Origin of the sequence: Streptococcus sp. SS4 (assembly GCF_030440125.1) — a bacterium.
Classification (GTDB): domain Bacteria; phylum Bacillota; class Bacilli; order Lactobacillales; family Streptococcaceae; genus Streptococcus.
On record NZ_JAQFJM010000009.1, the window covers coordinates 115,343 to 162,868 of the forward strand.

At 40.3% G+C, this 47,526-nt stretch carries 25 protein-coding genes (1 of these 25 running past the window's edge); 8 read left to right on the forward strand and 17 right to left on the reverse strand.

The genetic code is table 11. The features are described 5' to 3' along the window. From PCY16_RS09055 to dhaK, 5 genes are all read right to left on the reverse strand, one after another. Positions 1-440 carry the start of a glycerol dehydrogenase gene (locus PCY16_RS09055; RefSeq protein WP_073687106.1) on the reverse strand. 652 nt of this gene lie to the left of the window's left edge, so the window shows 440 of its 1,092 coding nt (coding positions 1-440); its start codon is at positions 438-440; its stop codon lies beyond the left edge, outside the window. A 147-nt stretch (positions 441-587) separates the two neighbouring features. Beyond that, complete coding sequence (locus PCY16_RS09060) at positions 588-1,571, reverse strand: Gfo/Idh/MocA family protein (RefSeq protein ID WP_183135765.1); 984 nt, start codon at positions 1,569-1,571, stop codon at positions 588-590. A gap of 14 nt (positions 1,572-1,585) precedes the next feature. Then, positions 1,586-1,960, reverse strand: coding sequence for a dihydroxyacetone kinase phosphoryl donor subunit DhaM (dhaM, locus tag PCY16_RS09065; protein ID WP_002891297.1), 375 nt, complete (start codon positions 1,958-1,960; stop codon positions 1,586-1,588). Positions 1,961-1,963: 3 nt separating this feature from the next. Next, positions 1,964-2,539 (reverse strand): dihydroxyacetone kinase subunit DhaL, encoded by a 576-nt coding sequence (gene dhaL / locus PCY16_RS09070; RefSeq protein ID WP_002891298.1) that lies wholly within the window; start codon positions 2,537-2,539, stop codon positions 1,964-1,966. Between the two features lie 31 nt (positions 2,540-2,570). After that, entirely contained in the window at positions 2,571-3,560 is a 990-nt protein-coding gene (gene dhaK, locus PCY16_RS09075; protein WP_002891299.1) for a dihydroxyacetone kinase subunit DhaK, read from the reverse strand. A 327-nt stretch (positions 3,561-3,887) separates the two neighbouring features. Between dhaK and PCY16_RS09080 the strand changes: the two genes are divergently transcribed. After that, positions 3,888-5,153 (forward strand): threonine/serine exporter ThrE family protein, encoded by a 1,266-nt coding sequence (locus PCY16_RS09080; protein WP_002891300.1) that lies wholly within the window; start codon positions 3,888-3,890, stop codon positions 5,151-5,153. A 366-nt stretch (positions 5,154-5,519) separates the two neighbouring features. Next, positions 5,520-9,020: a KxYKxGKxW signal peptide domain-containing protein gene (locus PCY16_RS09085; protein WP_183135766.1), complete on the forward strand. Its 3,501-nt coding sequence runs from the start codon at positions 5,520-5,522 to the stop codon at positions 9,018-9,020. Between the two features lie 234 nt (positions 9,021-9,254). Here PCY16_RS09085 and PCY16_RS09090 read toward each other — a convergent pair whose 3' ends face one another. From PCY16_RS09090 to PCY16_RS09130, 9 genes are all read right to left on the reverse strand, one after another. Then, positions 9,255-9,575: a hypothetical protein gene (locus tag PCY16_RS09090; RefSeq protein ID WP_080551209.1), complete on the reverse strand. Its 321-nt coding sequence runs from the start codon at positions 9,573-9,575 to the stop codon at positions 9,255-9,257. A gap of 130 nt (positions 9,576-9,705) precedes the next feature. After that, positions 9,706-11,721, reverse strand: a complete 2,016-nt coding sequence (locus PCY16_RS09095; RefSeq protein ID WP_183135767.1) for a M13 family metallopeptidase — start codon at positions 11,719-11,721, stop codon at positions 9,706-9,708. Positions 11,722-11,968: 247 nt separating this feature from the next. Then, the gene (locus PCY16_RS09100) at positions 11,969-12,298 is read right to left on the reverse strand and encodes a bacteriocin immunity protein (protein WP_183135768.1); all 330 of its coding nucleotides are present in this window, start codon (positions 12,296-12,298) and stop codon (positions 11,969-11,971) included. A 213-nt stretch (positions 12,299-12,511) separates the two neighbouring features. Continuing rightward, on the reverse strand, positions 12,512-13,099 hold the full coding sequence (locus tag PCY16_RS09105; RefSeq protein WP_183135769.1) for a DUF1648 domain-containing protein: 588 nt from the start codon (positions 13,097-13,099) through the stop codon (positions 12,512-12,514). After that, complete coding sequence (locus PCY16_RS09110) at positions 13,089-13,364, reverse strand: autorepressor SdpR family transcription factor (RefSeq protein ID WP_183135770.1); 276 nt, start codon at positions 13,362-13,364, stop codon at positions 13,089-13,091. The genes PCY16_RS09105 and PCY16_RS09110 overlap by 11 nt, the downstream gene beginning before the upstream one ends. Beyond that, positions 13,351-14,088, reverse strand: coding sequence for a YhfC family glutamic-type intramembrane protease (locus tag PCY16_RS09115; RefSeq protein WP_195413952.1), 738 nt, complete (start codon positions 14,086-14,088; stop codon positions 13,351-13,353). Before PCY16_RS09115 ends, PCY16_RS09110 begins: the two co-directional genes overlap by 14 nt. Before the next feature lie 230 nt (positions 14,089-14,318). Further along, positions 14,319-19,085, reverse strand: coding sequence for a glycoside hydrolase family 70 protein (locus PCY16_RS09120; protein ID WP_195413953.1), 4,767 nt, complete (start codon positions 19,083-19,085; stop codon positions 14,319-14,321). A gap of 776 nt (positions 19,086-19,861) precedes the next feature. Then, the gene (locus PCY16_RS09125) at positions 19,862-21,847 is read right to left on the reverse strand and encodes a KxYKxGKxW signal peptide domain-containing protein (RefSeq protein ID WP_037601148.1); all 1,986 of its coding nucleotides are present in this window, start codon (positions 21,845-21,847) and stop codon (positions 19,862-19,864) included. Positions 21,848-22,326: 479 nt separating this feature from the next. Next, on the reverse strand, positions 22,327-27,228 hold the full coding sequence (locus tag PCY16_RS09130; protein WP_195413954.1) for a glycoside hydrolase family 70 protein: 4,902 nt from the start codon (positions 27,226-27,228) through the stop codon (positions 22,327-22,329). 1,013 nt (positions 27,229-28,241) lie between these two features. Between PCY16_RS09130 and PCY16_RS09135 the strand changes: the two genes are divergently transcribed. Next, positions 28,242-30,713 (forward strand): KxYKxGKxW signal peptide domain-containing protein, encoded by a 2,472-nt coding sequence (locus PCY16_RS09135; protein ID WP_195413955.1) that lies wholly within the window; start codon positions 28,242-28,244, stop codon positions 30,711-30,713. A 253-nt stretch (positions 30,714-30,966) separates the two neighbouring features. On the opposite strand, the gene pdxT is transcribed toward PCY16_RS09135, so the two are convergent. Both pdxT and pdxS read right to left on the reverse strand, forming a co-directional pair. After that, positions 30,967-31,560: a pyridoxal 5'-phosphate synthase glutaminase subunit PdxT gene (pdxT, locus tag PCY16_RS09140; RefSeq protein WP_195413956.1), complete on the reverse strand. Its 594-nt coding sequence runs from the start codon at positions 31,558-31,560 to the stop codon at positions 30,967-30,969. Next, entirely contained in the window at positions 31,561-32,433 is an 873-nt protein-coding gene (pdxS, locus tag PCY16_RS09145) for a pyridoxal 5'-phosphate synthase lyase subunit PdxS (RefSeq protein WP_064525332.1), read from the reverse strand. A 330-nt stretch (positions 32,434-32,763) separates the two neighbouring features. Between pdxS and PCY16_RS09150 the strand changes: the two genes are divergently transcribed. From PCY16_RS09150 to PCY16_RS09170, 5 genes are all read left to right on the forward strand, one after another. Beyond that, a complete protein-coding gene (locus PCY16_RS09150) occupies positions 32,764-34,722 on the forward strand; it encodes a KxYKxGKxW signal peptide domain-containing protein (protein ID WP_195413957.1) in 1,959 nt (652 codons plus the stop codon). Between the two features lie 279 nt (positions 34,723-35,001). Next, positions 35,002-38,094: a hypothetical protein gene (locus PCY16_RS09155; protein ID WP_195413958.1), complete on the forward strand. Its 3,093-nt coding sequence runs from the start codon at positions 35,002-35,004 to the stop codon at positions 38,092-38,094. A 298-nt stretch (positions 38,095-38,392) separates the two neighbouring features. Then, positions 38,393-40,633: a glucosyl transferase gene (locus tag PCY16_RS09160; RefSeq protein WP_301354536.1), complete on the forward strand. Its 2,241-nt coding sequence runs from the start codon at positions 38,393-38,395 to the stop codon at positions 40,631-40,633. 266 nt (positions 40,634-40,899) lie between these two features. Beyond that, on the forward strand, positions 40,900-43,761 hold the full coding sequence (locus PCY16_RS09165; RefSeq protein WP_064524598.1) for a glucosyl transferase: 2,862 nt from the start codon (positions 40,900-40,902) through the stop codon (positions 43,759-43,761). A gap of 385 nt (positions 43,762-44,146) precedes the next feature. Beyond that, positions 44,147-46,672 carry a glucosyl transferase gene (locus PCY16_RS09170; RefSeq protein ID WP_195414215.1) on the forward strand — a complete coding sequence of 842 codons (2,526 nt, stop codon included), beginning with the start codon at positions 44,147-44,149 and terminating at the stop codon, positions 46,670-46,672. A 263-nt stretch (positions 46,673-46,935) separates the two neighbouring features. Here the strand turns inward: PCY16_RS09170 and PCY16_RS09175 are convergent. Continuing rightward, on the reverse strand, positions 46,936-47,526 hold a 591-nt coding region (locus tag PCY16_RS09175; protein WP_301354537.1), incomplete at its 5' end, for an LPXTG cell wall anchor domain-containing protein.

The following is a 47,526-nucleotide window of genomic DNA, read 5'->3' on the forward strand; positions in this document are numbered from 1 at the left end:
TCTGGGTTCTTAGAATAGAAGATGTAGCGTTCAAAGGCACCTTCGTCCGTATAGATAACAGACAAGGCTGAAACCGGAGCATCTGTAGATGCAATGGTAGGAGCAATCACTACTGGTGATTTAAGAAGATCTGCGATGGCTTTAGCACTATCAATAGTCTTACCACCACCTAGTCCAATGACTAAATTACAGCCCTTTTCTTTGGCCAGGCTTACCACACGATTAATTTCATTATCTGAAGCTTCACCATTAAAGAAGACTGGAACAACTGTAAGTCCATTTTGAACGAGGTATTCTTCGAAATGTTGACCCACAATGTCATAAACTACTGAATCACACAATAGTACAGGATGACTTCCTAGTTCCAAAATGGTTTTTGCATTTTCAAATAAGGCATTTTCACCTTGAATGTAACGCGACGGACTTGCAAAATTTCTCATAGTCTTTCTCCTTTGACATAAATGTATTTATATAGAATCAATTAAACAACCTTAGTTCTATGGAATATAGAGCTAAAAACTCACTTTAATTGACAGCATATCTATTTGGAGCCAGTACATAACTCTCTTAGTCTAATGCTATAACTCCTACTCTTCTTCTGGGTAGGTCAAACCCCAGTCTTTACGGAGTTGTGTCATAAGTTCCATGACATCTCGGCTGTAATTGAGGTAGGTATAATCATTCTCTCCTGCAACGGCTGCTTCCATATCCAGAACCTCATACTGGAGGGCTTTAGCGGTTTCTCCTGCTTCGATGATTTCTTGTGAGCCATCTTCCGTATAGGTGATGACCGCTTTTTGCCCACGTGGGTATTCATAAAGTTCGATATAGCCCTTGTCATAAGCGATGGTGCCACGTTTTGGTTGTTTAGCATGAAGACTAAGCGTTACAGTGGCCATTTCCCCTTCTACATTGGTAAGGAGAATACCTGCTTGTTCATCAACACCAGTTGGAGCTAATTTAACCTGTGAAACCATCTCTGTCGGTTGCGACGTCATGAACCAACGTACAAAGGAGAGGGCATAGACACCGATATCAAGTAAAGCTCCACCAGCCAAGTTACGATTGAAAAAGCAGTTGGTCATGTCATATTCTTTATAAGAACCGAAGTTCATCTGGATAACCTTGAGAGGTCCCAGCTTACCACTTTCCACAATTTCAGAGAGTTTTCGATAAATAGGCATATGGAAAATGGTCATGGCTTCTGCCAGTTTGACATGATTTTCTTCGGCGAGTTGAATAGCTTCTGCCAATTCCTCACTGTTTAGAGTGATAGATTTTTCACAGAGGACGTGCTTGCCAGCTGCGAGGGCCTTGCGAAGGTAATTAATATGCGTATTATGAGGCGTTGAGATATAGATAATATCCACTTCAGGGTCTTCAAAGACTTGGTCAATCTCTTCATAAACCTTTTCAATGCCATATTTTTCAGCGAAGGCTACTCCCTTGTCGTAGGTACGATTGGCTACGGAATAGAGTTTCCCGCCAAGAGCTTCCAAGGCTTGTGCCAATTCGTTGGCAATAACGCCAGTTCCAAGACTAGCCCAGTTGTACTTAATTTGATTTGTCATAGTTTTCCTTTATTCTATTTTTGAATAGTCAATTCATTAATCTGAGATAAGATCTCAATCTCACTCGCTCCTGCCTGAAGCAAGGCTGCAGCCGCATAGGCCCCCTCAATGAGAGGCACCTGTTGAATGAGGATTTCCTTGTCTGAAAATTCCTCAAGCATTTCCAAGTTCATACGAGCACTGCCTAGGTCGTAAAAGGCCAAAAGTCGACGAGCTGGCTGACTGTCCACAGCCACTTGCACATGATCAAAACTAGATCCCAGGCCACCATCTTCCAGACCACCTGTAGCCGTTAAAGGAATATCTGGTGCAACTTCACGAATCAAACTCACCAAACCTTTAGCAATATCCGCAGAGTGGGACACAATCACAATTCCAAGTTCTGGCATGTTCTAGCCCTCCGCTTCTAGCAAGGCTTTGAAGAGTAGACCAGACGAATAAGAGCCTGGATCAATGTGACCAATAGAACGCTCACCTACATAAGAGGCACGTCCCTTGGTAGCTGCAACTTCCTTGGTTGAAAGAACGGCTTGATCAATGACATCATTGGTTAGTTGACCTTGTTTGACAGCTTCAACAACTGGATGCCAAACATCCACCATGGTCTTTTCACCAACTTGTGCATGGCCTCGTTTTTTAATCATCTCTAGACCTGCCTCAAGCACTCCTGCCAGATCTTGACCAGCTTGTTCAGCCTTCATCATGCCCATAAAGGCAGACCCATAAAGCGGACCTGACGCACCACCAACTTTACTAATCAAGGCCATAGAAACCGCCTTGAACACTTCTGCTGCACTTTGTGGTTCAGTGCTGTTAATAGCCTCAATGGCTGCCGCCATACCACGCGCCAAGTTAGCACCATGATCACCATCTCCAATAGGACCGTCTAATTCAGACAAGTGGTCTTTTTCTGCTTCAACTTTTTGGTTAAAGCCTTGCATCCATTTTACTGCAACTGTTTTATCCATAATATACCTAATTTCTAGTTCTCACGTCAGACTACCAAGCAATAGTCTTAACTGGACTCTCCAAAGCCTCAAGCCAAGCCTCATCTTCAATCTTCATCAGAGTCAATGAGAGGCCTGCCATATCAATAGATGTCATGTAATTACCTAATTTTTTATATGCCACATCTAGTCCGGCATCTCCAAGAATGCTTGCTACATCATTAGCAAAGACATACTGCTCCATGAGAGGTGTCGCACCCATACCATTGATGAGAAGGGCATAGCGTTCGCCTGACTTAGCCTCAAAGGCTTCAAGGAGCTTCCCTGTCAATTCTTCAGCTAACTGTCGAGAAGGTTGCATAGACTCCTTGCGATAGCCTGGTTCACCATGGATACCAATACCGTACTCTATTTCATCCTCTGCTAGGACAAAACCAGGCTTGCCGACCTCAGGAACTGTCGCACCGCTAAGGGCCAAACCAATAGTGTGGATATTAGGAACAATCTTGTCAGCCAAGTCTTTGATTTCAGCCAGAGACTTACCTTCGCGAGCCGCATGACCTAGGATCTTATGCACGAAAATGGTACCTGCAACCCCACGACGACCTTGAGTATAGAGGCTATTTTCCACAGCAATATCGTCGTCCACAACGACACTGGCAACCTCGATACCTTCCATTTCAGCCAATTCTTGAGCCATCTCAAAATTCATGATGTCCCCAGAATAATTTTTAACAACCATGAAGACACCAGCCCCTTGATCTGCTTCCTTGATAGCTTCCAAAATTTGATCAGGCGTTGGTGACGTAAATACTGCACCTGCGATGGCTGCTGAAAGCATACCATCACCTACAAAACCAGCGTGAGCTGGCTCATGACCACTTCCGCCACCAGAAATGAGACCAACTTGACCAGCAGCCTGCTCATTTCTTACAATGATGTCAAAGCCGTCAACACGATGCACCAAATCACTGTGAACATAAGCCAAACCATCTAGCATCTCTGTCACAACATTTTCAGGTTTATTGATAATTTTTTTCATGGAATTGCCTCCTTTTCAAAGGTATCATCTATTTGCACTTACATTTGTTCCCTTCTTTAATTGCTAAGACCCCTATAAATAAAGGACTTAAACGCTTTTTGAGAAAGGTAGCGTAAAAATATGTAAACGCATACATTTTATAATTTAATTGTAGCATTTGCCTCTACCAATAGCAAGGCAAAAGGCAAGCCCCCCCATTTTCCTGCCCCCTATCATTAAGTAGAAGAAAAATCTCATAGAAAGTCCTATTTTAGTCGTCAAAGCTATTGAAAAACCACCATTCAAGCCTTATAATGGAATGACGAATTAAGCGCTAAGGAGGTTCAAATGACCATCGATTTTCCAAGAGAGACAGAAATAGAAACCAAAAATGAAATGGATGCCGTCCTTCAGGCAGGCCGTGTCCTTATGGAGAGCGGTGCTGAGATTTACCGTATCGAGGACACCATGGGACACATGGCCAAGTCTCTTGGTATCAGAGACTTCTCCACTTATGTGGTCAATCGAGGAGTCATGATTTCTGGACTCAACCGCTCAGGTCTTAAAGAGTCTCGTGTCCTAGCTACCTCAGTCCCGTCTATCCATCTAGGTAAACTAGAGGAAGTAAACCGCCTGTCTCGAGAACTGGCAGAACAGCCAAATCAGCCTGTATCTAGCATTTTCCAAAAGCTGAAAACCATTGAGCAGAAGACTTTCTATCGTCCTTTAGAGGATATTATAGCCTGTGTCATTGGTGCAGGGAGCTTCTCACTAGCCCTTGGAAGTAGCTGGATTGATGGAACTGCTGCGGCTATATCGGGAGTTTTTGTAGGGATTGGCATGCAACTCTTTTCCCGTTTTATTCATACCAGTTTCTTGCAGATTATCCTTTCTAGTGCCATTGCCGCTTTATCAGCTAACATTCTCTATTATTTGGGTATCGGGCAACATCGTAGCGTGATTATTCTGGGCACCTTGATGATTTTGATTCCTGGGGCTTACTTTGTAAATGCCATTCGAGAATTCACCCAGAACAACTACTATAGCGGTCTGGCCCTGATGTTGTCAGGGGTCTCCACTTGTCTATCTATCTCTGTCGGTGTTCTTGCCATGATTTCCATCCTCCCCTTTGCGGAACAGTTATCAGGCATATTCTCAACACCGTCAACCTCATGGCTGGGGGTCTTGATTCAGACCTTCATGGCAGGACTTGGGACAGCAGCCTTCTCCGTGCTTTACCGAGTGCCTAAGAAATACTTCTTAGACCTTGGGACCCTAGGTGCCGGCTCATGGCTCCTCTACCTCTTGATTTGGAACAATACCCATCACGAGGTCCTCGCCATCCTCTTCCCAGCCCTATTAGTCACTATCACCTCACGCTTTTTGGCCCACTACCGTAGATGTCCAGCTACAGTCTTCCTAGCCTCAAGCATGTTCCCACTCATCCCAGGGATGAGCTTCTACCGTGCGGTCTACTTCCTCTTAATCGGAAATGCAGACCTAGGCCTCAGCTTCCTACGAGCTTGTTTCCTGGCCTCCTTTACCATCGCCATCGCCGTCAGTTTGACACAACAAATCCCTAGCCGCTATTTTGTACTAGGGAAGAAGAAATAAATTGTTGAAAGCCATTGGTTTTGTATACCAGTGGCTTTTTTGGTGGCGTTCTAAAATCAGTGGATAGCATATTATGAATATCAAAAATACCCTACTCAAGGATCTATCCGCTGCTAACTTAAAGCAAATACATCATTAACTCTCTTTAATGAAAGTTTATCATTCATATACTATCAGTTTTGTTTAGAGTAGAGTTGGAAAGAGTTTATACAAAAAATAAAAACGCTTACACAATTCTTTGATTTTATTAAAATGTGATGATAAACTTGATATGTAAGCAATAGAACTATAATATTACCTTAATTTTACTCATGAGTTAACCATATCCTTGCTAACATTGTTCAGTTTAATGAAAGGAGCATTATCATGGAAAAGAAAGTATACTTTAAACTTCACAAAGTAAAAAAGCAATGGGTAACCATTGCAGTAACCGGTCTAGCTCTAGGGCTTAGTTTTGCAAGCTTGGGCTATGTAAACGCAGCTGAACAGACTCCCCCCATCTCAGAACTAACTGTTGAAAGCAACATCCAAGAAAGCGCAATTGATGTCATAAGCTCGTCAACTAATGAAGTCATTACTAAACCAGAAGAAAACAAATCTTTCGACGCCCCCAATACAAGAGAAAACATCACTGAAACTACTTCTACTGAATCTGATCTAAGTACCACTGAAGCAACTGTTACAGAAACAAGTACTTCTGAAATTAACTCTCAACAAGCTCTTCGTTCGGAAGTCTCTACTGTTACTGGCAGTGAAGTAGTAAGCTCTGGAACACCAGATTCTGAAACAAATACTGCTCATAAAGTAGAAGAAAGTCCCGTGATATCTGGAGGTCATTACACTAGTGATAGTCAGGGCAATTGGTACTACATTAAGGACGAGAAAGCACTTACTGGTATGCAAAATATTGATAATGTTACGGTCTACTTTGATGCCGATGGTAAGCAAGTCAAAGGAGACACCCGTCAAGTTAACGGAGCAACATATCACTTTGAGAAAGATAGCGGACAACTTACTCGCAATGCTTTTGCATCTGATAAGAATGGAAATTGGTACTACTTAGGCCAAGATGGGAAAGCACTTATAGGTAAACAAGTTATTGACAATATACCACTCTACTTTTACCCTAATGGTGTCCAAGCTAAAGATGCCTTTGTCGTCCTAGATGGAAATTCCTATTATTTTCAAAAAGATAGTGGCCAAATGGTTCGTGACCGTTTTTGGTCAGATGACGATGGAAACTGGTACTATAGCGATAAAGAAGGAAAACTTGTCACAGGCGAACAGTCTATAGATGGCTTCGATATGTATTTCTACCCAGACGGTGTTCAGGCTAAGGGTGAAATCGTTACAATAGGTATCGAACCCTATTACTTCGATAAGGATAGTGGTCATAAGGTCATAAATACCGACATTACTATCAATGGAAAAACTTACCACGCAGAAGCTAATGGACTTTTGATTGAAACTGAACAGAAACTTCCTCAACGTCCACTTGTTTCTGGTGGCCATTTCCAAGAAGATTCCTCAGGCAACTGGTACTATTACACCGCAACAGGAGAGAAACTAAAAGGATGGCAAAATGTAGATGGAGTAACTCTTTACTTTGACAAAGAAGGTCGTCAAGCGAAAAATGGGGAAAGAATCATTGACGGCTCCCATTACTATTTTAGTCACTATTCAGGTGCTGTAAAAACCAACTATTGGCATACTTGGTCTATTGAAATCAGAAGACAGGAACCATTTGCTAAAACGTATAACGAATATTATGGTTCTGATGGTCGACGTTACTATGGATGGCATCGAGTTGGCGATCAACTTTATTATTTTGATTATAATGGTCGAGTTGAAAATGATCTTACTATCTTCAAAGGACAAAACTACCTCTTTGATAATCATGGAAAATTGGTAAAAGATGCCTTTTATATTCAGTCATTACGTGTCTTTGCTGGAACTTTAAATACTAGTTATCGCTCCAATAAATTTGGTCAAGTACTAACCGGAGAACATCATATTAATGGTGATGACTACTATTTTTCAAATTCTGGTTCAGCAGTCACTGCTATTGTCACAAAAGGTGGCAAGGATTATTATTATTTTGAAGGTAAACTTCTGAAAAACTATCTCGGACCTTTACTCGTACGTCAGTATATGGATGATTATACTTACTACCATGGCATCGTAGGTACAGATAAGGATGGGAGGGTACTTACTGGTGTTAGCACTGCAAATAATGGTAAACTCTATTATTTTGAAAATAAAGGAGATATTTACCATGAAAGATATATCCCCCAAATGGTTACAGTTACAACACCTACATGGAAAACGATTGATGGTAAGCTATACCACTTAGAACCTAGCATAAACAGAACTTACAAATCTGGAAGAAGCCGAACCTATACCGTCAGAGAAGAAGTAGACATTATTAACCACGGAGTACGAACAAAGACCGATAAGATTAAACGTATTATTGATGATGATTTTGGTAATCTATACTATCTTGATGAAAACAATGATTTTTACATCGGACATCTACTTCCAGAAAACACAGATTTAACCAAGATTGAAGAAACTGTAATTCAAAGTGACAATAAATTCTATGCTTTCAATAGAACAAGTTCGCTTTCCGAAACTTCCCCCCTTACAGTTTCCAAGACCTTAGTTTACAATAAAAAAGCCTACCTCATTGATGATAAAGGAGTAGCGACCGAAACTAAACTAACAAATCGTTTCGAACACGATGATGCATGGAATTGGTACTACTTTGATAACGAGGGAAAAGCTGTCACCGGACTCCATTCAATAGATAATGTCACTCTATACTTTGATAAAGAGGGCAAACAAGCTAAGGGACGACTTGTCGAAATTGACGGTCAAACACATTATTTCGATAGAGACAGCGGAGCTATGTGGACTAACCGAACACTTGAACTTAATGGTATTCGTTATGTCATTGACCAAAATGGTTATGTAACGATGAACAAACCTGGACAATTTATTCAAGATAAAGATGGTGATTGGGCTTATATTAAAGAAAATGGACAGTTAGCCACTGGACTTCAAATTATTAATCATCAAAAATACTACTTTGATCCAACTGGAAAACAAGCCAAAGGAAAACGACTTCTGCTTGATGGAAAGTACTATTTCTTCGATAACGATACTGGTGCTATGTTCGTAAATAAATTCCATGAAACAGGCGATTACTTTTCTAAAAAATATACTTATTTTGGCGAGGATGGAAGCCAGATATTTGGTTGGGCAACTATTGAAGGTAAACGTGTTTATTTTAAAGAAGATGGCTACCAAGTTCGAAATGATAGACACAAGATAGGTGATTTCGATTATTTCTTCAAAAAAGACGGTAGTATGCTTTCTGATGATATTGACGGCGACTACAAATACTATTATGCTGATAAGGACGGTCATCTACAGTTCGGATGGGTTACTCATAATAATGAAACCTACTATATCAGCCCACCATGGGGAGCTGAAAACCGAACATATCTACAAAATATCAATGAAAAGACCTATCTTTTGGGCCCTAAAGGACGACTTCTACGGAATACAGCTACAGACATCTCTTGGGATAATTTCTGTGTTTCTGATGAAAATGGAGTTGTAAAAACAGGTGTCATTCGGTTAGAAGATAATAGGCTTTATTATTTCAACCCTGAAATTTATATGACTACTCCTTTTAGTGGCGAATGGGCAGAGTTTGATGGTAAACTTTATCATTTTGAAATGCCGATATCAGTTAGTCCATACTCAAAAGGTTCTCCAATTACCACTAACACTACGCTTGAAAAAGATGGAAAAACCTATATTATTGACGAAAATGGCGTAGCTACAGAGAAAAAGGATTAATATCAAACTAACAACTGTAAGCATTTAAAAATACCTCATTTTTGCCAAAATGTATTCAAAAACACCAGAAATCATTTTTTCTGGTGTTTTCTTTTTGTCTAAAACCTAGTAAGGCTACCGGCAAAATCTCTATCATCAATCTACTTCAAGTCAAAATATTTCTTGACATCTTTAGCATAGCCATACTGTTGATTTAAACGCTCGATTAAGTCTTTGTTATGCCCTGGATAATTGTCATTCCTCACCATCACCCTCATACAAACATGCCACCAAGCGTTCAAAGGGCTCTATATACTCCCAATACTCAAAAGGGAGATTGGAAATCTTACTCAAATCATTATCATCAAAATGATACACGAGATGGCGTAGTATTTGATTTTCAATATAATGGATATCTCTCAACTGCTCGAGACTGATTGTATCCAATTCTATGATGTAGTGACACAAATCATCAAGTGCCTTTACATCAAATTTTTTCTCCTCGTGTAGGAAGTAGAGAAAACTCTGATTCTCACCTCTTTTATTATCTTCTATCAGATTCCTTTTATGCATCATTCTTGAATCCCTTCCTTAATAGTAACATTATAACATTAGAAAATGATTCTCCAAAGTGACAACATAAAAAGAGAATCTGGGATGTTTCCATTCCAAATTCTCTTCTTGATTTACAAAATAGCAACACATCTTACCACAAACTAATACGTTTGCTTGGTGCTAAATACATGGCATCACCTTCTTTGATTTGAGGGTAGGCCTCATAAAACTCAGGAAGGTTTTTAAGTTGTTGGTTAACACGCAACTCATTTGGTGCGTGGACGTCTTGTACCATGGTATATTTATTGTACTGTAGGCTAGCCTTTTGTTTCCAAATATTTGCGTAGTTCTCAAAGTAATCCTTGAGGTTAGGTTTTGTCATATCTGTTTTGAGCACTTGGAGTGTGGATGAAAGACCGCCAGCATCTGCGACATTCTCAGTGACTGTGAGTTTTCCATTTACCTTAGTCCCGTAAATTTCCAAACCATTCCACTGGTCTTCAAAGGCTTTGATCCTCTTGTCGAAAGCTTTACTATCTGCGTTTGTCCACCAGTTATGCATGTCGCCGTTCTCATCATAGTCGGCACCATTGGAGTCAAAGGCATGGGTAATTTCATGTCCAATCACGACACCGATACCACCATAGTTCTTTTCAGTACTTTGGTTCTTGTCATAAAATGGAGCTTGCAAAATGCCAGCTGGGAAGTTGATGCTATTGCTTTCTGGGTTGTAATAGGCATTGATATCAAAAGCAGAACCAGACCATTTATTCTTATCAATAGGCTCATCAAAATGGTCAATGGTATAACGTTTTCCGAACTGGGCAATGTCTTCTGACAACTCAAAGAAGGACTTGTTAGGGTCAAGATGTAATTCTTTGGTTCCAGGATCCACATCTTCCTGATAACCTACAAAAACCTTCATTTTATCCAACTTTTCGATGGCCTTGTTACGTGTTTCTTCCGTCAACCAATCATTCTGTTGGAGACGGCCACGATAGACATTTTTGATTTTATCAATCATGCCTGTCACATCAGTCTTGGCTTCCTCACCAAAGTATTTACGTCCATAATAGACACTCATGACATCGCTAAACAGATTGACACTCATCTCGTAAACCGTATCTTCCTTAGAAATTGGCTTCTGTGTGCCCATAATAGCCATGCTAATCGATTGAAAATTTAAGCGGTAATCTTCTGTTAGAGAATTTGACGCTGCCATAGCTTCTTGTACCAACATCCATGATTTTATTTTAGAAAAATTGTCCTGATTAACGACCTTACTATAATTCTCAAAATACTTGGTATTAGGAACATTGATGGTTTCTAAATCACGTCCCATAATGCCTTTGATGACATCATATAATTTGAAGGAACCAGAATAGGCATTAATCTCTTCTGCTGTTTTAGGATGAACCAAATTCTTACTCTCAGACATCTCTTCATTACTGAGACTATACTTAGCAATGATTTCGTCGAACTCCAGTGCTTCTTTGACAATCCGTTTACTATTTTTTTCGCTATATCCAAGCATTTCCAAGGCTTTTTGCGTGGCTGTTTCAATTGGAGTCAAATATTGTTTCTTGCTGGCCTCGTCTTTATAAATAGACACATCTGGCAATAAGATACTTGGGGGACTCAATTGGATTTGTTTTTGGCTGGTATTCTCTGCGTTAGTTCCTACGTCATAACCAAATGGAAGAGGAATCCCTTTATCAGTCAAGCTAGCAGATTTACTGGCCAAATCATTCAGATCCTTGATATCCTCAATTTCTTTTAGATAAGGTTTGAGAGGTTCAAGGCCATCTTTCTCACGTTGTTTGTAATCACTAGCAGCCTTGTAGAAGGTGATAAACTCAGACATTCCTGTAATATCCGACGTTTCCTTGCCCTCCCCTAAATTTTTGATATCCTTCTTTAGCTTTCCTTTGATATCTTCATCTAAAGTATAAAAATTATCAATGCTTGGAGAATCAGCAGGAATTTTGGTTTTTAGAAGCCAGTCCTTGTTAACAGCTTGGTAAAAATTTGAGGCTACCGTAGCATTCTTGTCAATCGGCGTTTCTTGTGGAACAAAGGTTTTATAAGCCCAAAAACCACCTCCTGCAAGAGCCAAGGCCAAAGCTCCCGTTATGGAACCAAGAATAATTTTCTTACGCTTTTTCATAAATACTCCTTAGAAAATTAGATTAATATACTTGTATTATATCATTAGAACACTGATTTTAGCAAGATGTTTTTGGGAGACAAAAAGAAGTAATCAGACGATTACTTCTCTTTATTTTCTTAAATAGCGAAAATTGGGTATTATGACACTTAAGATAAGCACAATAAAAGATCAACTAAATCCAACTTAGCAGGTTGAATTCAGTTGATCTTTTTGGTCATTTTACTAATCATCACAAGCAGATAAATCATTTAAAAGACAAACTGCCGAGTGATGTTAATCCTATTGCTAGATTAATGTTACGCTCTGATTTTTCTTGGAATTCTGTAAGAGTCTTACTCAAGTCACTCACTCCAGAACTCAGTGATTTGCCTTTAGAAAGATTGCTAACTGCTAGAACTTGAATAGCTCTGCATAATTCTGCAAGAAGTTCATCATTATCCTTCTTTCCAACTTCTATTTCATTTTTAAACGTTACGAGCAATTCTCTCTCATTTTCAGTTGTTTCTGGATTTACAATCAGATTATAGATATTGTTTAAGATATCCGTAATTTGCGTGTTATTGCTTTTTGTCATCTAGATTACCTCCTATAACCTGTAGCAAGATTAGGTCGAGCAAGTGAATTAAATTGGTTAATTGTTTGTGTTGTCATGAGCAACGACCTCTTTTAATAGTTCGCTGTGACATCATTATACACATCTAGCATATCAAATTCAAGAACAAAAATATCCTTCTGCCACAAATAATCCAAATTTAGCACCAACAGACAAAAAGAAGTAAGCAAACGATTACTTTCTTAAACTGCGAAAATTGGGTAACAAGACACTCCAGATGAGAACAACAAAAACACCTAAAATAATAATTGTAATATAGGAGTTAAAGTATAGGCTGATTAGTAGGACAAGACTCATCGCAACCATTAGGTAACCTAACTTTCTCTCTACTGACTTACTGCTCTCACTATGATTTTTTGTAGCCAGTCCAATACTTTTAGGAAGATAATTTCCGATTACTAGAAAAATGAGTGCTACTAACCAAATGACAGTCAATCGAACTTGAACATGACCTCCTAAGGCAACAGTCAATATAAGACCTTGGATAAGCACAGCAGAAATTGGGACCAACCATAGCATAAACTCTTTTAAGAATGGAATGGTTATTTGTTTAAAATATGAAAATAAGAGATTATAAATGACAAGAGCTAGAAAAGGAAGTGCAACAATTGCTAAATTGCGATCCATAAAACCATTGGCTTGCTCTTCCACATTAAAGTGGATTGCAATCTGATTTGGTAGTTGTTTGTAAAAGGCTAAGCCGACAATTACTGGTGTGAGTATCACAATATTACCAATGACTCTTTGCATATTATTTTTCATCTTCTTTTCCTCCAAGTGATTGAATCCAGGTTAAAATTTCTTCAAAAACGGTCAAGTTCAAACTATAGTAGATAAAATTCTTCTGCTTTTCTTCTTCAATAAGTCCCGCTTTTTTCAAGGTAGACAAATGATGAGAAACTGTTGCGGGAGCCAAGTCAAACTGTTGGCTGACCTCTCCAGCTGACTTCGGTCCCGACTTTAGATAGTCTAAAATTTCTCTCCTCACAGGGGCAGAGATGGCTTTTAAGGTTTCAGATAAGCCCATAAGTTTCCTCCTTTTTCCAAATTTGGCGTGTCACAAGTCCAACACCTAACACATAAATAGCTAAAATAAGTTCGATTAGTAAGATATTGCTGACTAGCCCTAGTTGATAAGCACCTGCCAAAAAATCGATGGTAGCATGAAGTAATATCGCCCCAAAATAGAATGAAAGCTTATGCTTAGTGACTGCTAGAAAATCCCAAGCTGTAAGCAAGACTTGTAGTACCAAAGCAACTAGTCTTTCAAAGAGAGACATAACAACTGCAAATCCAGTTAGTTGGTTGACCTGACTCACAAGAAGTGGCGGCAATTGACTGGTCTGACCTGAATGGATGGCCTGTAAAACAATGATGTAAGTGAGTAACCCCATCACTCCAAGCAAAATAAATTCACTAAGTCCATGTCCAAAACCGTAAGCAACAATATCAGATGTCATCAAACTTCTTTTCTTAGCAAGGACCTTAAACACCACATAACGTGTTGTTTCTTCGACAAGGCCAGCCATAAGTCCTCCATAAATAATGGTGAACCATTTAGAAGAGTGGACAAAGCCAGAAAAAACCACAGCATTGATAGGTCCTTCAATCATCATGACAGGTAAGGCAAAACCAATCAGACCTACTAAAAAGAGCTTGATTGAAAATTGCCATTTTTTCTTCAGAATGATAAAACTTATGATGGCGATAACTAACATGGCAAGAATTGTCATAAAAAGGAATGTTTCCATTTGATTTATCCTTTCCTTGATACGGAGCATCAGTACGACTTAAGTCAGAATACCTATTTCTATACTTTTCGAAATAGATTCTACGCTTTTCCTAAAGCACTGTCAAGGCTATTTCGAAGAAAATCGAAATAGGAGTACAAAAAAAGACCGTTTTCACGATCTTTCTTCTTGAGAATTTTCCCTCATTCTCGGCTGTGTGTTCTCTAGTCAATTACATGGGCTACTACTGCTTATCTTCCTGGGACATATTCGCCAGTGTTGGCATCGTAGTAACGACGTTGGCCATTGACTGTGACGTAGGCACCTTTAACTTGGCGACCTGATTGGTCAAAGTAAAGGTGTTGGCCATTGATGACTTGTTCCCCTGTCACGGCATAGCCATCTGCTCCGAAATAAGCCCAGACGTTAGGCTCGATTTGAGCGAAGCGGTTGGTTACAGGTTGACCATCGTTTTCGTCATAGTACTTGTAACGACTACCGACCTTAACTGCTTTGCCCTTGTATTGGATACCATTTTGGTCAAAGTAGTATTCCTTGCCATTGATAGTCCACTTGCCTTTAAGGGCTTGGCCATCAGTATTGAAGTAAGACCATTGGTTTGGTGCAATCTCAGCAAAGCTGCTTGTTACAAGAGCTCCACTGTGGGCATCATAGTAATAAGTCTTACCATCTTCAACAATGGTTTTACCCTTGACTTGGATACCATTTTTGTCAAAGTATTTGAGGTAGCCACCGTCTGCACGAACTTGACCGATAGCCAATGAACCGTCATGTTTGAAGTACATCCACTGGTCATCACCTACTTGGAGGTAGCGTCCGCTAGCGAGAATACCTGAGCCTGGCTCATAGTAATACTTAATGCCGTTTTCCTCGATAATTTCACCCTTAGCTTGGCTCCCATCTTCCTTGAAGTAATAGAGGTGACCATCAATGTATTGACGTCCTGTGACACGGTTACCTTCTTTATCAAAGTAGTTCCATGCCTTAGTTGCTGGGTTGTAGACAAAGATGCTGCGTCCAATTTCGCCTGCTGGTGTGATATAACGCGCCTTACCATTTTCAAAGATAATAGAATCAGCTCGGTTGCTGTAGGCCGTACCGACACTACCATCTTGGTTAAAGTAATAAGTCTTACCGTCAATGACGCGTGAGCCTGTCACAGTGTTACCATCAGCGTCAAAGTAATAACGTTTACCTGTGCTGCTATCAGTCGCAAAGACATTGCGTCCCATATCACCGGTTCCAGCAACATAGTAATGCAATTTACCATCATCGGTACGGACAATGCGATCCTTAGCCTGAAGACCAGTTTCACGGTCAAAGTAGAAATGGTGACCACTCCAATGAAGGTTACCCACTACCATTGTTCCTTGAGTCGTAAAGGCACGAACCTGCTTATGTTTGTCATCAAAATCAACGAAGGCATTCTTAACCATTGCGCCGTCTAGACCGTAATAGTAGGTATAGCCGTTGCTAGCACGACGAAGGGCGTTACGCAATTGGATACCATTGTCAAAGAAATAGTAATCCTTGTTATTGATGTTTTGGGCACCCTTGGTCATCTTACCGTCACCACCGAAGTAATACCAGTTACCGTTTCCGTCTTGAACAAATTCATTCTTAACAGCTCGGTTATCACGTAGGAAATAAACATCTTGTCCACGACGTTGGAAGACTTGAGTGCTTGTGATGGCACCTGTATCGCGAAGTGGTGTTGGCAAGAGTTGGCTGTTGGCTGAAGTATTAAAGTACTGGTTAGTCTTGTCATCACGAAGGACATAGTTGATACCTCGTCCAAGGATATTAGTTCCGTTGAAGTACTTAGCAGACCATTTAGTAATCTTTTCATTCGTAGGCAACTGTTTTCCATTTGAGATTTGCACACGGTTGAAAATAGATGGGTACTTAGCTTTAAGCTCATCAAGGAAGGCACCACCGTATTTACCTTGATAGTCTGTACCATCTGTACGAGTATTAGCCACATAGGCTTGGTCCACAATTTGATAACCTTGTTGGTGATAACCGTAGCCGTTAACACGTGTGGCATTAACTACTTCTTTTCCTGGAAGGTTATAAATTTGGTCTGGCACCCAGTCAGCAATGGCTTGAATACCATCTTTGTGGAGGGCACGAAGAACATTAAGGAGGTCCTCAAGTGAGCCATACTTGTTATTTTGACTCAAGGCCATGTCATAACGGTCATCAAAGGCATAACCATTGTCAATTGTTGAATCAAGGAAGCTACCATCCTTACTTGAAACGTACTGTGGTGGAAGTCCAACAGACGTAACACCCCAAGCTTTGAGCAAGTCAGTGTGCTTAGCCAAGACACGGTTCATGTAGAGTTCTGGCTGATCGTCCGCAAAAGCTTGGAAGTTTGAGAAGGCTTCATACATGACTTGCGAATCAAGGGCTGCTGAAGACTTGTAAACTTGGCCATCACTATTCGCACGGTTACTTGGCTGTGTACGTGCGTCTTGGTTTTCCTTAGCTCCGACTGGTACCCAGACACCGAGGTAACCTGAGACTTGGACATTTTCTACACCAAAAACATCGTTGGCATTGAAGGTCAAGTTCCCATTCCAGTCAGTGCGTTTAAGAAGGTTTTTAGGCACATCAGAATCGTTGAGGTAGGTTGCTATACCATCTTTTGTTGTCAAAAGCAATGGGCGATAAAGCTGATTACGGTGTGCTCTACCCATGTTCATCGTTACAGTTTCATTGCTACCCAAGCGGAAATCATAGTTGTTGGTCATGATGACACCCATACCTTGCGTACGAGTTTCTGAAGTTCCCAAATCTGTTCTGTTATTGGCACCTTTACCATAACGAACTGATGTCAAGAGGCCGTCATTTCCGACTTTCTTCACTTCCATGTCTTGACCACCAGCTACATACTTGATACGGGCACGCAAGAGGGTGTCGATAGCATCAAAGTAAGGCGTCTTTTTCGCCATGTAGTGACCATCCTCACGGTAGAGGTCACCGTAATAAACACGTGTTACAGAGTCCTTGTTGGTCAACATGAGGGTATAGACAGATGGCAAGTTGTATGACGCATAAGTCTTGTGAGCCTTATCAATATCCGCATTGTAAATCTCGAAGGCCTTCTTTATTTCATCACGGGTGAAATTGTAACCAAACAGATTTGGGTTGATACGATCACGGATGATACGTTGGATAATGGTTTGCGCTTCCGTATCGTGGGCACGGGTGAAAATATAGTTGGCCATACGTTCACCGTTCTTATCGTTAGCACCTCGTGGATTCAAACTACTATTCATAAAAGCAGTCATGTCCCCAAGCTGCATACGTGTATTTTTATCACGCATCAAAAGGTTGGTAAGAGCATTACGAAGGGCATTATCAATCGGCAGTTGTGCCCCCTTATTGTCCTTGTTGTAATATGGGTCGTTGGCAGACCACGCTTCCAAGTATGACAAGTGTTTGATCGCATTAGCTTCGGACTTGTCAACACCATAGGCTGCTTTGAAGTAATCTGAAGCGATTTGGAGAAGGTCAGCATCCACATTGTCCAAGGCATCGACACGCAAACCGTCAAAGTTAGCAGTTGGGTCATTGGCCATGATACTTCCGATATTCATCATAAAGTGGAGCCAGTTAAGTTGCTCCGCCTGAACAGCTGGGTTTGAGTTATCAATATCGTTGGCAAGCAAGAACTCAAGACCACCGATAGAATTGTCCTTGAAGTACTTACGTGTACCCGTCTGATTAGTCGGTGTGCGGTTAAGCAAACGATAGTCAGAGTTGGCGTAGCTAGTACGGTTACCAGTATCACCCTTACTGTTGTTAAAGAGCAACTGTCCACCTTGCAAGTGGTCGTATGAACTATTTTCAGTGCTACTATTCCAACCAGGCTGAGTCTTGATAAACTGATCAATACTTGTACGCAACCAGTTGGTATTGCCTTCACGCGCAATACGTTCTTCAATCTTAGTCTGAACCGTTTTAGCAGCTAGATTTAGACTTTCCTGGCTAGAGTTGGTTGAAAATGATCCTGCACCAAGACCTTGATTTTGCATGTAGTTTAGGTAGTTAACCTGAGTCGATTTGTCAGGCCACCAAACCATCAAGAGTGGACGTTTGTCCGCTTCAGTTGAAGCTGTCCAAGTCTTACCATCCTTGAGAATACTCTTTGGACGGTACCAAGCATCTGCTGTGATGAAGGTGTCCAGTTGGTCCAAAGATTTGTTATCGTTTTTGTAGAGCTGATTTCCAGATGAAAAATCTACGGTCGCCTTGATAGGTTTAGTTGAAAATTCATCCTGTGACTTGGTCGCAAGAGCCCCTGTTTCAGCATCAAAATAATATGACTTACCATCTTGCTCAAAGACGAAGTTCTTACGCACACTACCGTCACTATTGACATAGTATTGTTTGCCGTTAATCCATTGGATACCAGTCGCTGTGTTTGTGTTGGCTTCACGAGTTTCTGCCAAGGCACGACGGCTACGTGTACGAGCTTCTGTATTTGCCGTATCAGTTGTTGCTGCACGGTCTGTAGTAGCTGTTGCACGATCCGTTCCAGTTACTGCAGCGTTAGTATTTGTATTTGTATCAGTTGTTGTGGCACTCGTATCAGCTGCAGCTGCTTGCACATTTGTACTTGGTGATGCTTGACCTGAGTTAGTTTCCACTGTCGCTGCGTTTGCAGCAGGTGCCGCTGCCCTATCTGTAACATCGGTTGTCGTGCTAGTCGCATCTGCGACAGGAATAGCCACGCTCGCAGTATTAGCATCTGCTGAGATAGTTGGTGCTACTGTAGTTGCTGCATCATTAGTTGTAGCTGGCGTTTCTTGAAGCAGATTCTGACTGCTATCACCCGACTGATTCGCAGGATTTTGCTCATCGGCCTGAACCTGTTGATCCGCCAACAAAGTTCCACCAGCAACAGTAACCATTGAGAGTGCTGTCACCCCAATAGTCACCCAATTCTTCTTCACTTTATGCATTTTAAAGCGTACTTTTTGTTCCATAATATTTACCTTTTTCCCTTATATTACTTCTATCATAAGCTATTTGACAAGGGAATACAATTACACAACTATAATGTCAGCTTAATGTATCTACCTTCGTTTTCTCAGAAAACGTCCTTTAATAATCTGCCTAATAAATGCCCCTTGTGAACAAATGCACTAAGGATAACATAAAACCAACTAAAATCGTTAGGATTTAGACTTTTTTAGACGATAGAATCATCCTACAATATTAATTTATTTTTAAATAAAAAAACCTTCATTTCTAAGATGAAATAAAGGCTTGGGTTAGAGATATTACCTAGTGAACAAATCAGCTATGGTTTCAATAATGGCATAGAGTAATGGGTATTTTCGTTTTCTGAAGTCTGTTTTATAAAAGTAATAATTCGAAATTAAAAGAAATAATATGACAATGATAATCCAAGCCAAGATAACCATAATTTCTCTCCTTTAAGAAGTCAGTTACACCTAGAGCTTAACGAAGATGGTTCCCCATAACTACCTCTAACTCTTTTTTCCTACATGCAAATATAATACCCATTATAACACGGCTATAGCTCCTCCTTGCGAATATGAGAGGGACAAAATTATTAGGATTTAAGTGTGAAAAAGCATCTGGGTGTACACTGACAGTTTCTCTAAAACAACTCAAAAAAAACCAGCAAACGCTGGTTTTTTCATCTATTTAATCACCTAGAGTTATGATAGGAAAATAATAATAATTTAGATAGGAAAAGGAAAAATTAGCTCTAGATTTTTAAAGTACATAGTAATTAGCGACGCTGTCTCAATTCACCAGTTTTAGCATCGCAGAAGAGGCGTTTGCCACCAACATAAACATAACGTCCTTTCACTTGACGACCTGAACCGTCAAAGTAAAGCTGTTTGCCATTGATGACTTGTTGTCCAGTCACTGCTTGACCTGCTGCGTTGAAGTAATACCAGCAGCCACGTCCAGCTTCGACAAAGCGGTTTACCACTTGCTCACCAGTGTGGGCATCAAAGTAACATTTCTTACCTTGGACAGTAAGCAATTTACCTTTGACTTGAGCACCATTGCTACCAAAGTAGTAAACTTTATTGTTAATATTTTGAAGACCTGTCACTTTGTGACCATCTTGGTTAAGGTAAGCCCATTGGTTAGCCGCCATTTGAATGAATTGGTTGATGACTGCTTGACCAGTGACGGCATCATAGTAACGTCCTTCAGCCCAGCCACCTTTTAGCTGGCTATGGTCTTTGTTGAAGTAATAGAGTTTACCATCAATCACTTTGGCACCTTGAACGAGGCAACCAAAAGCATCCGCATAATACCAGTTGTTGTTTTCAAAGATAAAGCGTGACACAGCCATTTCACCTGTTTGGGCAGAAATGTAGTATTGCTTGTTGCCTTGTTGCATCATCTGACCTTTGATTTGACGGCCTTCTGAGTCAAAGCAGTATTCTTTACCATTGATGATACGTTTTCCTGTCACAGCGTAACCATGTTCATCAAGGTAGTACCAAGCTTGGTTTTCTTTATTTTGAACAAAGGTATTTACAGCCATATTACCAGTATCAGGGATGAAGTAACGGATACGGCCATCTGAGAAGCGAATAAATTTGTCTTTAGCTTGGATACCTGTTTGTGTATCAAAGTAGAAGGTTGTGCTACCCATTTCAAGGAGACCAGTAGCCATGTGACCATAACAATCGAAATAGCGAACATCTTTACGGTAACCAGCAAAATCGTAGAAGCCGTTGATAGCTTTCACACCATTTTTATCATAGTAATAGGTGTAACCATCGCTACCTTTAACAAGTGAGTCACGAGCTTGAAGACCATTTTCAAGGAAGTAATAAGCCTTACCATCGATAACCTTTTCACCTTTGACCTTTTGACCATATTGATCGTAATAATACCATTGATTTTCGCCTACACGGATAAATGAAGACTTGGCATTGTTCGAATCAACACTTGGTTTAGTCTCACCTGAGATGATTTGGTAACCTGAGTTATTTTGCTGGTTACCTTGTGAAATGATAGTGACATTAGCATTTGAACCATTCGAATGCCCTACTGATATGTTTGGAAACAGTTTATTAGAATTCGAAACGATAGTAACATTCGGCGTAGTTCCTGAAGCCGTGATGGTAATCGTCGTATTTCGACCACCATTCCAATGAATGCCGTTTGAGTCAGACGAACTCGTCGTAATTGTCGCAAAACCGCTAGCTGACGATGATGATGACCATGATGATGACGACGAGTAAGAATACCAAGCTGAACTTGATGAGCTTGAAGAACTTGACGCACTAGCACTTACTGATGCCGAGCTGCTACTTGATTGGTAAGCAGAACCCGTTTGTGATGAATTAGAGTTTTGTGTTCCTACGACTTGTGAAGTTTGTGATGAACTCACTTGACCAGATCCACCACCAACTACAGTCTGAGATGAGCCTCCTGTTGAAACAGATGATGAAGACTCGTAGCCTGTACTCGTTTGACTTGCATAGTTAGATGGCACTGCTGACACATAAGTAGCACCTTCTGTTAAGGTTGGTGAATAGCTTTCATTAATCAATGATGCACTTGACTCAATGCCTGCATCTGTTTGTTCAAAACCATCACCATTAGGAAGTGACACTTCATCTGCTTGTGCCGATTGGTCTGCCAAAAGGGCTCCACCCGCAAGTGCAACCATCGACAGCGTACTAACTCCAATAGTCACCCAGTTTTTCTTGACCTTGTGCAACTTAAACCCAACTTTCTTTTCCATAACATACACCTTTCAATATAACTTTATTTCTCTATTCTATGTTAAGGGATTTTGGAAACGAATACAATTACAGATGCATAACTCTAGTCTCATAAGACTAACCTTATGCCCATAATAGATTTCAAAAAACAAGTCTAAGATACATGGTTAAGCCTTTTATATGTTAGAAATCGTTTCCAAAAAACGTTCAGATTTTTTAAAAAGTACACAGAAATTCCGATGTTTAGCCGTTTTAGCTCTTCCTTCATTAAAGGACTGAGCATAATTTAAAGCTAAAGTAAGCAGTTTATTGAGGAATCTATTAATCAAACTCATTGTTTGCTTACAATCTGCTTGGCATATCAAGAGATAGTAATAAAGAAAAGCACTTGAAACAAAATGTTTCAAGTGCTTAAAAGTGGTGAGACTGGGAAGGTACCTACTGAATTTTAATCCAAAAGCATCTAGGATAGTCCCAAAATCACATTTTCTTCTGCCCCTTATCGTTTTCTGACCCAAGCTCCAGTATTGGCGTCATAGTAACGACGTTGGCCTTTAACCCAAACGTAACGGCCTTTGACCTGACGGCCAGAAGCGTCAAAGTAGAGGTGTTGACCGTTGATGACTTGTTCTCCGGTTACAGCTTGGCCTGAGGCGTTAAAGCAATACCAAACACCGCGAGAAACTTGGATAAAGCGATTGGTTACGGCTTCACCACTATTGGCATCAAAGTAGTATTTCTTGCCTCTGTATGTCAGAAGTTTCCCTTTAGCTTGGACACCGTTACCTTCAAAGTAGTAAAGTTTACCATTAATATGTTGAAGACCAACTACCTTTTGACCATTTTGGTTGAGGTAAGCCCATTTGTTGGCACCAACTTGGACAAAGCGGTTGGTTACGGCCTGACCTGAGTCACCATCATAGTAACGGCCGTTGGCCCAGGCACCCTTGACTTGACTATAATCATTGTTGAAATAATAGTGATTACCGTTGATGACCTGAGCACCTTTAACCAGTTTACCATTGCCATCGACATAGTACCACTTGTTGTTTTCCGTCACAAAGCGTGAGCGAGCAATTTCACCGCTATCACCATCAAGGAAGTAACGTTGGTTATTGATTGTGACAAAGTGTCCCTTAACCTGACGGCCTTCATTGTCAAAGTAATACTGCTTACCGTTAATGGTTTGGAGTCCTGTCACGGCATAACCGTTGCTATCGAGGTAATACCAAGCCTTGTTCTCAGGATTTTGCGCAAATCGGTTGACCGCGAGATTTCCTGTATCTGGGATGAAGTAACGCGTGCGACCGTCTGCAAAGCGGATGAACTTGTCTTTGGCTTGAATACCAGTCTTTTCATCAAAATAGAAGGTTGTGCCATACATGTCGTGGAGGCCACGATACATTTGACCGTTGCCATCGAAATAGCGAACGTCTTGGCGAGGACCCGCAAAGTCATAGAATCCATTAAAGGCTTGAACCCCTTTAGGATCGTAGTAATAGACGTGGCCATCACTGCCTTGGCGAAGGACATGACGTAGCTGGAGACCATTGTCTAGGAAGAAATATTTCTTACCATCAATGACCTGATCACCTTTGACCATGTTGCCGTTCTTATCAAAGTAATACCACTGGTTGGCACCGACTTGAATAAAGGTATTCTTAGCAAGGTAGCCACCAATTGAGAGGTATTGGACATCATCTCCAACCCTACGGAAACCACTTCCAGTAATTTCAGTCATTTGTTTAGGAAGGAAGGTTTGACCTGCTTTGACGCTGAAGTATTGGTTGGTAGCGTTATCTTGTAGGACATAGCGAGCTCCAGTACCTTGGATATTGCTTCCATTGAAATACTTGGCTGACCATTGCGTGATTTTCTCATTGGTAGTCAATTTACGGCCGTTTGAAATCTGCACGCGCTCAAAGATTGCTGGGTATTTTGCCTTCAATTCATCAAGGAAGGCACCACCGTACTTGCCTTGGAAGTCATTTCCAAAGGTACGTGTTTTAGCTGCGTAGAGGCTATTGTAGATTTCAGCATTTGGACGTGGCGTTCCGTAGCTATTGGTACGAGAAGCTGTTACCACTTCTTTTCCAGGAAGATTGTAAATTTGGTCTGGAACCCAGTCAGCAATGGCTGAGATACCTTCTGCGTGAAGGGCACGAAGGGCATCCATGAGGTCTTTGAGCGAACCGTATTTGTTGTTCTTACTCATGGCAATATCGTAACGGTCTTCGAAGGCATAGCCATTTTCAATGATAGAATCCAAGAAAGTGCCGTCTTGGCTAGACACGTATTGTGGCGCAAATTCAAAGGAAGTAATTCCCCACTCTTTGAAGAGTTTGGCGTTTTGTGCAATAACATGGTTGGTGTATTGACTTGGTGTCTTAACGAAGTCTTGGAAGTTTGAGAAGCCTTCATAGATAACCTGTGAGTCGAGAGCTGCTGAGGATTCAAAGACCTGCTCACCCTTCTTAGTCGTCGAAGCCTTGGTGCGGGCATCTTGGTTTTCTGAAGCACCTACTGGCACCCAAACCGCTAAATAGCCTGAAACTTCAACGGTTGAATGACCAGTAATATCGTCTGCCGTGAAGGTCAAGTTCCCTTGATTGTCCGTATAGCGAACCAATCCAGCTGGCACATCAGCATCCTTAAGGTAGGTCGCAAGGCCCGTAGATTTGCTGAGGAGCAATGGACGATAGGCTTGATTTTTGTGGGCAGCTCCCATATTAACCACCAGACGGTCATTGGCTCCCAACTTCATATCTGGACGGTTGGCTGTGAGGACTAGCATTCCTTGGTTACGTGTTTCAGCAGTACCAAGTTGATTAGCTTCTTCTGCACCCTTACCATAACGTACAGATGACATGATTTCATAGCCATTGAGCTTAGTAACCTTCATGTCTTGACCACCTGCTACATATTTAATACGAGCACGGAGCAGGGCATCGATGGCATTATAGTATGGTGATTTTTGAGCCATGTATTGGCCATCGTCGGTAAAGAGATCACCGTAGTAAACACGAGTGATACTGTCTTTATTGGTCAACATTGTGGCATAGGCAGCTGGGATATTGTACTGAGTGTACTGTTTATCAGCCTTGCGCATGTCCGCATTGTAGATTTCGAAGGCCTGTTTGAGCTCGTCCATGGTGAAGGTGAAACCATCTGTTTTTGGATTAATCTGCTTACTGATGATATTAGCCAAAACAGCTTGCACTTCACTATCATGAGCACGCACGAAAATGTAGTTGGCATCACGAGGCGTGTGTTTCTGCTCACTTGAACGGTTGTTAAGAGAGTTAGTAATGACACGTTCCAAGCTACCACGGTAATTGCTCTTACGCAAGAAAGTCGTCAAAAGCGTTTCACGTAGCGGATTGTCAATGGACAACTGAGCACCCTTGGTATCCTTGTTGTATTGATGGTCGTTGTAAGACCAGGCTTCAAGGATTGACAAGTGGGCAATAGCGTTGGCTTCATTATCAGCCACACGGTATTTTTCCTTGAAGTAATCAGAAGCAATCTGCAAGAGGTCCGCATCCACATTGTCCACCGCATCGATACGGACACCATCAAAGTTGGCGCTTGGATCATTGCCAAGGATAGAACCAATATTCATGATGTAGTGGAGCCAGTTTAGTTGCTCGGCCTGAACAGCTGGGTTAGAGTTGTCGATATCGTTAGCCAAGAGCAACTCGTAACCACCATTTGAACGGTCGATATGGTATTTGCGTGTCCCTGTTTGGTTAGTCGGTGTGCGGTTCATGAGACGGAAATCTGAATTGGCATGACTTGTCGTACTATTATTGAGGAAGGTCAGAGCGCCTCCTTGCAAGTGGTCCTTACCAACTAAGAGATTGTCCTCACTCTCAGAGTTCCAGCCAGGCTGTGTTTTGATGAAGTCTGACATCAATTGACGAAGCCAAGTGGTATTGCCCTCACGACCGATACGTTCCTCGATTTTAACTTGAATCAAGTCAGCAGCAGATGCTAAGTCGTAACTCATCATATCTGTCGTATAGGTCTTATCACTAAAGCCTTGTTGACTCATATAGTTGAGGTAGTTGACCTGTGTCACCTTGTCTGGCCACCAAGTCATCAAAAGTGGACGATAATCTTTCTCAGTTGAAGGTGTCCAATTTTTTCCATCCTTCAAGATCTGTTTTGGACGGTACCAACTATCAGCCGTCAAGAAATTATCCAAGTGTTCGAAACTCTTGCTTGATGTGTCGTAGGCTTGGTTGTAAACCGCATTGATAGAGTTATTGGGAATGGCATCGGCACGATACAAAGGTTTACTTTGATCCACCATAGCTCCAGTCTCATCGAAATAATAAAGTCGACCATCAAGCTCAATGGCTGTGTTCTTTTTCACGACGCCATTTTCAACATAGTACTGCTTGCCATCGATAGTCTTCAAGTTAGAGGCTACTGGTTTATAGTCAAGACTTGGCTGATTTGGTTGGACCGGCTTGTTAGGTTGAGACGGTTGACTTGGTTGAACAGGTTTGTTCGGTTGATTTGGCTGCGTGACAATGGTCACATTTGGTCTTGTGCCATTTGGACTTGTCACCGTCACGTTTGGTTTAGGCGTGTTTGGCCCTGTGATAATGGTTACATTTGGTGTCGTACCGCTGGCCGTAATTGTGATGTTAGTGTTACGGTTAGCATTGATACGAATAGTGCTATCAGCAGCGCGTGTGGCGATTGATGGAGCTGCATTGGTCAATACTCTAGGAGTGGACTGAGCACTTGTTTGCACACTTTCAGTCTCAATTCTTTGGCTGGTTTGAGCCTCAGTCTTTTTCTGATTTTGACTGTTTGCTTTAGCTGTTGCATGCGATGTTGCTACACGACGCCCACCACTGCGAGTTGCTTTGTGGCTAGGAGTAACTGAAGATTCCGATTGTCCTACCTGATTACTCGGCGTTTCTGACTGTGACCTTTCTTGAACAGTTGCCTGTGTTGTTGCCTGACCTTGTGAGGCCTGTTCCGTAGTCTGTGTCTCTTGGGCACTGGCTTGAGTTTGCGAAGAAACTGTCACTCCCTGACTGGCAACTTGACTAGTTTGTGCTTGAGCAGTTGTCTCTTGGCTAACCTCACTTGCCACCACCTGAGAGCTTATTTCGTGACTTACGCTGGCTGTTGCTACTGCTGACACACTTGCTTGAACACTAGCTTGCTCAGTAACAGTTGTGGTCGTCACTAGACTGGCAGTGCCATCCTCACTCAGTTGCTGCAGGCCATCACCATTTGGCGTACTTGTCTCATCGGCCTCTACTTTTCCTTGAGCTAGGAGACTTCCACCTGCCAAGGCAACCATTGAGAGGGTGGTCACCCCGATAGTTACCCAGTTTTTCTTAACCTTGTGTAGTTTAAAACGTACCTTATTTTCCATCTATATCAATCATCCTTTTTCTGTTGTTTTCTCTACTCTATGATATATTCAGACAAATTACAAATAGGAAAAAATCATCTTCTTTTCATAAATCTCTGCCATGCGCTCAGTTATATTAACTTTGATTAGCAAAAATAAGACCTTACACAACATGTAAGGTCTTAAATAGAAACCTTTCGATTCTCAAACACCTTCAAACACTTATTCTTAAAGGCTTTTGAACATTAAAGTAAGCTTCAATTAACCTTAAGAGATAGCAAAACTATGAGAGAAGTAGCCCTTAAAAAGACAATTCTGAAAAGAAAATTTTAGATAGAAAGACTCTATTTTTTCATCTGACTAAGACCATAGTCTGTCTATGAGTAGCAAAAATTAAAAATATAAATGATTTACACAGGTGAATTCTTATTTGACTAACGAAACTAAATATAGAATCTTTTATGTCACTTCTTTAACATTTTTGATAATTCTATTAGTTTCTATTGTTTATTCTTAAAAAAGGATTATAATGAAACTAGGTGGACGTGTAAGCGTTTTAATTTTGCTTCAAAGGACACTTGGGGATTATCTAAAAGATTGGCATTAGTTGCCTAATGCCTAAATAAGAATCATAGTAGGATGACCATTCCTGAGTCACTTTGAACCATCAAACTAGGGCTCATTTCTAAAAATACAGCATCATTTCAAACTAGAGCTCTAGAGGAGACACCTCATACTAGTAAGCTCTCGTTTTTTGTGTCTTAGAAACCCAAAATAATCGAGATTTTCCCTGCCTAGAAAGGAGGAAAATTCCGAACAGCTCTCGTTTTTCCAGAATCATTTCGTTAGGACTCATGTTTGCCTTGAATAGTCTCACAATACCGAAATTGAGGAGACTTGGAGAAATAAGGATTGTCATTAAGAAAATTGCCCCACATCGTTAGGGACTCTACCCAATGCTCACTTTTCATAAACTCTTATGACAGCCCTTATTTTTTGATATGTAAAAAGTTAAAAATGAAAGGAGAATTATCATGGAAAAGAAAGTACATTTTAAACTTCACAAAGTTAAAAAACATTGGGTAACTATTGCAGTGACAGGACTCACTTTAGGATTGAGTTTTGCAGGCCTTAACTACGCTTCAGCTGAAGAACAGCCTACCCCTGTTAATGAAGCGACTGTTGAAGCCATCATCAAAGAAGGTGCCATTGACGTCGAGGCTCCAGCAACTAGTGAAACCACAGCTAAACCTGCAGAAAACACACCTGCTAGTGCTTCGAGTGAAGCTGCCACAGTAACAGAAACACCAACAGCTAGCTCTGAAGTTGCTTCTGCAGAAACGGTTTCAGAGAAACCAAGCTCCGAAGTCACAAACACCTCTAGTTCAGAAGCAGCTAGTTCTGAAACTACACATTCTGAGGTAAGTGCAACGACTAGTGAGAGTGTTACACATGAAAATACGTCAACAACCACAATTGACAATAATACACCTAGTTCTCAATCATCCTCTGCTGCAAAGAATATCACAGGTGGTCAATGGTATAGCGATGATCAAGGCAATTGGCATTACAAAAAAGATGACAAGGATTTGACTGGTCCAAACCTAATTGATGGACAGCATGTCTATTTTGACAAGGATGGTAAACAAGTCAAAGGAAACTTTGCCCAAGATGGACATTATTATGATGGTGAACTTGGACACCTAAAAACTGAATCTTTTGTTACTACTGGCGATAACCACTGGTATTATGTAGATAAGACAGGTGAAAAAGTGACTGGTCTTCAAGAAATTGGAGACAAAACTTACCACTTCAATGACAAGGGGCTTCAAACAAAAGGACAAAGAGTGATTATTGATGGAAAAGGATATTATTTCCATCCTGAAAATGGCGAACTTTGGAATAATAAGATTGCGCTTTATCATAGTACTCGCTATGTTAACGGAACCAGCGACGATATTTATTTCTACTATGACGATGACGGTAATATCTACACTGGCCCTAAAACCATCGACGGTAAAGAGTACTACTTCCAACCAGCCATGGTCTATTATTCTAAATTCAAGAATCCCGATGGCACTGAAAGTTATTACAATGAACAGGGTCAAAAAGTCTATAATGGCTGGGGTAAAATCAGATACATGTATCTGAGAGGATACCTCTGGACACCTTCCGTTTATGCTGATGAAAATGGACATGTTGTTCATGGATTCAAGCGAATTAATGGACAACTCTACTATTTTGATGAATCTGGTTCGCTAAGAGATGATGTCCCTGGCAGCCCAAACCCACTGTTCCAAGTTGATGGAAACTGGTACTATGCTCAGTTTTCTAGTTACATTAACGGGGTAAGAGGTGCTATCCTCACTAACGCTTTAACTTTAATTTCTGTAGATGGTAAATACCCAGCATCAATCGCAGATGAAAATGGTAAATTGACTCCAGTTACAGCACAAAATAGTTATGTTACTGCTGGAGGTAATTGGTACTATGTTGATAAATCTAGTTATCCTTTAAAGGGGGAACAAGTTATAGATTATGTCAATGTCTATTTCCGTGATGACTATTCCCAAGTTAAAGGAGACTTTGCACCAAATGGCCATTATTATGATAAAGATACTGGTGCACTCGTTACCAACCGCTATGTCGAAAAGGATGGCAAGTGGTACTATGTCAATGATAAGGGAGATAAATTAGTTGGTCAGCAAACCGTAGACGGTGTAGAAGTCTATTTCAATGCAGACGGAGTTCAAGCCAAAGGTATTTTTGCCAATGCTGATCATTTCTATGACAAAGACACAGGTGCTGCTGTCCGTGACCAAATCGTCGAAGTCGATGGCAAACGCTATTATGTTGGTCCAGATGGTAGAAAAGTTTACTCAGGAACACATATTGTTCATGGTGAAGAAGTGAATCTTATCGTTGGAGATGGTCATCAGGCCTTCGGAGAATTCACAGGTCACGGAGATAGTGGAGACTATATCGGATTTGATGGTAAAAAGGTCACAAAAGCTGGTTTCGTCAGAACCAAAGATAATCACTGGTACTATCTAGACGGTAAGGGAGGCAAATTAGTCTCAGTTCAAATTATCGATGGCGAACTCTACTATTTTGGACTCCCTACTCGTAAATACTACTACGGAATGCAAAGTAGAGGTGAGCTCATCTATGCGCATTACAGTGATATTACCCCTTACAGAACCCACATTTACTATCTAAACGAATCAACCGGCGCTGCTCTTAAAAATCAGTACCATGAATGGGAAGGTAGTTGGTATTACTTTGGTCCAAACTGGTACGCCTTGACCGGTGAACAAACCATTGACAACGTCCCAGTCTACTTCCACAGTAATGGTAAACAAGCTAAAGGGGAACTAGTAACCGTCGATGGTAAAATCCACTACTACGATGCCAACTCAGGTGCCCGTTTGTCAAACATTACCATCACTATTAAGGGACAAACCTATCATTTTGATGCTGATGGAAATGGAACACTTATTAGTTAGTGTGGTTATAGAGACATCTTCTCAATAATGACGGTTTAAAATGCTTGCAACCACTCAACACAAAAGGAAGTCGTTTTTAGATGACTTCCTTTTTTATCTCACAAATAAATATTCACCCACTTTAAGAAAACTTTAGGCTTTGCTTTATATACTATAACCATCCTAAAACTTTTCTTTTTCATAATCTCCTAAATCCAGGGCTTAGGTCCTGGATTTTTTTGTGTGGAAGATTAATCATGTGAAGAGTTTAGCATTATAGTTTGTCTTGTTTGGCCTGGGTTACCATCTCTAGAAAATAGGCATGAACTCTTGTGTCACCCGTTAATTCTGGATGAAAAGATGTCACTATCATCTGCTTTTCTCTAGCTGCCACGATAGCCCCATTGACTTGTGCTAGAATCTCCACTTCTGGTCCAACAGCTTCAATAATCGGCCCACGAATAAAGACCATTGGGATTTCCCCTATTCCTTTAAATTCAGCATCTGTGACAAAACTGCCCAATTGGCGACCATAGGCATTTCTGGCTACATTGATGTCCATACTTGCCAAATGTTTTGTTTGGTCCCCTACTATAGTTTTGGCCAACAAAATCAGACCTGCACAAGTCCCAAATACAGGTAGTCCTGCATCAATTTTCGCCTTTATCAAGTCAAACAAGTCTAAATCATGCAAGAGTTTCCCCATGACTGTCGACTCTCCCCCTGGTAGAATGAGCCCGTCTAAATCAGCGTGAGCTTCCCAATCCTGTCGATTTCTGATTTGAACCGTTTCAACCCCAAGTACTTTCAAGACCTGCTCATGTTCTGCAAAAGCACCTTGCAAAGCCAGTATTCCGATTTTTGTCATCTATTTTCCTCGCTCTGCCATTAAGATTTCAATTTCATCCTTGTTAATACCAACCATGGCTTCCCCTAAATCTTCTGACACTTGCGCCAAAATATCTGGACGATTATAGTTAGTCACTGCTTTGACGATAGCTTCCGCACGTTTTTTCGGATCACCTGACTTGAAAATCCCTGAACCAACAAAGACACCTTCAGCACCCAACTGCATCATAAGGGCAGCATCTGCTGGCGTCGCTACACCACCTGCCGCAAAATTGACAACCGGCAACTTGCCATGTTCATGGACATAGCGGACCAAATCAATTGGCACCTGCAGGTCTTTAGCAGTAATATAGAGTTCATCTTCTCTAAGATTTTGAATACGGCGAATTTCTTGATTCATGAGTCGCAAGTGGTGAACAGCCTGGACAATATCACCAGTACCAGGTTCACCCTTGGTACGAATCATAGATGCCCCTTCTGAAATACGGCGAAGAGCCTCACCAAGGTCCTTAGCTCCACAGACGAAAGGCACATCAAATTTGGTTTTGTCCACATGAATAAGATCATCAGCCGGTGTCAAAACCTCACTCTCGTCGATATAATCAATCTCAATCGCCTGCAAAATCTGTGCTTCCACGAAATGACCAATACGCACCTTGGCCATCACTGGAATACTAACAGCGTCCTGAATTTCCTTAATCATCTTAGGATCACTCATACGTGACACACCACCCACCGCACGGATATCGGCCGGAATGCGTTCCAAGGCCATGACCGCTGCCGCTCCTGCCGCCTCAGCGATACGTGCCTGCTCAGGATTTTGAACGTCCATGATGACGCCTCCCTTAAGCATCTGTGCCAAATTTTTATTTAAGTCGTAACGATTTGTCATTGCAATCACCTCTCATGTTTTTATGCCCTTTATTTTACACAGGATGATTTTTGAAAAAAAGACTCTTTTTCTCAAACTGTATGGGGACAATTGCTCTTTCAATCATATCTATAGACGAAAAAATAAATAAATTAGGAAAACTCTTTTATAGGCTATAACTATCACGAATATAAGAATCTTTTTATAAAATCATGGCGTTTTTGTATCCGTTTTCTATTGAAGTTATTAGAAAATAGGATTAAAATATAATCGTAAATTAATTTTTGGTGTTCATGATGTTTTAAATGTCACAGCATGAATTTACCAAGTCACCATACAAGGGGGAAAATTATGGAAAACAAAGTTCGTTTCAAACTTCATAAAGTTAAGAAACATTGGATCACAATCGCTGCCTCAAGTTTGGCTATCGGGGCTTCACTAATTGGACTAGGACAGGTCGGAGCCGATGAAGTCAAACCAGAAACGACTGCTGTTAACAGTCCTGAAAATGTCGTCTCTGACAGCAATCTTGAGACAAGTGCTAGCCTTATAACAAGAACCGAAGTAGCTCCAACGAGTACAGTTGTCGAGAATACTTCTAGTGCAGCAGTATCTACTGACACTACACCTACTAATGTCGCTACTCAGCCAATAGAAACAACTGCTACACAGCCTAGTAACGAGGCCGATAAAAAGGTTGAAACCGCTCAATCTAGTGAAACAACTATTGCTGATAGGGGTGCTGAAGTCTCATCTGAAACAAGCGACAACGTAACTACTTCACAGGAAACACCCTCACAAGGTGGCAAGTTCACATCCGATGATCAGGGTAACTGGTATTACCTAGACAGTGAAGGCCACAAACTAACTGGCCCACAAACCATCGACAGCTTCAACCTCTACTTCCATGACAATGGCATCCAGGCAAAAGGTGAAAAAGTCACTATTGATGGCAAGGACTACTACTACGATAAAGATAATGGGCGTAAGGTAACTGATACAAGTATTGAAGTAGATGGTAAAACTTATCTAGCAGATGCTGATGGTATCCTAACCGAAAAAACACAACTACCTACTCAGGTCGTGACCGGTGGTCATTTCCAATCTGACAACCAAAAAGATTGGTATTACTACACTGCCAACGGTGAAAAATTGACTGGTTGGCAAAATGTTGATGGTGTCATCCTTTATTTTGATAAAGATGGGAAACAAGTCAAAGGACAAGAACGAGAGATTGGTGGAAAATACTATCGATTCGATGAGAATGATGGTTCTCTATTAACGAATCAGTGGCATCACACTTCAATTTTCAATGGCTATAGGACAGAACCTCAATATACAACTTATACTAATTACTTAGGCGAAGATGGTGCTGCATTTATTGGATGGCATACCATTGACAGTAAACGTTATTATTTCAAACCTGACGGACTTTTGGCTAAAAATGATACTGTCACAATTGATGGGAAGATTTATCTTTTTGATTACCAAGGACAATTGGTCAAGAACAAATATGGCATTGTTGAAACTCCTTCAATGTTCCATGCAAACACTTCTACCTACCGTACCAATGCTAACGGCGAAGTCTTAACTGGTAAACAAATTATCGATGGAAAAGAATATATCTTTGCTTTAAAGGGTCAAGTTCTTGATGGTATCATAGGTTATGACAGCAAACTTTATCTAGTCACAGATAGTAAAATAGAAAAAAACTATTTTGGAGCCCTTTTTTCAAAAAAAACATTTTGGGGCGGGCCTAGTTTCTCTGGAATCTATGGAACTGATAAAAACGGTGTCCTCCTCGAGGGCATCCAACGAGGCTCTGATGGTCACCTTCACTACTTCCAACCTGAGGTAAAAAGTGTTGATAAGCCTACATGGAAAGAAATCGATGGCAAGCGCTATCGTCTAACAAAATCATATCGAACAGAAAGATATGCTGGTATGTACACCACTATTATCCTTACTAACGACACTTTGAAAGTCGATGATAAGACCTACACAATTGATAATGAGGGAGTAGTGACTGAATTTACGGCTAAAAACCAATTTGTTCGCGATGATTTCTGGAACTGGTACTACTACGACAAAGAGGGCAAACTCCTAACAGGCCGTCAAACCATTGATGGTGTTCAACTCTACTTTGATAAAAATGGTAAGCAAGTCAAAGGTAGCCTAGTAGACATTGATGGTAAAACTTACTACTTTGACAAAGACAGTGGGGCTATGTGGACGAATACCACTCTCGAAAAAGACGGCAAAACTTATATCATCGATGAAAACGGTGTGGCTACTGAGAAAGTGAATTAAAAAGGAAAGACATAATATTTCTACCACTTTAAGAAAACTTTAGGCTTTGCTTTATATACTAAAACCATCCTAAAACTTTTCTTTTTCATAATCTCCTAAATCCAGGGCATAGGTCCTGGATTTTTTTGTTTTTAGAAAAGTCTGTAGCAACTAAAATCATTCCCTCTCTCACTCGCATCACAATGTAATCGTTTTCTTATTTTTGTCTAAATTTCTTATTTTTTCTTGAAAGTCTCTAAAATAGCGCTATAATAGGACTTAGGAAATGGAGGAAAAAGTATGAAAGTACATTCTAATTTTACTGGACCTAAGTCCAAAAAACGTCTGATTGCATTCTCATGTGCAACTGCTCTTGCAAGTTTTGCCTTTATCGCAAAACCTGCCTTCGCTGAGGAAGCTAAGGCTGACAATGCATCTAACCTTGATACGACTGCTGCTACCACTGCCAATGTAGAAACTACCGCAGACCTCGTCGAAACAAAGGTTGTCGAAGCACCTGTTACTACTGAAAATGTGGCTAGCACAGAAAACACCACAAATGTCTCAGAACAAGCCTCAACTTCTACAGCAAGTTCTGAAACTGCCAGTGAAACAGCTTCAACAACTACAAGCGAAAGTCAAGCACCTGCAGAATCGGTCTCAGGCCAAACACGCGAAGCTGTAACTACAGACCGGGCTGCCAGTGAGGCTGCATCAGCAACCGCAGATACCAATAGTGAAACCAATGTTACCGGTGGTCAATATTATAGTGATAGCCTTGGTAACTGGTATTATAAGGATGCTAGTGGTAAGAACCTAACTGGTGCACAAAAAATCGATGGGGTCAACGTTTATTTCGATGAAAATGGCATACAAGTCAAGGGAAACTTTTCAAAAAATAAACAATACTATGATGCAGATTCTGGTGCTCTTGTAACGGATCGTTATATTAATCATCTTGGTGGTGTTTACTATGTTGATAAAAATGGTGAAACATTAAAAGGTGCACAAACCATTCAAGGAAAACAAGTTTATTTCAATGATTACAACGGCCTTCAAGTTCGAGACGGATTTGCTAGCAATGAACACTTCTACGATAAAGATGGTAACCTTGTAACAGATAGCTATGTTTTTAGCACTAAATACAACTATAACAACACTATCTATCCTTTCTATGTTGATAAAAATGGCGACAAATTAAAAGGTGAACAAATCATCAATGGAAAATCTGTCTATTTCGATAAGTATGATGGAGCACAGGTGCGTAATAGCGTTGCTGACAATGGGCGTTTCTATGATCAAGATGGTAATTTAGTTGATCTAGGGAAAAAACACTACGTGTTCATCGATAACCATTGGTTCTATGTTGATGAAGATGGAAAGATACTTAAAGGTGAACAAGTCATTGATGGTGTGAAAGTTTACTTTACCCCTTATTACGGATATCAAATTAAAGGGGATTTTAATTCTGACGGCCAATTCTATGACAAGGATACTGGCGAGCTCGTGACAAACCGTTATATTCAATTAACACGCTACGAATCGAACGGCTCTATGGCTCCAACTCTAGAGACCCATTGGTATTATCTTGGGTCAGACGGAAAAGTGGTAACAGGTCCACAAGTTATTGACGGCGTTCGTGTCTACTTTAACTATAGAGGACACCAAGCCAAAGGAGACTTCGGCTACGATGGTTATTATTATGATAAAGACACTGGAGCACTCGTCAAAAATAGCTTTGTCTCCTTAGAGCAACCATCAGGAACCCTTATTTATTACCTCGATGACCAAGGCAATACAATTAAGGGAGAACAAATTATTAATGGTAAGCATCTCAACTTCGGTGAATACGGTATTCAAGTTAAGGGAAATTTCGCACCTAATGGACTTTTTTATGATGCAATTACAGGGGAACCTGTTACTAATCGTTATGTTCAAATCAATGACCTGAGTAACTCATATAATACCCATGAAAATAAAGATAAATGGTTCTATATCGGTTCAGACTCTAAAGCTCTTAAAGGAGAGCAAGTCATTAATGGCGTAACCGTATTCTTTGACAAAGATGGGGTTCAAGCTAAAGGGATTTTCGCAGATGACGGTTTCTATTATGATAAAGATTCTGGTGCACGCGTTAATCTTGGAAACAATCAGTTTGTTCAAGTGAACGGCAACTGGTACTATCTTAATAACGAAGGTAAAATTGTAAAAGGTGAACAAGTCATTGATGGCAACAATTTTTACTTTGATAAAGATGGCAAGCAAGTTAAAGGGAACTTTGCTGAAAATGGAGCGTACTATGATGAAAATTCAGGAGTACAAGTAACCAATCGTTATATTAACTTCAATAACAATTGGTATAGAATCGGTGCTAAAGGTACTCCTCTTAAAGGTGCCCATGTCGTTGATGGTCATAATGTTTTCTTTGACCAAGACGGTAAACAGATTAAGGGCGACTTCGCTTCGGATGGCTACTATTACAGTAAAAATTCAGGAGACCGAGTAGACTTAGGACAAAATCATTATCAAAACATAAACAATAATTGGTATTATATTGGTAATGACGGCAAACGCCTTACTGGTGAACAAGTCATTGATGGTGTCGAGGTCTACTTCGATAGTACTGGTAAGCAGGTTAAAGGAAACTTTGCTGAAAACGATTCATTTTACGATAAAGATAGTGGTGCCCGCCTTAAGGAACAATTTGTCGATTTGAATGGAAAGACTTATTATGTTGATGCTAAAGGCAAAAGACTTAGAGAAGGGGGAGTTCGAACTATCAATGGTAAAGAGTATACCTTTACGGGCGGTGCAGATCCCCACCTTGCTAGAGAAGAATTTCTATATCCTTACGGCTACTCTTCATTCTACGATTTGAATAACAAAGAAGTCAAAGGGCCTCAATTCGTTAAGGCCAAAAACGGTAATAGATATTACATTACCGCTTCTGGTCACGTCCCATTAGGGCTTCACATTATCAACGGAGAACTTTATATGTTTGATGCTCCGACAAATAAATATGCTGATGGTAGGGTTAGTGCGAATGGCTTGACTAAAGACTATTTCCCATCACTTATTCCTAATGGTAGCCATATCTATTACTTTGATAAGGAAACAGCTACTGCTATAAAAAATCAATATAAAGAGGTTAATGGTAACTGGTATTACTTTGGACCTAATTGGTATGCACTAACCGGTGAACAAACTATTGATGGGGCTCATGTCTATTTCCATAGAGATAGCAAACAAGCTAAAGGGGAACTAGTCACTGTAAATGATAAACTTCATTATTATGATCCTAACAGTGGTGCACGTACTGAGAACACTACCCTCACTATCGAAGGTAAGACCTACCATTTTGATGCTGAGGGAAATGGAAAACTCCTCAATTAGTGTAAGTGAGCAGTAAGCATTATGAAAAAGTAATTCCATCTTCCACTTTAAGAAAACTTTAGGCTTTGCTTTATATACTATAACCATCCTAAAACTTTTCTTTTTCATAATCTCCTAAATCCAGGGCATAGGTCCTGGATTTTTTTGTTTTTAGAAAAGTCTGTAGCAACTAAAATCATCCCCTCTCTCACTCGCATCACAATGTAATCGTTTTCTTATTTTTGTCTAAATTTCTTATTTTTTCTTGAAAGTCTCTAAAATAGCGCTATAATAGGACTTAGGAAATGGAGGAAAAAGTATGAAAGTACATTCTAATTTTACTGGACCTAAGTCCAAAAAACGTTTGATTGCATTCTCATGTGCAACTGCTCTTGCAAGTTTTGCCTTTATCGCAAGACCTGCCTTCGCTGAGGAAGCTAAAGCTGATAACTCATCAAACCTTGATGTGACTGCTGCTACCACTGCCAATGTGGAAACCACAGCAGACCTCGTAGAAACAAAGGTTGTCGAAGCTCCTGCTACTACTGAAAATGTGGCTAGCACAGAAAACACCACAAATGTCTCAGAACAAGCCTCAACTTCTACAGCAAGTTCTGAAACTGCCAGTGAAACAGCTTCAACAACTGCAAGCGAAAGTCAAGCACCTGCGGAATCAGCCACAGGCCAAACACGTGATGCTGTAACTACAGACCGAGCTGCCAATGAGACAGCTTCAGTACCTAATGAAACAAACGTCACTGGTGGTCAATACTATAGTGATGACCAAGGCAACTGGTATTATAAAGATGCCAGTGGTAAAAACCTCGTAGGCGAACAGACTATCGATGGCCAAAATGTTTATTTCCGCAGTAATGGGCAACAAGTTAAGGGGCCTTTACTCGATAGGAATAATAATCTATTTCGTTACTACGATGTTGATACTGGGCAACTATGGACGAATCGATACCTTGAATCCCAAGGTAATTGGTACTATTTAGGTAAAGATGGCTATCCACTCACTGGAGAACAAACTATCAATGGTCAAGAAGTCTACTTCGATTATAAAGGTGTTCAAATCAAAGGTGACTTTAGCGGAGAGGACTATAGCTATCCAGATCAAACTTTCTATTACGACTCTAACTCTGGTGCAAGGGTCCGAAAAGAAGGTCTAGTTCAGAATAAAAAAGGCCAAACCTTTTACATCAAGAACGATGGTTCTAAATTTACAGGAATACGTGAAATTGATGGTAATATCTACTATTTCAAAGCACGTGAAGCTGCCTCTCCTGTTGATACCGGCGTCCTACAAAAAGGAATCAGCATTTTACTAGAAGAAGGGCAAAATTCACCACGTACTTATGGTTTTGGTACCCCTACTAATATTACCCGTCGCTACTATTTTGACTCAGTTACTGGTCAAGCCGTTAAAAATCGCTATGTCCAAGAAAATGATGGCTGGTACTATTATGGTGCAGATGGAAATGCTATTCGTCCTCAAGATGGTGAAGTCAATATAGACGGTCAAATCGTTTACCTATATGCTAATGGTCGTCAAGCTAAGGGAGAGCTTGTTCTCGACAATGGTGTTCTTCGCTACTATGATCCTAATTCTGGAGCACGCGTCTCTAACACCACTCTAACAATTAATGGTATGACCTATCGATTTGATGAAAACGGCGTAGGTATGGATGCTCCTAACCCAAATGGTTATTATAGCGACGATAATGGAAACTGGTATTATAAGAACGTAAATGGAGACAACCTCACTGATGCTCAAATCATTAACGGTCAAAAGTTATTTTTCCGCGACAATGGTCAACAGGTTAAAGGTGCTTATGGTGATTCCTACGGTGATTTATACGCATTCTACGATATTAATTCTGGAAATCTTGTAACCAATCGTTATGTTGAATACATGGGTAATTGGTTCTATGTAGGTAAAGACGGTAAGCCAGTCAAGGGAGCTCGAAATATCGATGGACAAGATGTCTTCTTCAACTATCGAGGGGTACAAGCTAAAGGAGGATTTGGTCAAGATGGCGTCTATATGCCTGAGTACTATTACGATAAAGATAATGGTCGCAAAGTAACCAAAGCTGGGTTTGTTAAAGATAACAGAGGCTTAACTTACTATCTTGACGAGAAAGGTAACAAAGTCCTTGGACTTCATGAAATCAATGGTGATTTATATTACTTCCGTCGAGGAGGTGCCTATAAGTACACCCAACTGGGTGACATGTGGCAAGACAGTATTAATTACATCGATGGTAAAATCTACTACTTCGGTCATGACGGTAGAGCAATTAAAAATCGTTTCTATCAATGGGGTAATTACTGGTACTACTTCTATGCGGATGGTTCAGCAGCTACTGGTGCCGTTCAGATTAATGGACAACAACTTTACTTCGATAAAAATCATGGTAGACAAGTTAAAGGCGCTTTTGCACCAGATGGTCACTACTACGATGAAAACTCTGGTGAACTCGTCACTAACCAAACACGTACTATCAAAGGTGTAACTTATCATTTTGATGAAAATGGTAACGCGACTAAAGTTTAAGCTATTCCTTACTTTAAGAAAACTTTAGGCTCTGCTCTGTATACTATAATCATCCTAAAACTTTTCTTTTTCATAATCTCCTTATCCAGGGCACAGGTCCTGGATTTTTTTATTTTTTAAGTTCCTATGATTGCAAAAATTGTGACATTTGCCATTTACTCGCTTTCCTATGTAATCGTTTTCTTATTTTTGTCTAAATTTCTTATGTTTTCTTGAAAGTCTCTAAAATAGCGCTATAATAGGACTTAGGAAATGGAGGAAAAAGTATGAAAGTACATTCTAATTTTACTGGACCTAAGTCCAAAAAACGTCTGATTGCATTCTCATGTGCAACTGCTCTTGCAGGTTTTGCCCTCATCGCAAAGCCTGCCTTCGCTGAGGAAGCTAAAGCTGATAACTCATCAAACCTTGATGTGAACGCTACTACCACTGCAAATGTGGAAACTACCGCAGACCTCGTAGAAACTAAGGTTGTCGAAGCTCCTGCTACTACTGAAAATTTAGGCACCACTCAAAGCACTACAAATGTCTCAGAACAAGCCACAACTTCTGCTGCAAGCTCTGAAGTTGTCAGTGAAACTGCCTCAACAACTGCAAACGAAAGCCAAACTCCTACAGAATCAGTTGCAGGCCAAACACGTGAAGCCGTAACTACAGACCGAGCTGCCAGCGAGACAGCTTCAGTACCTAATGAAACAAACGTCACTGGTGGTCAATACTATAGCGACGACCAAGGCTACTGGCATTACAAAGATGCTAGCGGTAAAGACCTGACTGGACCACAAACTATTGATGGCGTTAAGGTCTACTTCAATCCAGGCGGTGTTCAGGTTAAAGGGGGATTTGGCTGGGACGGTCACTATTATGACAAAGACTCTGGTGCTCTTGTTACTAATAAATTTGTTGAAGAATATGGTAGAACCTATTACGTTGATGAAAATGGTAATAAGGCAATTGGTTCTAAAGAAGTTAATGGAGCGTGGTATTATTTTGAGCAGTATGGTGAACTAATTAAAAACAATTTTGCTCCTGATGGCCGTTATTATGACAAATATGGTAAACAAGTGGATTTCGGAACAAACCGCTATTTCGAATTAAACGGGGAATGGTACTATGCTGGAAATGATGGTGCTATTTTAAAGGGACCACAAACCATCGATGGTGTTAAGGTTTACTTCCGACAATACGGAGCTCAAGTCAAAGGATATTTTGTCAAAGATGAGGGGGATAATAAATCTCGATACTACGATAAGGATACTGGTGCTCTTGCCACCAATCAATATGTTATCGCTTATAATCCTTACAAACATCGAAATGAACGTTATTATGTTAACGACCAAGGAATTCGGTTAACTGGTCCTCAAACAATTGACGGTAAACAAGTCTACTTCGATACCTACGAGGGAAGCCAGGTTTTCGACAATTTTGCTGACGATGGTTACTTTTACGATCAGGACGGAAATCGTGTTGATCTTGGTGCCAATCGTTATGTTCAAATCAGAGACAATTGGTACTATGTCGGTAACGATGGAAAAATTTTAACCGGTGAACACATTATTGATGGAGCTCACGTTTATTTTGAATATGGAGGTAAACAAGTTAAAGGAGATTTTGACTATAAAAATCAATTTCACGATAAAGACTCTGGAACTTTAGTTACTAATCGTTTCGTTACCGTTAATGACAAGACCTACTTCATTGGAGCAGATAGTAAGGCTATTAAAGGAGCGACCGTCATCGACAACATTGAATACTTCTTTGACGAAAAAACTGGCGCTCAGGTTAAGGGAAATTTCGCAAGTAACAAAAAATATTATAACAGTACTACTGGTGCTCTCGTAATCAATAGTTATGTCCAAGTCGACAAAGACTGGTACTACGTAGGCAATGACGGTAAACGGCTTAAAGGTTCTCAAACCATTAACAATGTTCCTGTATACTTTGACCCTTATGATGGTAAACAAGCCAAAGGTGTCTTTGGTAATGATGGCTACTTCTACGACAAAGATTCTGGTGCTAAAATAGACCTTGGTACCAATCGCTACGTTTACATCAACGATAACTGGTACTATCTTAATGGAGAAGGAAAAATCCTTAAAGGCGATCAAACCATCGACGGGGTACAGGTTCACTTTGATCCATATTATGGTAATCAAATTAAAGGAGAATTTACCGATAGTAATGGGCATGCGGTTAAAGCAAACTCCTATACTAGCCCAGTTAAGTACTATGATAAAAATTCTGGAGCTCTTGTAAAAGGTCAATACTTTAGCCATGATGGTAAATGGTACTATGCAGATGCAGAAGGTAATATCCTTAAAGGCTCACAAACCATCGATGGGGTACACGTTTACTTTGACTATAATGGTGTACAAGCTAAAGATACTGTTCTAGATGGTTACTACTACGATAAAGATAGTGGAGCACGAAAAGAACTCCCTCGTGATCAGTTTATTAAGATTGGTGACGATTTATACTACATTAGCAGTAATGGACGAACTGGGAATATAACTATTGATGGTAAGGATTACTATGTTGGTCGATATGGTAGAGTTCTTCGTGGTTCCTTTAACGTATACCAAGAGCCACCTTACTATGATGACGAAACTGGCGAAGCTGTGAAAAAAACTGGTTTTGTTAAATCTTATGGTCGTTGGTACTATATAGAGGAAGACGGAAAAAAAGCAAAGGGCCTTAAAGAAATTGATGGTAAGCTTTATTTCTTCTCTAACAATCCAATGAACAAATACGAAACAAACGAACAAGTTCGTGGACAATTAGCTAGACCTTACTTTTATATTTCCTTCCCAAATAGAGCAGAAGACAACCCAACTTACTACTTCGATGCTGAGACTGGAGCTGCTGTAACCAACCAATTCGTCTATGCAGATGGACACTGGTACTACTTCGGTAACGATGGAAAGGCTCTTCTATTTGATCAAGTCATCAATGGTCAACACCTCTACTTTGATTATGAAGGTAAACAAGTTAAGGGCGATTTCGTTACAGACTACAAGGGAACTCGTTATTATGACGAAAACTCTGGTGAGCTCGTCACCAACCAAACACGTACCATCAATGGTGTGACTTATCACTTTGATGAAATTGGGCGTGCGAAGCAATTATAAGGATTTTAGTAAAATAGACTAAGTTTTTCTCGCAGATATCTATACTAGAGGAAGTTGATTAATTTTAACTTCCTTTTTAAAATCCACGAAAATAATTTTTGTCTGCTTTAAGAAAACTTTAGGCTTTGCTTTATATACTATAAACATCCTAAAACTTTTCTTTTTCATAATCTCCTAAATCCAGGGCGCAGGTCCTGGATTTTTTTGTTTTTTGATAATTGTTTGAATTACTAAGAACTGGAAAAATCTCACCTAATAGTCAGAAAAATAGATGTTATTCTCTTTTATCAATCTCTTCACATTAAAAGAAAGCCTTTTTATTTTTAATATTGAAAAGGCTTTCTTATTGCATTATAATATAAATTAAAAAGGGGAGGTATTTGTTATGGAAACAAATAATAAGGTCAAACATCAAACATCTAAAAAGTATCTTATTGCATTTTCATGTGCATCAGCTCTTGCAAGTTTTGCGCTTATTGCAGGAGTTGCTTTTGCGGATGAAGTAACTACTGGTGAAACACACAAGATTGACACAACAACAAGTGTTATTGCCAATGTTGAAACAACAGCAGACTTAGTTGAAACAAAGGGTATTGAAGCAATATCTTCTGCTGAAAGTTCAACAGGTGCTCCAGAGTTAGCAAGTTCGGAAAACGTTAGAGAAACGGCTTCAGCAACCACTAGTGAAAGTCAAGCACCTACTGAAACAAAAACCGTTGAAGCACACGCAGCTTCAACAAGAGACAGTGTAACTAGTGAAACAACTACGACAACTCCTGTTATTAATGAGAACGTAAACATTACAGGTGGTCAATATTACAGTGACCAAAACGGTAAATGGCATTACCGAGATGCCAATGGTAATGACCTGACTGGACCACAAACTATTGATGGGGTTCAAGTCTATTTCGATAAAGAAAATGGCGTGCAAGCTAAAGGCGTTTTTGCAAAGGATCCTAATAATGCTAAAAAACTAAATTTCTATGACAAAGATTCTGGTGCCCTTCTCAAAAGTCAATTTATCGTAGCCTACAGCAACGATACGAAACAATATGAACGTTACTATCTAGATGATAATGGGAACCCCGTGTACGGTGAGTATCGAATTAATCGTAGATCAGTATACTTTGATGATAAATCCGGTACTCAAATCATTGACCGCTTTGCTCCTAATGGACACTTTTACGATCAGGATGGTGTTTTCGTTAATTTAGGAACCAATCGTTTTGTTGAAATCAAAGGAAAATGGTATTATCTCAATGATAGCGGACAAATTATAAAGGGTAACCATATCATCAATGGGGCTCAGGTCTATTTCGATGAAAATGGTATTCAAATAAAAGGTGATTTCGATAAGGAAAACCGCTATTATGATGAACACACTGGTAAGCTAGTAACTAACCGTTTCGTAACAGTTAAAGACAAAAACTACTTTATCGGCGCAAAAGGTATCCCCGTGAAAGGTGCTACTCTTATTGATGGTAAAGAGTACTATTTCGATAATAAGACCGGTGCTCAAGTGAAAGGTGACTTTGGAGGTAATGGTAAATACTACGATACTTCAACTGGTGCACTCGTGACCAACCGTTATGTCAATGTAGATAAATATTGGTACTATGTGGATGCTGAGGGCAAACCACTAAAAGGTTCACAAACCATAAATAATGTTCCTGTCTACTTTGATTCTTATTATGGTCGACAAGTGAAAGGTGATTTTGGAGACGATGGTTACTACTATGATAAAGACTCTGGTGTGAGAATCACACTCGAAAAAAATCGTTACCATAATATTAATAACCATTGGTATTATGTTGGTTCAAATGGCAAAATCCTTAAAGGGGATCACGTCATCAATGGTGTTCAGGTACATTTCGACAAGGTATTTGGAATACAAGCTAAAGATGACTTTGTAGATGAAGATGGTATTAATGTTCTCTATGATAGCTTTGTTGTCTTTGGTATCCCAGTTAAGTATTATGACAAGAATACTGGTGAACTTGTTAAGGGGCGTTACTTTACAACTCGAGGTAAGTGGTTCTATGCAGATAAGCAAGGCAATATTCTAAAAGGTGCTCATACCATTGATGGTGTCCCTGTCTACTTTGACGACCACCTCGGAACACAATTCAAAAACGAAGTTAAAAATGGCCACTACTATGATAAGGATACCGGTGAACAGAAGGAAGTCCCACGGAACCAATTTGTTCGTGCTGATAATGGGCTCTTCTATTATGATAAAGATGGTAAACCACTTTCTGGTTCTCATACCATTAATGGTGTAACCTATTCGTTCTATGAAAATGGACAAGCCCGTCAAGGAACTTTTGGGCCTTCCGGTTCAGGACCTTTCTACGATGAGGTTACTGGAGCAGCAGTCAGAGAAAAAGGATTCCATCAAGTAGGTGGCGATTGGTACTATACTGACGAAAATGGTAATAAACTTCTCGGTCTTCAAGAAATCGATGGGAAACTCTATTATCTCGATAATACAGAGTCTACAAGCTTAGTTACTGGTTATCTCGCAAAAGATAAAGTGCTTAGTCCTGAGCAAAAAGAGTCTACTAGATATCCTCGGACATCTAGTAGTACTATCATCGAACCTAAAATCTACAGTTACTACTACTTCGATGCTGAAACAGGTGCTGCGGTAACTAACCAATTCGTTAATTGGAAGGGCAACTGGTACTACTTCGGTAAGGATGGTAAGGCCCTCCTCTTTGATCAAGTCATCAATGGTCAACACCTCTACTTCGATTATGAAGGTAAACAAGTGAAGGGCGATTTCGTTACAGACTACAAGGGAACTCGTTACTACGATGACAACTCTGGTGAGCTCGTCACCAACCAAACTCGTACCATCAAAGGCGTGACTTATCACTTTGATGAAAATGGACGTGCGAAGCAACTGTAGAGAATGTAGGAAAGTAGCCTAAATTTTTCTCAAAATATATCTAAACTAAAGGAAGTTGATTAATTTCAACTTCCTTTTTAAGCATTTTCTTTAATCACATATCAAGAATAAAAGTACAAAATCAAGACTCCAATTTTGTACTTAGGTTAAAAAATAGATCAAAAAAGGTCCTCCCCCAACCTATAGGGAAGAACCTCTTTTTTTGAAGACTAATTTTTTATTTTAACTAACTATTTAGAATAAGGGAAGGATTCTCTTTGTTATTAGTCTTCTTTCTTACGACGACGGCCCAAAAGACCTAGTCCAAGACCTGTAATCAAGGCTGACAAACCTGTCACTTCTGCAATATGTCCACTTTCTGTTCCTGTCTCTGGTAGAACTGCTTGTTCTTGAGGTTGAGCAACTTGTGGAGTTACTTCTTCAATAACAGTTGGACTTACAGGTTGTTCTGGTTTAACTGGTTGTTCTGGCTCCTCTGGTTTCTTAGGTGTTGGTACCTTAGGTTGTTCTGGAGGAGTTACAGGTTTATCAGGAGTAACCGGAACATAAATGATTGGTGTATCTTTACCTGGATCCTCTGGTGTTACAGGTGTTCCTGGTTGGATTGGTTGACCTGGTTTCGTTGGATCGTTTGGATCTGGCAAGTATGGCTTGTAACCTGGAACATCTGGCACAACCGGTTGACCTGGTTTCGTTGGATCTGTTGGATCGTTTGGATACTTCACATCTGGTGTTGATGGGAAGTTTGGATCGTTTGGTGTCACTGGTTTTGGAACCAAGTTTCCAAGTGGTTTGTAAGTAACAGTTTCTTCAAGGTTTTCTTGAGTAACAGCCTTAGAAGCAACACTTGCTTT

Excerpts from the sequence above, each read along its gene's own strand:
- PCY16_RS09130 (WP_195413954.1), bottom strand. The coding sequence starts at position 27,228 with ATGGAAAATAAGGTACGTTTTAAACTACACAAGGTTAAGAAAAACTGG.
- PCY16_RS09110 (WP_183135770.1), bottom strand. The coding sequence starts at position 13,364 with ATGGGCTTATCTGAAACCTTAAAAGCCATCTCTGCCCCTGTGAGGAGA.
- pdxT (WP_195413956.1), bottom strand. The coding sequence starts at position 31,560 with ATGACAAAAATCGGAATACTGGCTTTGCAAGGTGCTTTTGCAGAACAT.
- PCY16_RS09125 (WP_037601148.1), bottom strand. The coding sequence starts at position 21,847 with ATGGAAAAGAAAGTTGGGTTTAAGTTGCACAAGGTCAAGAAAAACTGG.
- dhaL (WP_002891298.1), bottom strand. The coding sequence starts at position 2,539 with ATGGATAAAACAGTTGCAGTAAAATGGATGCAAGGCTTTAACCAAAAA.
- PCY16_RS09060 (WP_183135765.1), bottom strand. The coding sequence starts at position 1,571 with ATGACAAATCAAATTAAGTACAACTGGGCTAGTCTTGGAACTGGCGTT.
- PCY16_RS09090 (WP_080551209.1), bottom strand. The coding sequence starts at position 9,575 with ATGATGCATAAAAGGAATCTGATAGAAGATAATAAAAGAGGTGAGAAT.
- PCY16_RS09095 (WP_183135767.1), bottom strand. The coding sequence starts at position 11,721 with ATGAAAAAGCGTAAGAAAATTATTCTTGGTTCCATAACGGGAGCTTTG.
- dhaM (WP_002891297.1), bottom strand. The coding sequence starts at position 1,960 with ATGCCAGAACTTGGAATTGTGATTGTGTCCCACTCTGCGGATATTGCT.
- PCY16_RS09165 (WP_064524598.1), top strand. The coding sequence starts at position 40,900 with ATGAAAGTACATTCTAATTTTACTGGACCTAAGTCCAAAAAACGTCTG.
- PCY16_RS09085 (WP_183135766.1), top strand. The coding sequence starts at position 5,520 with ATGGAAAAGAAAGTATACTTTAAACTTCACAAAGTAAAAAAGCAATGG.
- PCY16_RS09105 (WP_183135769.1), bottom strand. The coding sequence starts at position 13,099 with ATGAAAAATAATATGCAAAGAGTCATTGGTAATATTGTGATACTCACA.
- PCY16_RS09135 (WP_195413955.1), top strand. The coding sequence starts at position 28,242 with ATGGAAAAGAAAGTACATTTTAAACTTCACAAAGTTAAAAAACATTGG.
- PCY16_RS09120 (WP_195413953.1), bottom strand. The coding sequence starts at position 19,085 with ATGGAACAAAAAGTACGCTTTAAAATGCATAAAGTGAAGAAGAATTGG.
- PCY16_RS09170 (WP_195414215.1), top strand. The coding sequence starts at position 44,147 with ATGGAAACAAATAATAAGGTCAAACATCAAACATCTAAAAAGTATCTT.
- dhaK (WP_002891299.1), bottom strand. The coding sequence starts at position 3,560 with ATGAAAAAAATTATCAATAAACCTGAAAATGTTGTGACAGAGATGCTA.
- PCY16_RS09115 (WP_195413952.1), bottom strand. The coding sequence starts at position 14,088 with ATGGAAACATTCCTTTTTATGACAATTCTTGCCATGTTAGTTATCGCC.
- PCY16_RS09100 (WP_183135768.1), bottom strand. The coding sequence starts at position 12,298 with ATGACAAAAAGCAATAACACGCAAATTACGGATATCTTAAACAATATC.
- PCY16_RS09155 (WP_195413958.1), top strand. The coding sequence starts at position 35,002 with ATGAAAGTACATTCTAATTTTACTGGACCTAAGTCCAAAAAACGTCTG.
- PCY16_RS09160 (WP_301354536.1), top strand. The coding sequence starts at position 38,393 with ATGAAAGTACATTCTAATTTTACTGGACCTAAGTCCAAAAAACGTTTG.
- PCY16_RS09150 (WP_195413957.1), top strand. The coding sequence starts at position 32,764 with ATGGAAAACAAAGTTCGTTTCAAACTTCATAAAGTTAAGAAACATTGG.
- pdxS (WP_064525332.1), bottom strand. The coding sequence starts at position 32,433 with ATGACAAATCGTTACGACTTAAATAAAAATTTGGCACAGATGCTTAAG.
- PCY16_RS09080 (WP_002891300.1), top strand. The coding sequence starts at position 3,888 with ATGACCATCGATTTTCCAAGAGAGACAGAAATAGAAACCAAAAATGAA.